The following is a 57,671-nucleotide window of genomic DNA, read 5'->3' as shown; positions in this document are numbered from 1 at the left end:
GTCGGCGAGCACGAAGTTCGCGACGACCGGTCCGAGTTCGGTGTCGAACTCCTCGCGTCCCTGCCGGTAGATGCGGGTACCGACGAGGTCGGTCGGCACGAGGTCGGGGGTGAACTGGACGCGGGAGAACGATCCACCGACGACCTTCGCGAAGGTCTCGACGGCCAGCGTCTTCGCGACACCGGGAACGCCTTCGAGCAGCACGTGCCCGCGCGCGAGCACACCGACCAGCATCCGCTCGACCAGCAGGTCCTGGCCGACGATCACGCGCTTGACCTCGTAGATGGCCCGTTCGAGGAGACGGACGTCGTCGGCCGGGTCGTACGCCTTCGCAGGAGCGTCGCCGGGTTTCCGCATGTTCGCGCCGGCTGCCGGCTGGGTGTTCGTACCGGCCGCCGGCTGAGTGTTCGCACCGGTCCCCTGCGGAGCCGGCTGAGCGTTCGCGCCGGACCCCTGCGGAGCAGGACCGTTCGCGCCCGCCGCCTTCGGCGCCGACGCGGCACCCGCCGCAGCCTGGTTGTTCTTGCGTCCGTCGTTACCGCTCTGGTCGCCCGGCGTTGCCGAACCGGACGTCCCACCCTCGCGTGAGGTCACCAACAATCCACCGCTTTCGCCTACGTCGCTCCGCTGGAAACACCTGCTGCACCACTATTGCAGGTGCCGGCTCGGTGTGTCGTCGCCCCTGCACCGACCGGGAGACGGCACCCGGAAACGACCGGATGGCATCCGTCCTCGGTGGTACGAGGGCCGCGGCAAACCTCGCCCTCACGACACCATGCGCACCACGTACGGTGTCATGCCGCCCCAGCGTACCGGCGAGATCTTCACGAACGATCCCGACTGCGGCGCCTCGAGCATCTGCCCGTCGCCGAGATACAGCGCGACGTGCTGGCTGGCGTTGGGCCCGTAGAAGATCATGTCGCCCCGCCTCATCTGCGACGACGGGACCTGCGTGCCGGCCGTGTACTGGTAGCCGGTGTAGTGCGGGAGCGAGATACCGATGCCCGCGAACGCGTAGATCATCAGTCCCGAACAGTCGAAGCCGACCTTGGCGTAGTCGCCGTGGACATCGGCGACGCCACCGTCGCGGATACCGCGGGTCGGGCCGTTCTCGTTGCCACCGCCCCACGCGTACGGGACGCCGATCTGGGACATCGCGCGGTCGATGACGATCTCCACCGCAGCGGGACCGGTGACGGACGGACGCGACGGGGTGCTGGGCGTCGAATTCGGTGTGGAGGGGCGGGAACCCGATCCCCCGGTCCCCGATCCGGGGGTCTCCACGACGGGGTCGCCCGGATCCGGGTTCGCCCAGTCGATCCCACCGTCGCTGCCGCTGTCCTCGTCTTCGTCCTCGTCGGGGATCGTGCCGCCGTCGGTGCCGTCCGGGACCGATCCATCGTCGGTGTCATCCGGGACGGTTCCACCATCGGTGTCATCCGGGACGGTTCCACCATCGGTGTCATCCGGGACGGTTCCACCATCGGTGTCGTCCGGGACCGTTCCGCTGTCCGTGTCCTCGAGGACGTCGTCCAGGACGCTTCCACGGTCGCCGTAATCCGGGACCGTGGCGTCGTCGGTGTAGTCCGGTGCAGCCGTGTCGGTGCCACTGGTATCGGTGCGACTCGCAGCGGTGTCACTGTCCTCCGGCGCTCCGGATTCGGTGGTGACCTCACCCGGTGCGGCGACGTCGCTGTCGCCGGTCGACGGAGACTCCTCGATCAGCGTGTGGGGGCGACGGCCGTTGGCCAGTTCCGCCGCACGTTCCCGGGCTGCGGCGTCGGCGGCGACACGCTCGGCCGCCTCGGCTGCCGCGACCCGTGCCGCCGCGGCGGCTGCTTCCTCGGCTGCGCGGCGACGCTCCCAGTCCTGGTACTGCGCGCGTTGCCCTTCCAGGCCCGCAACGTTCACGCGGGCCCGGTCGAGTTCGCTCTGCGCGTTTTCACGTTCCTGCTCGATGCGCGACTTCTCGGCAGCCTGCCGACCGAGTTCCGCTCGCGCGACGGCGATCGCGGCCTCGGCCTCGGCCCTGCGCTGCTCGGCGGCTTCCGCCGCCGCGTCGGCCTCGAGCTTGGCCGCGCGTGCCCGCGAATGGGAGTTGGCCTCCTGGGCCCGGGCGCGCTGGAGCGCATCGAGCACCGCGGTGCGCCCGGCGGACAGCAATCGCATGACCTGGGCGCGGTCGAGCAGATCGTCGGGACCGTCGACGTCGAGGAAGGCCGCGAGGGAGACCGAGTTGGCGCCACGGGTGTAGCTGTCGCGGACGAACGCGTCGAAGTTCTTCTGGGCAGCGGCGATCCGGTCGGCGGCGTCGTCGAGTGCGCGGCGGGAATCCACGACCACCCGTTCGGCGAGATCCGCCGCGTCGCGCGCGCTCTGGAGATCGACGAGGGCGCGGTTGACGTCCTCGCGGCGGATGGCGACCTGCGCGTCGAGCTCGGCGAGCTGCTGATCCGCGTCGGCGATCCGGACGATCAGCTGCCCGACCCGGTCGATGTTGGCCGCGACGGCCGCACCTGCGCGGTCGATCTCGGCGTCCGAGGGGTTCGGCGGCGGCGCCGGTGCGGCGGACGCCGTCGTGGTCACGGTGAGGAGCACGGCTGTGACCAACCCCAAACCAGCGAGGAGCGTGCCGGTGCGCGTCCGCGGGATGCGACCGGGCGTCGGACCGTCGGGTCGACGGCCTGCAGTGAGCGTCGTGGCGGTGCCGTCCGGCCCCGACCGTCGCGGAATCCCTCCGTGGATACCGAACCGTCTCACTTGCATCTCCCTCGGTCGCACCTGGTGGCCGAGACATCCGGCCGGACGACCCGAGGAAGGCAGGCAGCATCCGCTCGCCGTGGGTGCCCCACGGCTCACACGCTGCAGTCGTACACCGACTGCGGACAGCGTCCCCACGAGCCGGGTTGTGACACACCTTCCCCAAGAGCGTCATGAGAACCGTACGACACCTCAGGGGTATGTCGCATGACAGTCACGAAGATCGGCCGGAAGAACGCCGAAAGAACACGGTGCGGACACCGAGCAACACCGTGAGGACGCCGAACGATCTTCCCTGCCGGATTCCGTCACGATCGGGACGAGGACAACCCGGAGAAGATCTCTACGGTGACGGGAAAGAGACCTCAGACGTCTTCGGCCGATGACGATCCGTTACCTCCGGCAACGGTCGCGTCACCGTCCGCGCGGCGGCGTTTGGCGAGCCAGGTCGCGCCGGCCGCAAGAGCGACCACCGCGACGATCAGCAGCGTCATCAGCGTCCAGGGCGGAGACGGCTCGAGCACCGAGTCGACGAAGTTGCGTGTGGAGACCACCGGATCGCCGGTGTAGGTGCGATCCTGGGCGGCCTCGAGAGTGACGCGGTCGAGATCCTCGCTGAACGTCCCGACCCATCCCGGGCTGAGGACCAGCACCGTTCCGCCGTCCTCGGCGCCGACCTCCGTCGCGAGGTCGCGCAGCTGCGAATCCATACGGGGGTCCCGGTCGAGCACGACCACGCTGAGGTCGATCCCGTTCTCCTGCGCGCGCTGCACCTCGGCGACGAGGTCGTCGACGTACTGCGAGGGCGCCGCCACCTGGTCGTCGGCGAGATCGGCGAGCACTTTTTCGACCGAGACCCCGGTAGGAAGATCCGTGAGCGCAGGGCCCGGTATGCGAAGCAGTGGCGCAGACATCTCTCTCCGGTGGTGCAGGGTCGGAAGCCGGGCGATACAGCGATCCGGCCGCGCGGAGACGACACGAAGCGCCACACCCGTGCGGCAAGGGAGAACACTACGCGATCGCGCGACGGCGGCTCGAAGCACTCGTCGCGAGCAGGACCGATGCCGGCGGGACGCCTCGTCGACACGACGGACCCGACTTCGGTTCAATACAGGACAAGCGTACTGTTAGAATCGAGTGCGAGACGCCACGACTACTGCATCCGGGCCACGGGCCGCGAGCGGACGTCGTGTGCCTCGCTTCAGCCGTCGACACAGCCCCGTCGGCGGCCAGCCGAAACGACGAGTGGAGCTGACGTGAGCACCAGTAGTGATTCGTTCGGCGCCAAGGGTTCGCTGCAGGTCGGAGACAACTCCTACGAGATCTTCCGCCTGTCGGCCGTCCCCGGCACCGAGAAACTTCCTTACTCTTTGAAGGTCCTGGCCGAGAACCTGCTGCGCACCGAGGACGGTGCCAACATCACGGCCGATCACATCCGGGCCATCGCCAACTGGGATCCCTCCGCCGACCCGAGCATCGAGATCCAGTTCACGCCCGCCCGCGTGATCATGCAGGACTTCACGGGCGTCCCCTGTGTCGTCGACCTCGCCACCATGCGTGAGGCCGTGACCACCCTGGGCGGCGACCCGAACAAGGTCAACCCCCTCTCCCCCGCCGACATGGTCATCGACCACTCGGTGATCCTCGACTACTTCGGTCGCGCCGACGCCCTCGAGCGCAACGTCGACCTCGAGTACGAGCGCAACGGCGAGCGCTACCAGTTCCTGCGCTGGGGCCAGGGCGCCTTCGACGACTTCCGCGTCGTCCCCCCGGGCATGGGTATCGTCCACCAGGTCAACATCGAGTACCTCGCCCCGACCGTCATGGTCCGCAACGGGCAGGCCTACCCCGACACCTGCGTCGGCACCGACTCGCACACGACGATGGTCAACGGCCTCGGCGTGCTCGGCTGGGGCGTCGGCGGCATCGAGGCCGAGGCCGCGATGCTCGGCCAGCCGGTCTCCATGCTCATCCCGCGCGTGGTCGGCTTCAAGCTCACCGGTGAGATCCAGCCCGGCGTGACCGCGACCGACGTCGTGCTCACCGTCACCGACATGCTGCGCAAGCACGGCGTCGTCGGCAAGTTCGTCGAGTTCTACGGCGCCGGCGTGGCCGAGGTCCCCCTCGCCAACCGCGCGACCCTCGGCAACATGAGCCCCGAGTTCGGTTCGACCGCAGCGATCTTCCCGATCGACGGCGAGACCATCAACTACCTGCGCCTGACCGGCCGCAGCGACGAGCAGCTCGCTCTCGTCGAGGCGTACGCCAAGGAGCAGGGCCTGTGGCACGATCCGAGCCGCGAGCCCGAGTTCTCCGAGTACCTCGAGCTCGACCTGTCGACGGTCGTCCCGTCGATCGCCGGCCCGAAGCGCCCGCAGGACCGCATCCTCCTGTCGGAGTCGAAGGCAGCCTTCCGCCGCGACATCCACAACTACGTGGAAGAGCACGAGGCGACCCCGCACTCCAAGCTCGACGACGCGCTCGACGACACCTTCCCGGCGTCCGACCCGATCAAGCCCACCGCGAACGGCGACGCTCCGCTCGTTCCCCACGGCGATACTTCCGGCCGCCCCTCCAAGCGGGTCAAGGTCGTCTCCGAGGAGCGCGGCGAGTTCGTCCTCGACCACGGTGCCGTGGTGGTCGCAGGTATCACCTCCTGCACCAACACCTCCAACCCGTCGGTCATGCTCGGTGCCGCGCTGCTCGCCCGCAACGCGGTCGAGAAGGGCCTGGCCACCAAGCCGTGGGTCAAGACCAACATGGCTCCGGGTTCGCAGGTCGTCAACGACTACTACGAGAAGGCCGGCCTGTGGCCGTACCTCGAGAAGCTCGGCTTCTACCTCGGTGGCTTCGGTTGCACCACCTGCATCGGTAACACCGGCCCGCTGCCCGAGGAGATCTCGAAGGCCGTCAACGACAACGACCTCTCGGTCACCGCGGTGCTCTCCGGCAACCGCAACTTCGAGGGTCGTATCTCCCCCGACGTGAAGATGAACTACCTGGCCTCGCCGCCGCTGGTCATCGCGTACGCGCTCGCGGGCACGATGGACTTCGACTTCGAGACCGACGCGCTGGGCAAGGACAAGGACGGCAACGACGTCTTCCTGAAGGACATCTGGCCTTCCGCCCAGGAGATCGACGACACCATCAAGTCGGCGATCAACCAGGACATGTTCCGCAAGTCCTACGCCGACGTCTTCAAGGGCGACGAGCGCTGGCAGAACCTCGAGACCCCCGAGGGCGACACCTTCGCGTGGGACGAGGATTCGACGTACGTCCGCAAGGCTCCGTACTTCGAGGGCATGACGATGGAGCCGGACGCGGTCAGCGACATCAAGGGCGCTCGCGTCCTCGCGCTGCTCGGCGATTCGGTCACCACCGACCACATCAGCCCGGCCGGTCCGATCAAGCCGGGTACCCCGGCCGCGCAGTACCTCGACGCCCACGGTGTCGAGCGCAAGGACTACAACTCGCTCGGCTCGCGTCGTGGCAACCACGAGGTCATGGTCCGCGGCACCTTCGCGAACATCCGTCTGCAGAACCAGCTGCTCGACGGTGTCTCCGGTGGTTACACCCGCGACTTCACCCAGGACGGTGCTCCGCAGGCGTTCATCTACGACGCCTCGCAGAACTACCAGGAGGCCGGCATCCCGCTGGTCGTCCTCGGTGGCAAGGAGTACGGTTCGGGCTCCTCGCGTGACTGGGCCGCCAAGGGCACCCGCCTGCTCGGCGTCAAGGCCGTCATCACCGAGTCCTTCGAGCGCATCCACCGCTCGAACCTCATCGGCATGGGCGTCATCCCGCTGCAGTTCCCGGCGGGTGAGTCGGCCGCGTCGCTGGGCCTGACCGGCACCGAGGTCTTCGACATCGAGGGCATCGAGAAGCTCAACGAGGGCGTCACGCCGAAGACCGTCAAGGTCACGGCGACCAAGGACAACGGTGAGAAGGTCACCTTCGACGCTGTCGTCCGCATCGACACCCCCGGTGAGGCGGACTACTACCGCAACGGCGGCATCCTGCAGTACGTGCTGCGGAACATGATCCGCGGCTGAGAGCAGTGCTCGTGACCCGATCGGTCACATCTGTGTGAAGCGGCGGGCCCGGGACGAGACTCGTCTCGGGCCCGCCGTCTCCCTCGAGCCGAAAGGAAGTGGCGCGTGCCCAAGGTCAGTGAGGACCATCTCGCCGCGCGGCGCAGGCAGATCCTCGACGGTGCCCGTCGCTGCTTCGCCGAATACGGTTACGACGGCGCGACCGTGCGACTGCTCGAAGATGCCACGGGTCTGTCCCGTGGCGCGATCTTCCACCATTTCAAGGACAAGGACGGACTGTTCCTCGCCCTCGCCCAGGAGGATGCGAGACGGATGGCCGACGTCGCGGCCAACGAGGGTCTCGTGCAGGTCATGCGCGACATGCTGTCCTCCCCCGACCAGTTCGACTGGCTCGGGACGCGGCTCGAGATCACGCGCCGTCTCCGCACCGACCCCGAGTTCGCGAAGGCGTGGACGCAGCATTCGGCCGAACTCACCGAGGCCACCGTCGGACGCCTCGAACGGCAGCGGGAAGCGGGCCGGCTGCGCGACGACGTGCCGACCGAAGTCGTCCTGGGTTATCTCGACCTCGTGCTCGACGGGCTCGTCGCCCGCCTCGCTTCAGGGCACACCGAACAGGACCTCGTCGCGGTTCTCGACCTCGTCGAGGAATCCGTGCGCCGGCGCGACTGACGCGCCGGATCCGTTCCTCATGCCTTCTCGTCGCTCGCTGCCGCCCGACGACGGTTCGGGCCGCCGCGGCCCCGCAGCCGCACCTGCGACTCCACGAGAACGTTGTGCACGAAACCGTAGGATCGACCGGTTTCCTGCGCGAGCCTCCGAATGCTCGCGCCCTCCTCGTAGCGGCGCTTCAGATCCTCCTGCAAGCGGTCCCGCGATTCCCCTGTAACTCGGGCTCCCTTCGCGTAGGTCGTCTCTCCACCACCGGAATTTCGCGCCATCGGATCCTCCCTGCGCCCTCGCCAAAGGTCCCTTTCCCAGGCTAGAGGACTGTCAGGTTGCGCGGACGCAGATCGGACCAGCAGGAGCGGATCGGGGGACGGATCCGACCGGAGGCCCGATCAGGCGAGCTGGATGAGCTCGAGGTATTCCTGGGACCAGTGGTCCTCGGTTCCGTCGGGAAGCAGGATCACACGTTCCGGGTCGAGGGCCTCGGCCGCACCCGGATCGTGGGTGACAAGCACGACGGCACCCTCGTAGCTCCGCAATGCATCGAGCACCTGCTCGCGCGAGACGGGATCGAGGTTGTTGGTCGGCTCGTCGAGGAGCAGCACGTTAGCCGCGGACGACACGAGCCCCGCCAGGGCGAGTCGCGTCTTCTCACCACCGGAGAGCGTTCCGGCCGGCTGCTCGAGCTGCGGACCGGTGAACATGAACGCGCCGAGCAGTCCCCGCAGGTCCTGTTCGCCGGCGTCGGGAGCGGCGTGCCGGATGTTCTCCCACACCGTCGCCGAGTCGTCGATGGTGTCGTGCTCCTGCGCGAAGTAGCCGACCTTCAGGCCGTGACCCGGCACGAGTTCGCCGAGATCCGGCTGCTCCACACCGGCGAGCAGCCGCAGCAGCGTCGTCTTGCCGGCACCGTTGAGGCCGAGGACGACGACGCGGCTGCCCCGGTCGATCGCGAGATCGACGCCGGTGAAGATCTCCAGGGAGCCGTAGACCTTGGTCAGCTCCTTGGCCATCAGCGGGGTCTTGCCGCACGCGGCCGGCGTGGGGAACCGGATCTTGGCCACCTTGTCTGCGACGCGCACGTCGTCGAGGTCGGCGAGCAGCTTCTCGGCGCGCTTGGCCATGTTCTGGGCGGCAGTGGCCTTGGTGGCCTTCGCTCCGAGCTTCGCGGCCTGCTTCTGCAGGGCGGACGCCTTCTTCTCGGCGTTCGCACGCTCGCGCCGGCGCCGCGCCTCGTCGGTGGCACGCGCGTCGAGATACTTCTTCCAGCCCATGTTGTAGACGTCGGCCTCGCCGCGCACCGCGTCGAGGAACCACACCTTGTTCACCACGTCGGCGAGCAGGTCGACGTCGTGGCTGATGACGATGAGCCCACCGTCGTGGTTCTGCAGGAATCCGCGCAGCCAGGTGATCGAGTCGGCGTCGAGGTGGTTGGTCGGCTCGTCGAGCAGCAGCGTGGTGTCGGACTTCCCGCCGGAGCCGTCCGAGGCTGCGAACAGGATGCGGGCGAGTTCGACACGGCGGCGCTGACCACCCGACAGCGTGTGCAGGGGCTGGCCGAGGACCCGGTCGGGCAGGCCGAGGCTGTGGCAGATGCTCGCGGCCTCGGATTCGGCGACGTATCCGCCGAGCGTCGCGAAACGCTCTTCGAGCGAACCGTACTTGCGCACGGCACGGTCGCGGATCTTCTCGTCGACGGCCTCCGCCATGAGCGCCTGCTGCTTCTCCATGCTGCGGAGGATCTCGTCGAGACCTCGCGCCGAGAGCACCCGGTCCTTGGCGAGGACGTCGAGATTGCCCTCCTTGGGATCCTGCGGCAGGTAACCGATGTCTCCGGAACGGATCACGGTGCCGGCGTAGGGTTCGCCTTCACCCGCGAGGATCCGCAGGGTCGTGGTCTTGCCGGCACCGTTACGTCCCACGAGGCCGATCCGGTCCCCGGCCTGCACCCGCAGCCCCGAGCCGGGGGCGGTGAGCAGCGTCCGCACGCCGGCGCGGACTTCGAGGTCGGTAGCGGTGATCACGCACGGGCTCCTAGAACGAAAGACGATGGATGGGTGCCATGGTGGCAAACAGCCAGGCACACGAACCACTCATTTTACCGTGACAGCACCTCTCCCCCACGGTGAGATGCACTACCCCTCGCCACGCGCGGCCGGGTTCTTCCCGCGCGCGACCTAGGCTGGCGCCCGTGACCCTCCTTCCCTCCACCGACCTCGTCGTGGCCGGACTCGGCCCCGCCGGCCGTGCATTGGCGTTCCGTGCCGCCGCGGCCGGGTTGTCGGTGACGGCCGTCGACGTGCGTCCGCAGCGTCGGTGGACCGCGACCTACGCGGCGTGGGCCGACGAACTGCCCGCCTGGCTGCCCGACGAGGTGGTGGCAGCACGCATCGACAGGCCCGCGGCGTGGACGACCGGGCCCCGCATCGTCGATCGCGCCTACCGGGTGCTGGACACGGCGTACCTGCAGGACTTCCTCGCCCTCGACGCCGTCACGGTGGTCACGGATCGGGTACGCGACGTCGATGCGGACGGCGTGGTCCTCGGCGACGGACGCCGGGTGACTGCCCGCTACGTCGTCGATGCCCGCGGGGTTCCCGCCGAACCGGAACGTGCCCAGCAGACGGCATTCGGGCTGATCGTCGACGATGCGACCGCAGCTCCGGCACTCGAGGGCCACGACGCCTGGTTCATGGACTGGCGCCGCGACAACGGCACGGGCCCCGACGACGTGCCGTCCTTCCTGTACGCGGTGCCGGTCGGCGACGGACGCACGATCCTCGAGGAGACCTGCCTCGTCGGCCGCCCGGCACTCGGTCTCGGCGAACTCGAACGGCGCCTGCACATCCGCCTCGCAGCGCGAGGCGTGCACACGACCGGCGACGAGCAGGTCGAACGGGTGCGCTTCGCCGTCGAGGGCGCACCGACGGCACCCGGAGTGCTCGGCTTCGGCGCTCGCGGTGGTCTCATGCATCCGGCCACGGGATACGCGGTGGCCACCGCCCTGTCCACCGCGGATGCGGTGATCGACGCGATGCGCCTCGGCGACGACCCGCAGCGCGTCCTGTGGCCGGTGCGCGCCCGCTCGGTGGCGACCCTGCGGCAGATGGGACTGCGGGTCCTGCTGCGACTCGACGCACGCGGAGCGATCGAGTTCTTCGACGCGTTCTTCGCCCTGCCGGTCGAGCAGCAACGCGCCTACCTGTCCGGTCGCGACGACGCGACCGGCGTGGCGGCCACGATGTGGCGCCTGTTCCGGGTGCTGCCGACGGGTGCGCGCGCGACGATTCTGCGTTCCCTCCGCTGATCCGCCGGGTGCGGCGTGTGGCGAACGTCTCGGCGAACGGGCCGGTGAGTTTCGCAGCTTTCCAGCGTGCTTTCGAGGTGTCGATCATGATGGACACATGCGGTCGATCTGGAAAGGCTCACTCGCGTTCGGCCTCGTCAACGTGCCGGTGAAGGTGTACTCGGCGACCGAGTCGCACGACATCTCCTTCCACCAGGTGCACGCGAAGGACGGCGGGCGGATCAAGTATCAGCGTGTGTGTACCGAGTGCGGTGAGGTCGTCCCCTACCAGGAGATCGACAAGGCGTACGACTCCGAGGACGGCGAGCGGGTCGTGCTCACCGACGAGGACTTCGAGAAACTCCCGGCCGCCGAGAAGCACGAGATCCCGGTGCTGCAGTTCGTGCCCACCGAGCAGATCGACCCGATCCTGTTCGAGAAGTCCTACTATCTCGAACCCGATTCGTCGTCGCCGAAGGCCTACGGCCTGCTCGCCGCGACTCTCGAACAGAGCGACCGGACGGCGCTGGTGCACTTCACGCTTCGTCAGCGCACCCGGCTGGCCGCCTTGCGCACCCGCGACGGACTGCTCATCCTGCAGACCCTGCTGTGGCCCGACGAGGTGCGCGCGGCCGAGTTCGAGTCGCTCGACGACATCGAGAAGCCGAAACAACGCGAACTCGCGATGGCCGAGACCCTGGTCGAGTCGATGTCCGACGATTTCGATCCCACCGAATTCACCGACGAGTACCAGGTGGAACTGCGCACGCTGATCGACGAGGCCCTCGCCCGCGGCGGCGAGAAGGTCTTCCAGGTCGCCGAACACGACACCGGTGAAGAGGACGCCGAGGTGCTGGACCTCGTGGCGGCCCTGCAACGTAGCGTCGATGCGGCGGGCAAGAAGGTCCCGTCCGGTTCGTCCTCCGGCGGGAAGAAGTCCTCGAAGGACGACGACGAGGACGAAGGCGAGGACGAGGGCACGAAGAAGAAAGCCCCCGCGAAGAAGACCGCGTCCAAGAGTTCGGCGTCGAAGAGTTCGGCGGCCAAGAAGACTCCAGCGAAGAAGAGCACGGCGAAGAAGACCGCGTCCAAGAGCTCGGCAGCCAAGAAGACTCCAGCGAAGAAGACTCCAGCGAAGAAGACCTCCGGCGAACGCAAAGGCGCCTGACCTCCGACGGGAAGTCGAAGATCAGGCGCCGAGGCTCGGAACCGGAGACCGCGGGATCAGACGGTGAATCCGAGTGCGCGCAGCTGCTCGCGTCCGTCGTCGGTGATCTTGTCGGGACCCCACGGCGGCATCCACACCCAGTTGATGCGCAGCTCGTCGCACAGGCCGCTGCGCACGAGTGCGCCCTTGGCCTGCTCCTCGATGACATCGGTGAGGGGGCACGCCGCCGAGGTGAGCGTCATGTCCACGGTCACGGTCTCGTCGACCTCGGAGATCCCGTAGACGAGACCGAGATCGACGACGTTGATGCCGAGCTCGGGGTCGACGACGTCGCGCAGCGCTTCCTCGAGTTCGTCGAGGCGGCCCGGATCCAGCGGCGGCGCCGTGGCCGCGACCAGCGTCGAGGTCTCGTCCGCGCCGGCGTCGGCCGTCGGGTTCTCGTCGGTGTTCACGGTGCCCGGTGCGGGTTCGGTCATCAGTTCTGTCCTCCGCTCGAAAGGGTGTGCGCGCCGCCCGCCAGGTCGGCGGGGGCGGCGTCCACGGTCTGCGCGACCGCGTCCTTGAAGGCCATCCAGCCCAGCAACGCGCACTTCACGCGCGCCGGGTACTTCGCGACGCCGGCGAATGCGATGCCGTCACCGATCAGGTCCTCGTCGCCTTCGACGGTCCCGCGGCTGCCGACCATCTCGACGAACCCTTCGACGATCTTCAGCGCGTCGCCGAGCGGAACGCCGATCACCTGGTCGGTGAGCACGGACGTCGATGCCTGGCTGATCGAGCAGCCCTGCCCGTCGTAGGAGACGTCGCTGACGGTGTCGCCGTCGATGTGCACGCGCAGGGTCACCTCGTCGCCGCAGGTCGGGTTGACGTGATGCACTTCGGCGCCGAACGGTTCGCGCAGTCCGCGATTGTGCGGGTGCTTGTAGTGGTCCAGGATCACTTCCTGGTACATCTGCTCCATCCGCATCGGATCACGCCTCCCCGAAGAATTTCTGGGCGCGCCGGATCGCCGCGCCGAGTGCCTGCACCTCGTCCGGCGTGTTGTACACGGCGAACGATGCGCGGGCGGTCGCGGCCACCCCGAAGCGGCGGTGCAGCGGCCAGGCGCAGTGGTGTCCGACCCGGATCTCGACGCCCTCGTCGTCGAGGATCTGGCCGAGATCGTGAGCATGGATTCCGTCCACGACGAACGACACCGCCCCACCGCGCTGTTCGCCGGTCGTGGGTCCGATGATGCGCACGCCGTCGATGCCGCCCAGCTCGGCGAGTGCCGCAGCAGTCAGCTCGTGTTCGTGTGCGGCGACGGCGTCCATGCCGATGTCCTGCAGGTAGCGCACGGCGGCACCGAGGCCGACGGCTTGCGAGACCATGGGCGATCCGGCCTCGAATCGCTGCGGCGGTGCGGCGAAGGTCGTCGCCTCCATCGTCACCGTCTCGATCATCGAGCCACCGGTGATGAACGGCGGCACGTCGGCGAGCAGGTCGCGGCGACCGTAGAGGACACCGATGCCGGACGGACCGAACATCTTGTGTCCGGAGAACGCCGCGAAATCCACACCGAGAGCACGGAAGTCGACGGCCATGTGCGGCACCGACTGGCACGCGTCGAGCACGACGATCGCGCCGACCTCCTTCGCGCGCCGCACGATCTCCTCGACGGGAGCGACCGCACCGGTCACGTTCGACTGGTGCGTGAACGCCACGACCTTCACGGCGTCGGTCAGCGTCAGCGAATCGAGATCGATGCGACCGTCGTCGGTGACCCCGTACCAGCGCAGGGTGGCACCCGTGCGCCGCGCGAGTTCCTGCCACGGAACGAGATTCGCGTGGTGCTCGAGTTCGGTGACGACGATCTCGTCACCGGGTCCGAGCCGGTGCGGGAACCGGTCGTCGGCGAAGGCGTACGCGACGAGGTTGAGCGACTCGGTGGCGTTCTTGGTGAACACCACCTCGTCGACGTCGACCCCGACGAAGGACGCGATGACGGCGCGAGCGTCCTCGTACGAGTCGGTCGCCTCCTCCGACAACGCGTGCGCACCGCGGTGCACGGCCGCGTTCCGCGTCGCGAGGAACTCACGCTCGGCGTCGAGCACCTGTACCGGGCGCTGGGAGGTGGCCCCCGAGTCGAGGTAGACCAGGGGTTTGCCGTCGCGCACCGTGCGCGCGAGGATCGGGAAATCGGCCCTGATCCGGGCGATGTCCAAGGTCCGCACCGGCACCGTCATCCGATCACGCTCCTTGCGTTGCTGCCTGGGTGAAACGAACGTAGCCGTTGGTCTCGAGCTCGTCGGCGAGCTCGGGGCCGCCGGACTCGACGACGCGGCCACCCACGAAGACGTGCACGAACTGCGGCTTGATGTAGCGCAGGATGCGGGTGTAGTGGGTGATGAGCAGGACGCCGCCGTTCTCGTTCTCCTGGTAGCGGTTCACGCCCTCGGAGACGACGCGCAGCGCGTCCACGTCGAGGCCGGAGTCGGTCTCGTCGAGGATGGCGATCTTCGGCTTGAGCAGACCCAGCTGCAGGATCTCGTGGCGCTTCTTCTCGCCACCGGAGAAGCCCTCGTTGACGCTGCGCTCACCGAAGGCCGGATCGATGTCCAGATCGGACATCGCCTGCTTGACCTCCTTGACCCAGTGGCGCAGCTTGGGGGCCTCGCCGCGCGCGGCGGTCGCGGCGGTGCGGAGGAAGTTCGACATCGACACGCCGGGCACCTCGACCGGGTACTGCATGGCGAGGAACAGGCCGGCGCGGGCGCGCTCGTCGACGCTCATCTCGAGCACGTCCTCACCGTTGAGGGTGATGCTGCCCGAGGTGATCTCGTACTTGGGGTGGCCGGCGATCGCGTACGACAGGGTGGACTTGCCGGAGCCGTTGGGGCCCATGATGGCGTGCGTCTCACCCGAGCGGACCGTGAGGTTCACGCCCTTGAGGATGTCGATCGGCTCGGCGTTCTCGTCGGTCTGTGCGACGCGGACGTGCAGGTCCTTGATCTCGAGGACGTTCGAAGGTGTGGACATCGAAATGCGTTTCCTTAGTGAAGTATCGGGAGTACGGGAGGCAGGGCCGGTCAGGCGCCGACGGCGGCGAGTTCCGCCTCGATGGCGGCCTCGAGCCGTTCGCGGACCTCGGTGACCGTGATGCGCTCGAGCAGCTCGTGGAAGAAGCCGCGGACGACGAGGCGACGCGCTTCCTCCTCGGGGATGCCGCGAGCACGCAGGTAGAACAGCTGCTCGTCGTCGAAGCGGCCGGTCGCCGACGCGTGTCCGGCACCGACGATCTCACCGGTCTCGATCTCGAGGTTCGGCACCGAGTCGGCGCGCGCACCGTCGGTGAGCACCAGGTTGCGGTTGAGCTCGAAGGTGTCGGTGCCCTCGGCCTCGGCGCGGATGAGCACGTCGCCGATCCACACGGTGTGCGCGTCGGGCTTGCCGGAGGCCGGATCGCCCTGCAGCGCACCCTTGTACACGACGTTCGACTTGCAGTTCGGCTGCGAGTGGTCGACGAGCAGGCGCTGCTCGAAGTGCTGACCGGCGTCGGCGAAGTACAGGCCGAGCAGTTCGGCGTCGCCGCCGGGGCCGTCGTACTTGGTGGTCGCCGACACGCGCACGAGATCGCCGCCGAGCGCCACGGTGAAGTGGCGCAGCACGGCATCGCGGCCGAGGCGAGCGTGATGCGCGGCGACGTGTACGGCGTCGTCGGCCCAGTCCTGCACCGCGACGACCTTCAGCTGTGCGCTGTCGCCGAGCACGAACTCGATGTTCTCGGCGTAGGTGCCGCTGCCGCGCTGATCGATGACGAGCGTGACGTTGGCGAACGCCTCGAGCCGGATCTGCACGTGTCCGTAGGCGACAGCGCCCTCGCCCGGTCCCGTGATCGTCACGGTGACGGGCTCAGCGACCTCGACCTCGCGGCCGACGGTCAGGACGGTCGCGGTCTCGAACGACGAGTACGCCTGTGCTGCGATCCGGTCGAACGGCACACCGGCCTGTCCGAGTCGCGCGTCGTCGCGCGCCACGGTCTCGACCTGCACGCCGTCGACCGGGGTGACCTCGACGGTCGCGGTGCCGGTCGCGGGAGCGGTGCCGTCGTGCAGACCGCGCAGGCGGCGCAGCGGGGTGAACCGCCACACCTCGTCGCGACCCGACGGAATCTCGAAGGCATGCACATCGAACGACGTGAAGACCTCACCCTTGTTGATTGCCGGCTTGCCGGCGGTCTTGACCGCCGGGGCACGATTCTCGGCGCGCACGGCATCCTGCACTCCGGTAGCCGGAGTGTTCTTCGCTTCCGCAGTCATTTAGCCGACTGCCCCTTCCATCTGCAGTTCGATCAGGCGGTTGAGTTCGAGGGCGTACTCCATCGGCAGTTCCTTGGCGATGGGCTCGACGAATCCGCGCACCACCATCGCCATGGCCTCGTCCTCGTCGAGTCCGCGGCTCATCAGGTAGAACAGCTGGTCGTCGCTCACCTTCGAGACGGTCGCCTCGTGCCCCATCGTGACGTCGTCCTCACGGATGTCGACGTACGGGTAGGTGTCGGAGCGGCTGATCTGGTCGACGAGCAGCGCGTCGCACTTGACCGTCGACTTCGAGCCGTGAGCGCCCTTGTTGACCTGCACGAGGCCGCGGTAGGAGGCACGTCCACCGCCGCGCGCCACCGACTTCGACACGATGGTCGAGGAGGTGTGCGGAGCCAGGTGCAGCATCTTCGCGCCGGTGTCCTGGTGCTGGCCCTCGCCGGCGAAGGCGACGGAGAGCACCTCACCGCGAGCGTGCTCGCCCATCATCCACACGGCCGGGTACTTCATCGTCACCTTGGAACCGATGTTGCCGTCGATCCATTCCATCGAGCCGCCGGCCTCGACCTTGGTGCGCTTGGTCACCAGGTTGTAGACGTTGTTCGACCAGTTCTGGATGGTCGTGTAGCGGCAGTGGCCGCCCTTCTTGACGATGATCTCGACGACCGCGGAGTGCAGTGAGTCGGACTTGTAGATCGGCGCGGTGCAGCCCTCGACGTAGTGCACCGAGGCGCCCTCGTCGACGATGATCAGGGTCCGCTCGAACTGGCCCATGTTCTCCGTGTTGATGCGGAAGTAGGCCTGCAGCGGGATGTCGACGTGCACACCCGGCGGGACGTAGATGAACGAGCCACCCGACCACACCGCGGTGTTCAGGGCGGAGAACTTGTTGTCGCCGGCCGGGATGACCGTGCCGAAGTACTCCTTGAACAGCTCGGGGTGCTCGCGCAGACCCGAGTCGGTGTCGAGGAAGATCACGCCCTGGCTCTCGAGGTCCTCGCGGATCTGGTGGTAGACCACCTCGGACTCGTACTGGGCGGCGACACCGGCGATGAGGCGCTGCTTCTCCGCCTCCGGGATGCCCAACTTGTCGTAGGTGTTCTTGATGTCCTCGGGGAGCTCGTCCCAGCTCGCGGCCTGCTTCTCCGTCGAGCGCACGAAGTACTTGATGTTGTCGAAGTCGATTCCGTCGAGGTTCGAGCCCCACACCGGCATCGGCTTCTTGTCGAAGGTGCGCAGCGCCTTGAGGCGGATGTCGAGCATCCACTCGGGCTCGTTCTTCTTGGCGGAGATGTCCCGCACGACCTCTTCGGACAGGCCGCGCTGCGCCGTGGCGCCGGCGGTGTCGGGGTCCGCCCAGCCGTATTCGTAGTGGCCGAGAGAATCGATCGTCTCTTCCTGCGTCAGCGGCGCGGTTCCGGACGTCTGATCCGATGCGACGGTCATGCGAGCTCCTTCCGGAGTCTGGTGGGCGTCGGCGCGGGCTGTGCGTCGACGGTCGACGGGTGGGTGGATGTCTTCCTGGTGTGCCCTGGTTCGCGGAGCACTCGCGGTGGGGTCGTCACGTGGGCGGCTCCGGACGGGGCACATCCGCTCTGGGGAGAACGGGCACGTGTGTCGTACAGAAGGCGTCACCGTTCGCGATCGTCGCGAGGCGTTGCACGTGGGTTCCGAGGATCCGCACGAAGGCCTCCTGCTCCGCCTCGCACAGTTCGGGGAACTGCTCCGCGACGTGCGAGACCGGGCAGTGGTGCTGGCAGATCTGCACGCCGGTGCCGACGCGGCGGGTCGAGGCGGCGAAACCGGAGGCGGTGAACGCCCCGGCGATCTCCTCGGCGACGCTCTCGACGTCGTCGACGTTCTCGTCGGCGGGTGCGATGGTGCCGAGGATCGAGTCCACGCGGCGCCGCGCGAAGTCCTCGACGGCAGCGTCGCCTCCGAGCTCGCGCAGGTGCCGCATCGCGGCGGTGGCGAGATCGTCGTAGGAGTGCCCGAGGCGGGCACGCCCGACGGCGGTGAGCTGGAAGCGGCGGGCGGGGCGGCCACGACCGCGTCCCTGCCTGCGCGGCGGCGCGGCGGCCTGCGCCTCACCGGACTCGATGAGCGCGTCGAGATGGCGTCGCACGCCCGCGGCACTGAGCCCCAGACGCTCGCCGATCTCCGGCGCGGTGATGGGACCTTCTTCGAGCAGCAGCTGCACGACGGCGGCGCGGGTTTGACCCTCCGGGATCTCGCGGCCCGTCGAAGCAGGATTCCTGCGGGTGTCCTCGACGCGCGACGCCGTCGCGGCAGGTGCGTGACCTGCGCGTTCTGCGGCGTCGGTGGTGTCGGACGGGTATTTCACAACACCAGTGTGACGGAATTCGGAAGCACGGTCCACCAAGGGTGCCCTTTGTTACACCTCATGACGGAGCCGTCGAAGACCACCCTCGCCGTCCCGTTACGCTTCTGACGTGCCGTCGACTCCTCCCCTGTGCGCCCCGCGCACGACGTCTCCGTCGCCGGGCCGATCCGGGGTCCGCGAACGGCTGCACGTGTGGATCCGACGCGCCCTGGGCCTCGACGCCCCGGGCCCACACGCCGATGTCTCGGTCGTCCTGCACGGCGACGAGACCGAAGGTCGCGGACTCGATGCGATCGAGAACATCTATCTCCACCGCATCCGATTGCTCGGCGCCACCGGTGCCGTCCTCATGGCCGTCGGAGCGCTCGGCGCCGGCGCCCAGCCGGTCCTGCAGAACCCCGTGCAGGGCGTCCGCGCCCTCGGGTTGGCGGCACGCATGCCGAGCGCCGCCCTCACGACGACCATGATCGGCACGGCGCTGGTGATCCTCGCCTGGTTGCTGCTCGGCCGGTTCGCGATCGGCCGGGGCACACCGGACGGTCCCGTGCGCCGACTGTCCCGGTCGCAGCTCGACCGCACCTTGCTGCTGTGGATCCTTCCGCTGGTCGTCGCGCCGCCGATGTTCAGCAAGGACGTCTACTCGTATCTCGCACAGAGCGAGATCGCGGCGCGCGGGCTCGATCCCTACGCCATCGGTCCGGCCGGCGCGCTGGGGGTCGACCACGTCCTGACCCGGACTGTGCCGAACATCTGGCGCGACACCTCGGCCCCCTACGGCCCGGCCTTCCTGTGGATCGGCGAGAAGATCACGTATCTCACGGGCGAGAACATCGTGGCCGGCATCTTCGTCCACCGGCTGCTCGCGCTCGTGGGTGTGGCCCTGATCGTGTGGGCGCTGCCGCGGCTCGCCCGCCGGTGCGGCGTCGCGTCGGTGAGCGCGTTGTGGCTCGGTGCCGCGAACCCACTGTTGCTCTTCCACCTGGTGGCGGGCATTCACAACGAGGCCCTGATGCTCGGGCTCATGCTCGCCGGTGTCGAACTCGCGCTGCGGGCCGTCCACCCGGACGACGAGGCGGCCTCGCGCCTGCGTCTCGCGGGGTGGCTCGCGGCCGGCACCGCGCTGATCGCCCTGTCGTCGATGATCAAGGTGCCCTCGCTGCTCGCGCTCGGATTCGTCGGCATGGCCCTTGCCCGCAAGTGGGGTGGCGGCTTCCGCGCCGTGATCGCTGCTGCCGCGATCCTCGGCATCGGGACCTGCATCGTCATCGGCGCTGTGAGCTGGGGCAGCGGGCTGGGCTTCGGCTGGACGAAGACCCTGGGCACCGCCACGGAGGTCCGCAGCTGGATGTCGATCCCGACACTGCTCGGCATGGGTACCGGCCTCGGGGGCGTGCTGCTCGGTCTCGGCGACCACACGACGGCCGTGCTGTCCATCACTCGCCCCATCGCCGCGCTGGTGGCCGCCTTCGTCACGGTGCGCATGCTGCTCGCGGTGCTCATGGGACGGATCCATCCCGTCGGTGCGCTGGGAGTGTCGCTGGGCGCGATCGTGCTGCTCTTCCCGGTCGTGCAACCGTGGTACCTGCTGTGGGCGGTGATCCCGCTCGCGGCCTGGGCGACCCGCCCGGTCTTCCGGATCCCCACCATCGCGTTCTCATCGGTGGTCGGCATGATCCTCATGCCCAACGGCAGCGAATACCAACCGTTCATCATCGTCCAGGCGTCGATCGCGACCATCGTGGTGGTCGGGCTGATCATCGTCGCCACGCGCTCCCGGCTGCCGTGGCGGCTGCAGGAGCGCACACCACCGCGTCCGGCGGAAACCGCGGACGCCTAGGCTGGAACCCCGTGACCCCGAGTTCTCCCGCCGGTGCGGTACCGGCTGTGCGCCTGAACGGCGTCGTCAAGACCTACGGGGGCGTCACCGCCGTGAACGGTCTGGACCTGACCGTCGAACGCGCTCAGGTGCTCGCCCTCCTCGGCCCGAACGGCGCCGGTAAGACCACCACCGTGGAAATGTGCGAGGGATTCGTCACTCCCGACGCCGGCACGGTCCGCGTCCTGGGTCTCGATCCCGTCGCCGATTCCGACGCCCTCCGCCCCCGGATCGGCGTGATGCTGCAGGGTGGCGGCGCATATCCGGGTTCTCGCGCCGGCGAGATGCTCGACCTGGTGGCGGCCTACTCGGCCGACCCCCTCGACCCCGACTGGCTGCTCCGGCGCCTCGGGCTCACAGACGCCCGCCGCACTCCCTACCGACGACTGTCGGGCGGACAACAGCAACGCCTCGCGCTCGCATGCGCGCTGGTCGGGCGCCCCGAACTGGTGTTCCTCGACGAACCGACGGCGGGTCTCGACGCGCAGGCCCGGCTGCTCGTGTGGGAACTGATCGACGCGCTGCGCCGCGACGGCGTGAGCGTGCTGCTCACCACCCACCTCATGGACGAGGCCGAAGAGCTCGCCGACGAGATCGTCATCATCGATCACGGCCGGGTGGTCGCCGCGGGAACGCCCGACGAGGTCACCCGTGACGGCGCCGAGGGCCAGCTGTGGCTGACCGCGCCTCCGGGCCTCGACCTGAGCGCCCTGCAGTCCGCTCTGGCCGGCACCCACCGGGTCCGGGAGGACAACCCCGGGCGGTATCTCGTCGAGGGCACGATCGAACCGTCCGTCGTCGCGACGGCAGCCACCTGGTGCGCGAACCTGGGCGCACTGGCAACCGAGATCCGGGTGGATCAGCGCAGCCTCGAGGACGTCTTCCTCGAGTTGACCGGTCGGGAGTTGAGAGGGTGAGCGTGACCCACGATCGTCTGGCGAACAACCGGTTCGCGGAGGGGACCTTCACCCCGCGACCGCAGCCGAACTCACCGTCGAAGATGCTCGCGGCGCAGACCGCCATGGAACTCAAGCTGCTGCTGCGCAACGGCGAGCAGCTCCTGCTGACGATGTTCATCCCGATCACGCTGTTGATCGGCCTGTCGCTGCTGCCCATCGGCGATCTCGGCGACTCGCGGGTCGACAGCGTGCTGCCCGCAGTGATGATGGTGGCCGTGATGTCGACTGCGTTCACCGGTCAGGCGATCGCGGTGGGCTTCGACCGCCGCTACGGCGCCCTCAAGCGGATCGGCGCGACCGCGCTGCCCAAGTGGGGAATCATCGCGGGCAAGAGCGCGGCAGTGGGCATCGTCGTCGTCCTGCAGGCCGTGTTGCTCGGTGCCATCGGGCTGGCCCTGGGCTGGCGCCCCTCCCCCGTCGACCTGCTCGTCGGGGCGGTCGTCATCGCCCTGGGCACGGTGATGTTCGCGACACTGGGGTTGCTGCTCGGCGGAACCCTGCGCGCCGAGATCGTGCTCGCCCTCGCGAACATCGTGTGGTTCGTGCTGTTGGGCATCGGCAGCGTCGTGGTGCTCGGCGACGTGATCCCCGAAGCGGTGGTCCACCTGCTGCGGATCGTGCCGTCGGGGGCGTTGACGCTCGCGCTCGAGAACGCCACCTCGGGTGTGTTCGACTGGTTGTCGATCGTCTCGCTGCTCGTGTGGACGGTGATCGGCGGCACGGCCGCGGCGCGCTGGTTCCGCTTCACCTGAGTCGTGGGCGGCCCGATCGGGCACGACCCAACTACAGCGTGTAGTGGTTCACGCCGTACCATCGAACCGTGTTGTATCGCGGCTACCTGAGCCTTGTCGACCGTCTCCCCCTGCCGTCGCTGCGGACGCAGAAGATCATCGCGTTCCTCACGATTCTCACCCAGGGCGGCATCGCCGTGACCGGTTCGGTCGTCCGCGTCACCGCCTCCGGACTGGGTTGCCCGACCTGGCCGCAGTGCTTCCCCGGGTCGTTGGTCCCGGTGGGTGTGTCGAGCGGGGTGAACACCCTGCACCAGGTGGTCGAGTTCGGCAACCGGCTGCTGACCTTCGTGGTCGTGGCCGTCGCAGCCGCGATCGTCCTGGCCGTCACCCGCGCACGGCGCCGCAAGGAGGTCATCGCCTGGGCGTGGGTGATGCCCGCGGGCACCGTGCTGCAGGCGATCATCGGCGGTATCACCGTCCTGGCCGGTCTCGCCTGGTGGACGGTCGCGATCCACCTGCTCGCGTCGATGCTCATGGTGTGGCTGGCGACAGTGCTCTACGCGAAGGTGAGCGAGCCGGACGACGGCACGGTGGTGCAGGTACTGCCTCAGCCGTTGCGCCGGCTCACCGCTCTGACGGGTGTCGCGCTCGCCGTGGTCCTCGTGCTGGGCACGATGGTCACCGGCGCCGGCCCGCACGCCGGAGACAAGAGTGTCGACAGACCCGTCCCGCGCCTTGCGCTCGACATCACCAATCTCGTCCACCTGCACGCCGAAGCGCTCGTCGGTTATCTCGCGCTGTTGATCGGCCTCACCTTCGCCGTCTACGCGGTCCATGCACCCCGAGCCGTCACGCTGCGTCTGAAGGTCGTTCTCGCACTGGTGGTCGCACAGGCAGGCATCGGCCTCGTCCAGTTCTGGACGGACGTGCCCGCCGTGCTGGTCGTCTTCCACGTTGCCGGCGCCGGACTGTGCACGGCGGCGACCGCCGCGGTCTGGGCGGCCGGACGGACGCGCACGACCGCACCGGATCGCGAACCCGTTCCGGCCTGACCGTTCGACGCCGCGGCCCCTCCCCGGATTTCCGGAGAGGGGCCGCGTGTCGTCGTACGGGTGTCGGGTCGGTCAGCGCTCGTTGCGGGCCTTCGGGAACTTCGTCTGGCGTGCCACCCAGCCGGCCATCTTCGCCCAGTGACCCTTCTGCGGGTTGGCGATGCTGGTGACCTCGCGGTCCCACTCGGAGACGGTGACGTCGGGGATCTCCTCGACGATGGCACGCGCCGTCGGGAGGTCCTTCGCGACGCGGTCGCCGAGGGTGCCGTCGGCGGCGACCACGGTGATCCGGACGCCGGACAGACCGATCGGCTGCAGCACTGCCTTCCCGGAACCTCCGTGCTCGGCGACGAAGCTGCGGATGGACGAGACGATGTCGGCCGGTGCGGCCACGACCTGTGTTTCGACGCTCATGTCTGCAGAATACTGTGAGCGCTATGCACGCAATCGAAGTGACACAGCACGGAGGCCCCGACGTCCTCGTCCCCGTCGAACGACCCGACCCCTCGCCCGGACCGGGTGAGCTGCTGGTCCGCACCGACGCGATCGGCGTCAACTTCATCGACACCTACTTCCGCACCGGCCTCTACGGCACGGAGCTGCCGTACATCCCGGGCTCGGAGGGCACGGGCACGGTCGTCGCGGTCGGCGAGGGTGTGCGGGACACGGCGGTCGGCGACCGGGTGTCGTGGTGCGATGCACCCGGCTCGTACGCCGAACTGGTCCGCGTCCGCGGGCAGGTCGCCGTGCCGGTCCCGGGCTCGGTGCCGGCCGAGCAGGCCGCTTCGGTCCTCCTGCAGGGCATGACCGCGCACTACCTGCTGAACTCCGTCCACCCGGCACAGCCCGGCGAGACGGTTCTCGTCCACGCCGGTGCCGGGGGTGTGGGGCTGATCCTGACGCAACTCGCCGTCGCGAAGGGCGTGCGGGTGATCACCACCGTGTCCTCCGACGAGAAGGAGGCCCTGTCGCGGGAGGCCGGCGCCGCGGAGGTGCTGCGCTACGGCGACGACCTCGCCGAGAAGGTGCGCGAGCTCACCGATGGTGAGGGGGTGGCCGCGGCCTACGACGGTGTCGGTGCCGCGACCTTCGAGGCGTCGCTCGCGTCCGTCCGCGTGCGCGGCACGGTCGCACTGTTCGGCGCCGCGAGCGGACCCGTCCCGCCCTTCGACCTGCAGCGGCTGAACCCGGCGGGTTCGCTGTTCGTCACGCGGCCGACCCTCGTGCACTACACCCGAGACCGCGAGGAGCTGCTGTGGCGGGCGGGCGACGTGCTCGCGGCGCTCGCCGACGGGTCGCTGAAGCTCCGGGTGGGAGCGAGCTATCCCCTCGCCGAAGCCGCCCGCGCCCACGCCGATCTCGAAGGACGGCGGACCACCGGATCGATCGTCCTGATCCCGTGATCTCCCGACTCGACACGACGAACGCCCCGGCCGATCGGCCGGGGCGTTCGTCGTGAAGCGTGGATCAGAAGTACGAGCCGATCGTCGGCAGTGCGAGCACGGAGTCGATCGCCAGGCCCAGGCACACCACCGCGAGGTAGTTGTTGGACTGCAGGAACAGCTTGAGCGGCTTGACCGACGCCCCACCGCGCACGCTGTTGAACAGCTGGTGCGCGACGATCAGGAACCAGGCACCCGCGAGCAGCGCAACAGCCGCGTAGATCACACCGGCGGCCGGGACGATCACCAGCGTCGCGATCACGGTCGCCCACGTGTAGAACACGATCTGCTTGGTGACGTGCTGCTCGGTGGCGATGACCGGCAACATCGGCACGCCGGCGGCCTTGTAGTCCTCCTTGTAACGCATCGCGAGCGCCCAGGTGTGCGGCGGCGTCCAGAAGAAGATGACCAGGAACAACACGATGGGTTCCCAGCTCAGCGAACCCGTCACGGCGGCCCAGCCGACCATCACGGGCATACATCCGGCAGCCCCGCCCCAGACCACGTTCTGCCAGGTTCGGCGTTTGAGCACCATCGTGTACACGAGCACGTAGAACGCGATCGTCGCCACGACCAACAGTCCGGCCAGCAGATTCGCCCGCCACCACAGCCACGCGAACGACGCGATCCCGAGCACCATGCCGAAGACGAAGGCGTTACGCGTCGGCACCGTCTGCCGGGCAAGAGGACGCAACGCCGTGCGTTTCATCACCTTGTCGATGTCGGCGTCGACGACGCAGTTGAGCGAGTTGGCGCTCGCCGCCCCCATCCAGCCGCCGAACAGGGTGCTCAGGATGAGCACGATGTCGACGTTGCCGCGGTCGGCGAACAGCATCGCGGGAATGGTCGCGACCAGCAGGAGTTCGATCACCCGCGGCTTGGTCAACGCGATGTAGGCGAGGACGGTGCCGGAGATCCGGCCCCACGCGGTGTCGGGGCGCGGGGCGCTCGGCGCTTCGGGGGCGCCGAAGCCGTGTCCTCCCGGCCGTCGCCCTGCCCGCACACTGTCTCCTTGTCCCACGCGGATCCGCACCTTCGTTTCGCCCGTTCACGGTCGCCCGGTTCCGGACGCTCCTCTACTACGAACGATGGTAGACCGGACCGTTGCCCGGACCGAATCGACCCGTTCGGAGCAGCGCACTAGTCTGAAGTAGCGCGCGGGCCGACTTCCACCCGCCGGGACCCCGTACACCCATGTCAGGAGACTTCAAGCTCGTGTCGATCACAGACGAGATCCGCACCCTCACCCAGCCTGCGCATCCTGCCGACTGGACCGACCTGGACACCAAGGCCGTCGACACCGCGCGCGTGCTCGCCGCCGACGCCGTGCAGAAGGTCGGAAACGGGCATCCCGGTACCGCGATGAGCCTCGCTCCGCTCGCATACACCCTCTTCCAGCGTGTGATGCGCCACGATCCGACCGACCCCGAGTGGGTCGGCCGCGACCGCTTCGTGCTCTCGTGCGGACATTCGAGCCTGACGCTGTACACCCAGCTGTACCTGTCCGGCTACGGACTCGAGCTCGCCGACCTCGAAGCGCTGCGCACGTGGGGTTCGCTCACCCCGGGCCACCCCGAGTACGGCCACACCGCCGGCGTCGAGATGACCACCGGCCCGCTGGGTCAGGGTCTGGCCTCCGCCGTGGGTATGGCGATGGCCGCCCGCCGCGAGCGCGGTCTGTTCGATCCCGAGGCGCCCGCCGGCTCGAGCCCGTTCGACCACTACGTCTACGTGATCGCCTCCGACGGCGACATCGAGGAGGGCGTGACCTCCGAGGCGTCCTCGCTCGCCGGTGTCCAGCAGCTCGGCAACCTGATCGTCTTCTACGACGACAACAAGATCTCCATCGAGCACGACACCGCGATCGCTCTCGGTGAGGACGTCTCCAAGCGCTACGAGGCCTACGGCTGGCACGTGCAGACCGTCGAGGGCGGCGAGAACGTCACCGCGCTGCTCGAGGCCGTCGAGGCCGCGAAGGCCGTCACCGACCGACCGTCCTTCATCTCCGTCCGCACGATCATCGGCTACCCGGCGCCGACGAAGATGAACAGCGGCGACGCGCACGGTGCCGCGCTCGGCGCCGACGAGGTCGCCGAGATCAAGAAGATCCTCGGTTTCGACCCCGAGAAGAACTTCGATGTCGACCCCGCCGTGATCGAGCACGCCCGGCAGGTCGTGACGCGCGGCACCGAGGCGCGTGCCGCATGGCAGGCCGACTTCGACGCGTGGGCCTCCCGCGAGCCGCAGCGCAAGGAACTGTTCGACCGCCTGCACGCCGGTGAGTTCCCGGAGGGCTGGGTCGACGCACTGCCGACCTACGAGCCCACCGAGAGCGGTCCCGCGACCCGCTCGGCGTCCGGCAAGGCCCTCGCCGCGCTCGGACCGGTGCTGCCCGAGCTGTGGGGCGGTTCCGCCGACCTCGCCGGCAGCAACAACACGACGATCCCCGGTTCCGACTCCTTCGGTCCCGAGTCGATCTCCACGAAGGACTGGAACGCGCAGCCCTACGGACGCACCCTGCACTTCGGTGTCCGCGAGCATGCGATGGGATCGATCCTCAACGGCATCGCCCTGCACGGCCCGACCCGCCCCTACGGCGGAACCTTCCTCGTCTTCTCCGACTACATGCGGCCCGCGGTGCGTCTCGCGGCCCTCATGCAGACCCCGGCGATCTACGTGTGGACGCACGACTCGATCGGTCTCGGTGAGGACGGCCCGACGCACCAGCCGATCGAGCACCTCGCGGCGCTGCGCGCGATCCCGAATCTCGCCGTGATCCGCCCGGCCGACGCCAACGAGACGTCGTTCGCGTGGAAGGCCGCGCTGGAGAACCGCACCGGCCCGACCGCCCTGGCGCTGACCCGTCAGAACGTGCCGGTGCTCGAGGGCACGCGGGAGAAGGCCGCCGAGGGTGTCGCCCGCGGCGCCTACATCCTGGCCGAGGCCTCGTCGGGCACCCCGGAGGTCGTGATCCTCGCGACCGGTTCCGAGGTCCAGCTCGCCGTCGCCGCCCGCGAGACCCTCGAGGCCGACGGTGTGGCCACCCGCGTCGTCTCCGTGCCGGTGCTCGACCGGTTCCTCGAGCAGGACCAGGCCTACCGCGACGAGGTGCTGCCCCCGTCGGTGCGCGCCCGCGTGTCCGTCGAGGCCGGTCTCGCGATGCCGTGGTACCGCCTCATCGGCGACGCCGGTGAGCCGGTCTCGCTCGAGCACTACGGCGCCTCCGCCGACTACAAGACCCTGTACCGCGAGTTCGGCATCACTGCCGAGGCCGTCGTCGACGCCGCGCGTCGCTCGCTGACCCGAGTGAAGGGATGATCCGATGACCCAGCAGACCTCCACGCAGAACGCTGCGCTGGCCGAACTGTCCGCCCAGGGTGTCTCGGTGTGGCTGGACGACCTGTCCCGCGACCTCATCGACTCCGGCAAGCTCGCCGAGCTCGTCGCGACCCGCAGTGTCGTGGGTGTGACGACCAACCCGTCGATCTTCCAGGCCGCCCTGTCGAAGGGCCATGCCTACGACGCGCAGATCCGCGATCTCGCTGCCGCCAGTGCCGACGCCACCGAGGCGATCCGCACCGTCACCACCGACGACGTGCGCGCGGCCTGCGACGTCCTCGCGCCGGTGTTCGAGGCCACGGACGGCCTCGACGGACGGGTGTCGATCGAGGTCGACCCGCGTCTGGCGCACAAGACGGACGACACCGTCCAGCAGGCCCTCGAGCTGTGGCGCATCGTCGACCGCCCGAACCTGTTCATCAAGATCCCGGCGACGGTGGCGGGTCTGCCGGCCATCGCCCGGGTGATCGGCGAGGGTGTCAGCGTCAACGTCACGCTGATCTTCTCGGTCGAGCGCTACGAGCGGGTCATCGAGGCCTACCTCGACGGCCTGACCGCGGCGAAGGCCTCCGGTCACGACCTGTCGAAGATCCGCTCGGTCGCGTCGTTCTTCGTCTCGCGTGTCGACACCGAGATCGACCCGCGCCTCGAGGAGATCGGCACCGATCAGGCGCTGGCGCTGCGCGGCAAGGCCGGTCTCGCCAACGCGCGGCTCGCGTACGGCGCCTACCAGCGCGCGTTCGAGGGCGGGACGCGGTTCGAGCAGCTCACCGAGGCGGGTGCCGTTCCCCAGCGTGCGCTGTGGGCGTCGACGGGTGTGAAGAACCCCGACTACCCCGACACCCTCTACGTCACCGAGCTGGTCGCGCCGAACACCGTGAACACGATGCCGGAGAAGACCCTCGAGGCCGTCGCCGACCACGGTGAGGTCACGGGCGACACCGTCACCCGCAACATCGCCTCCTCCCAGCAGGTCTTCGACGCGCTGGCATCGGTCGGTGTGGATCTTCCCGACGTCTTCCGCAAGCTCGAGGACGAGGGTGTGGAGAAGTTCGTCGTGTCGTGGAAGGACCTGCTCGCGGCGACGGCGGAACAGCTCGCGGCTCACGCGCCGGGCGCGGAGGGCTGAACGTGCCCGAATCCGGTGCGGCGGAGTGGGTGAATCCGCTCCGGGACAACAGAGATCGCAGATTGCCCCGTATCGCCGGCCCGTGTGCGCTGGTGATCTTCGGTGTGACCGGCGATCTGGCCCGGCGCAAGTTGATGCCTGCCGTCTACGATCTCGCCAACCGCGGCCTCCTGCCGCCCGGATTCGCGCTCGTCGGTTTCGCCCGGAGGGACTGGGCCGACGAGGACTTCGGTCAGGTGGTCCACGACGCGGTACGCGAGCATTCGCGTACCCCCTTCCGTGAGGAGGTCTGGCAGCGCCTCGCGGAGGGGATCCGCTTCGTGCAGGGCACCTTCGACGACGATGCGGCGTTCGCGGAACTCGCGACGACCCTCGAGAAGCTCGACCGCGAGCGCGGTACGGGTGGCAACCACGCGTTCTACCTGTCGGTCCCTCCGGACGCCTTCCCCGTGGTGTGCGGGCAGCTGTCGCGTTCGGGTCTGGCCGCGCAACGCAACGGCTCGTGGAGCCGCGTCGTGATCGAGAAGCCGTTCGGGCACGACCTCGAGAGTGCGCGCGAGCTCAATTCGGTTGTCGGTGAGGTGTTCTCCGAGGAATCCGTCTTCCGCATCGATCACTATCTCGGCAAGGAGACGGTCCAGAACATCCTCGCGTTGCGGTTCGCGAACCAGATGTTCGAGCCGGTGTGGAACGCGCACTACGTCGACCACGTGCAGATTACGATGGCCGAGGACATCGGCCTCGGTGGTCGCGCCGGCTACTACGACGGTATCGGCGCGGCGCGCGACGTGATCCAGAACCACCTCCTGCAGCTGCTCGCCTTCACCGCGATGGAGGAGCCGGTGAGCTTCGCGGCGTCGGAGCTGCACGCAGAGAAGATCAAGGTGCTGTCCGCGACCCGGCCGGCCGAGCCGTTCGACGAGACCACCGCGCGCGGCCAGTACGCCTCCGGGTGGCAGGGCGGCGAGAAGGTCGTCGGCCTGCTCGAGGAGAAGGGTTTCGCAGCGGATTCGACCACCGAGACGTACGCGGCCATCACCCTCGAGGTCGACACCCGCCGCTGGGCGGGTGTGCCTTTCTACCTGCGCACCGGCAAGCGTCTCGGCCGCCGCGTCACCGAGATCGCGGTGGTCTTCAAGCGGGCCCCGCACCTGCCGTTCGACAAGACCATGACCGAGGAGCTCGGTCAGAACGCGCTGGTGATCCGCGTGCAGCCCGACGAGGGCATCACGATGCGCTTCGGCTCGAAGGTTCCCGGCTCCGAGATGGAGGTCCGGGACGTGAACATGGACTTCAGTTACGGCCAAGCGTTCACGGTCTCCTCCCCCGAAGCCTACGAGCGGCTGATCCTCGACGTGCTCCTCGGCGTCCCGTCGCTGTTCCCGGTGGACGAGGAAGTCGAATTGTCCTGGAAGATCCTCGATCCGGTGCTCGAGCACTGGGCGGCGAACGGGCGACCGGAGCCCTACGAGTCCGGCACCTGGGGTCCGCATTCGGCCGACGAGATGCTGCGGCGTACCGGTCGGGAATGGAGGCGTCCGTGAGGATCCAGTTGCGCAACACCTCCGCCAACGCCATCAGCCGCAAGCTGGTGGAGCTGCGACGGTCGAGCGGAATGGTCACGCAGGGACGTGTTCTCACGTTCATCGTGTGCGCCGGCGATGCGCGGGGCCTCGACGCCGCGATCACGGCCGCCACCGAGGCGTCGAAGGAACATCCCTGCCGCGTCATCGTCGTCGGTCGCGGCCGGCAGGACGGCCCATCACGGCTCGACGCGGAGATCCGGGTCGCCGGTGAAGCGGGCGCCTCCGAAGCCTTGATCCTCGCCCTGCACGGCGAACTCGGTGAACATCAGGAATCGGTCGTGGTGCCCTTCCTGCTGCCGGACACCCCCGTCGTTGCGTGGTGGCCCAACCAGGCCCCCGCGGTCCCGGCCGAGGACCCGGTGGGACGCCTCGCCGTTCGCCGCATCACCGACGTGACCAACTCCGACGACCCGCGTGCCGATCTCGCGACCCGCCTGTCCGGTTACCGGCCGGGCGACACGGATCTGGCCTGGGCTCGCATCACCTACTGGCGGGCCCTGCTGGTCTCGGCACTCGATCAGCCGCCCTACGAGCCGGTGCTCTCGGCACGCGTGTCGGGGCTGCGGACCGAACCGGCCGTCGATCTGATCGCGGGCTGGCTCGCGAGCCGCCTCGACTGCCCCGTCGAACGATCCGTCGGCGAGCTGAGGGTGGAACTGCGCACGGCGTCGCAGACGATCGCCCTGGAACGCCCGCAGGAAGGTCGCGTGGCGACCCTCGAACGCACCCACAAGCCCGATTCGCTGATCAGCCTGGCACGCCGGAACTCGGCCGAATGTCTCGCCGAGGAACTGCGTCGCCTCGACCCCGACGAAGTCTACGAAGCCGCGTTGTCGGCCCTGCCGAAGGTGGATTATGTCTGACACGGTCCGCACTCCGTCCGAGATCCGGCGTTTCGCCGACGCCGACGAGGTCGCCCGCGCCGCGGCGTCCGCCTTCGTCGATGCCGTCGTCGCCGCGCAGCGCGAGCGGGTGCAGGCCCACGTCGTGCTCACCGGCGGCGGTACCGGTATCGCGATGCTCGAGAACGTGCGGCGCGACCAGGGCGCCATCGATTGGTCGGCGGTGAACGTCTACTTCGGCGACGAGCGTTTCCTGCCGCCCGGCGATCCGGATCGCAACGAGGTGCAGGCCCGTGAGGCTCTGCTCGACCACGTGCCGATCGACCCGGCCCGCATCCACACCATGCCGGCGCTCGGCGAGGACGGGTGCAGCACACCGCAGGACTCGGCCCAGCGGTACACCGAACTCCTCGCGGCGCACTCCCCCGACGGCACCGCACCGGTCTTCGACGTGCACCTGCTCGGCATGGGCGGTGAGGGACACATCAATTCGCTGTTTCCCCACACCGACGCGGTGCGCGAGTCCGAGCGTTTCGTGGTGGGTGTCGACGACTCCCCGAAACCGCCGCCGGCGCGGGTGACGCTGACGCTGCCTGCCGTGCAGCGGGCGCGGCAGGTCTGGTTGCTGGTCACCGGTGATGCCAAGGCGGAGGCCGTCGCAGCGGCTGTGGGCGGCGCCGCACCGGAGGACGTCCCCTCCGCCGGTGCCCGCGGCACCGAACGCACCGTGTGGTTCCTCGATCCGGCTGCCGCAGCGCAACTCCCGGCCTCATGACCGAACAGACAGGCCGACGGCACGTTCTCGTCGGGTGTGGGCCGCACCGTCACCGGCACTCTCGACGAGGCGCTCGCCGGCTGGCAGGCCGCCGTGCGCGACCTCGGTGACTTCTCCGGTCGCATCGCCGACGTGACGGTGGCATCCTGACGCCGTGACCGGCGATCCGGCCGTCACGCGCCGGCGCCGTCGAAGTCGGGATCGTCGGCCTCGTCCGTCTCCGCCCGTGGATTTCCGGAGGATTCGTCGACGCCATGGTCGTCGAGACCGGTTCGCACGCACCGCATCCGATTCATCGAACGCGGCCCTGCCGTCGAGCGCAACGCGCGCAGTGGTGATCGACCCGGGACACATCGCACCGTTCGTGGGTCCATGCCGGTGAGCTCCTCCCGTCGTGGACCGCTGTCGTCACGGCCCTCTGTCTCGTTCGACGCGCCAGGACGCCCGACGGTTCCACTCGGGACGAAATCGACCGTTCCGATCCGGGATCGAGCCGTCAGATACCCCGTTCGATCACAGCAGCGGTGACGCGGTCGTCGATCGACGACACGGGGTTCTCCCGTGCCACCCAGGGATCGCCACCGAAGTACTTCGCGAAGATCTTCTCCGCCGTGCGGGTGGCGATCGCCTGTGTCGTCAACGTCGGGTTCGGGCCTCCGAGACTGTTGGCGAGCGCCGAGTTGTCGGCGACGAAGAGCCTTTTCACCCACCGGGCCTCCGCATCGGCGTCGAGCACCGAATCCCGGTCGCTCACCCCCATCCTCATGCTCGACTGCGAGTGCAGGATCAGCGGTGGCCAGTCGCAGCGATGCACCCTCTTCGCGCCCGCCGCCCTCATCAACTCGACGGCCTTGCGGGTCGCGTAGTCACGATTGCGGCGGGTACGAGCCGAGCGCCTGCGATGCTGCACGGTCACGCGTGGCGCCAGACCTCCTTCGTCCGGATACAGGATCGGCGAGAGCGTCACGCGGTTGTCCGGTTCGACGTCGTCGTCCGAGATGACGAGCGCCGCGAGGACTCGGTCGGTGTCGGCCATCGTGTCGAGCAGGTCGCGTCCGACGAGCCGACCCACACTGTCGGCCCCTGCGGAATCGACGACACCTCCGGCACCTCCGTACCCGTGGATGCCGGAGTCGCTGAAGTTCAGCGCGTATGCGATCAACGCCGGAGGCAGGCCGACCTGCTCGATCCCGCCGTAGCCGGGCAGATCGACGCGCGCGTTGGATCCCGGTCCGCGCGTCTGCCCGGTGTACTCGTCGAAGACGCCGAAGACCGCGTCCATGTGGTGATCGGTGAGCCCGCGGCCGACCCAGCCGTTCGGATTGGGCAGCGTCGAGTTCAGCCACAGTCTCGGGCTTTCGATGCACCCGGCCGCCAGTACCACCACCGGGGCGGTCGCCTCGTGCTCCTCCCCCGCTGTCGTGAACCGCACGCCGCGTGCCACGGTCTCCCCGTTCACCTCTTCGACGAGGATCTCGGAGACCACCGCATCGGCGATCAGGGTGACGGCACGCCCCTGGGGCGACCACGCGTCGGCGGTGAGCATCATCGGAACGTACGAGTTGTCGGTGGACCGTTTGGCCTTGAGATTGCGCGGCGCCCCCAGCGGCAGATAACAGCCCTGATAGCAGTGCCCGCACATCGTGCAGCCCCGCGCTTCGGGATGGTGCAGACGCGCGCGGTCTCGGGTGCGGCCGGCGGTGCCACCGGGTTGGAGGATCGCGTTCTGCTGGGCGCGGTGGGCGGGCCCGGCGGTGTCGAGCGAGGTCTGGTGCGGCAGCCCCATGGCTGCTGCACCTCGCAGGAACACCTGCTCCTTGGCGCCCATCGGTGCGGTCTGCACGGGCAGCGTGGCCTCCACCCACTCGTAGTAGGGACGCAGCTCGTCGTATCCGAAGGGGAACAGGTGCGCCGTGTCGTACATGTCGCGGTCGGCGCCGTCGTATCCGGAGAACGCGCCGGGTGCCGCCCGCGGCGAGTTGCCGAAGAAATGCAGCGTGGTGCCACCGACACCGGACACCTGCCACACGAACGAGTTCTGGGGCAGATCACGCAGCCACGGCGTGCCCGAGCGGTCTCCGGGCCCGTGGCGGAACAGCCCGGTGATCGGATTGTTGATGTCGTCCTCGAAGTGGGTCCACTCGTTCTCCGGGTCGGCGAAACGGGGTCCTGCTTCGAGAACGAGCACGTCGAGACCGCGCGCCGCGAGTTCCTTGGCAACGACGGGTCCGCCCCCACCGGCCCCGATGACGATGACGTCGGTCATCTATTTCTCCACCTCGTCGATTCCGCCGTAGTAACCCAGGAACTCGTCCCACCCGTCGCTCGGCCCGGCATAGCAGCTCAGCTCCCAGCCGACCGGGCGCCCGGTGACCTCGCGCCGGGCGCGGTCGTACGCGGAGACCTCCGAGAACGCCGCGAAGGCCGCCAGCGTGGGAATCGCGTTGACCACGAATTTCAGCACCAGACCTTCGAAACGCGGGTCGGTGTCGAGCCATTCGAAGACTTGCGCCTTCGCGGCATGGCTCAGGTTCGCGAACGGCGCCGCGAACGGTCCGCTCACCGAACGCGGGTCGGCGGTGACACCGAAGGTGTTGAGCAGCACCGCGATCGCCGCAGCGCCGGGCAGGTTGCCCGCCTCGGGTCCGAGCAGCGGCATCGGCGACGCCTGGTCCAGGGTTCGCTCGAGCGATTCCGCCGTGCCGACGGTGACGCCGCCGGGCCGGTCGGTCCACACGCCCTGCTGGTGCGAGTACGGATCGTTGCCGGGTACGACGAACGCGAGCACCCCGTTGATCGTGTCGCGCGCGGGAGGCGTCTCGCTCAGCGGGCTCGCGTTCACCTCCCGCGCGAACACTTCTGTGGTGCCGACCAACGCCGCCATCGTCGCGGCCATCCCGGCGAGAAAACGCCGCCTGTTCCAGTACCCGTGCTGCGGGTCGTCCACGTCGCCCCCTCGTCGCTTCCGTGGTGCAGCGTACGAGATGTCACGGAACGGTTGCGGTATTTCGTCCGAATCGCCCCTCGGTCGCACGGACCGGCGGAGCGATCGCCGGAGACGGGTAGCTCGCTACCCGTGCCGGGCGCACCCGAGGCGCGCAGGATTCGAACACGGCCGAACGATGCAACGGGGTGAGAATCATGTTGCAGAAGAGGAAGAGCAACCGGTTCGCGTCTGTCCTGAAGACACTCCGAAGCCTGGACGATGCTCTCGCTACCCGTCCCGGCAACGATAGCCACGGCGGCGCCCCCGCGCCGGCCCCGGACACAGCACCTGCGGAGCTGCGCAATGCGACGCCTTCCCGCTTGCACATCACCCACGCGGACGGTCGGACGCTCGTGTTCGCACCGCTCGAACGCCGCGTCCCAACCGACCCGGAGCGACAGTGGCCCTGGGAAGGCCTGATCCGCCACGGATATGTCGTCCCCTTGCACGCCACAACGGATACACCCCTCGACGGCACCAAGGCTCGTTCCCGCCGTCAACTCCACACGGTCACGTTGTGGTGCATGCTCGTGATCAGCGTGGCGGTGCCTGTCTCGGCATTCGCTACCGGACTGGTGAGCATCGCGGCGGCGCCCGTCGTCGCAGTCGCATTTGTCGCCGTGGCAACCATGTTGCCGGGCCCGTTGTTCTTCCTGTTCGACCGTCAACGTCTGAGTACGCTCCGCGACCGCTTCGAATGGCAGATCTTCCGCCTGGACCCGAACGTCCACACGTTGGCAGACGTGCAGGCCAAGTACGGCGGACAAATGGACGAGGTCTTCTACGCCGCAGACGAACGGACCACTACGGTGAACGCCACCCAGCGACTGTGGCCCATCCTCGTTTCCACCGTCACCATCGCGTTGGGCTGGACCATGGCGCTGTACTCCCCCGCGTCGTCCGGCACGCCCGATACGAGTCTCTTCACTGCGCTTGCCGATCCGCTCGCGTTCGCATTCCTGGGCGCGTACTTCTTCTCCCTCAACACCTGCCTGCGCCGGTATTCACGGAACGACTTACGGCCCAAGGCATACAGTGCGATCACCGTGCGAGTGATCACCGTCGTCATCCTTGCCTGCTTGCTCCAGGCCGTCGTCGAATCACCGGAGTCGCGGGTCTACGACGCCACCGTGCTCCCGTTGGCGTTCGTGATCGGCGTGCTTCCCGAAACCGCGATGGTGCTGCTGCGCGACACCCTGCGGCGCTTCGCCCTCACCAAGAAACGCCGCATGCTCGAAGAGCAACTACCGCTCACCGACATCGAGGGATTAGACCTCTACGACCGGGCACGACTGATCGACGAGGGTGTGCCCAACGTCGAAGCCCTTGCGCATCACGATCTCGTCGATCTGCTGCTCGAGACACGGATTCCGGTCGGCCGCCTCGTCGACTGGGTCGATCAGGCGATCCTGCGACTCCACATCGTGGATTCGACCACCGAGACGGATCCCGAGGGCGCGAGAGTGCTGTCCGACCTGCGCGCACTGGGCATTCGTAGCGCGACCGACCTCCTGGCGGCCCGGCAGAGATGCGCCCACCGTAAGGCGTTGGTCGAGGCGGTCGCCCGTCGTAACGAGTCGCCCGCAGACGCCGAGAACCGTCTGGAACTTCTCGTCACCGCCCTGTGTGACGACGAGTGGATCACCTACATACGCACCTGGCGGGACCGGACCCTGGTCTCGGGCCGGTACATCCGGCTCGACCGGAAAGGTGAACCGGCATCCGTGAGAACCGAAGTGCCGGACAACGACCTTCACGACTGCCGCCGTCCGAATTCGCGGATCTCTTCCCTGTACCGACGGTTCACCCCGCCGTACCGAATCGAGACGATCCTGTGAACGGATTCGAGTAGCGCACTACTCGTGCCGATGCTCGTCGATGGCGCACACTGGGAATATCGATTCGGTGGACACGGAAGCGTCCCCCCGTCCGAGGAGAAGTAATGCGAATGCAGAACGTGGAGCGACGAGTATCGCATCGGTGATCCCGCCTTCCGGCGGTCCGATCCCGGCGTGCCCTCGCTTCGTGTTGCGTTCGGTTCCGGCCCTGCCCTCGACTCCGTCGAGCGCCGACTTCTTCCAAGGACCCCGTCACGTCCTCGCACCATGCTGCGGTTCCGCAACTCTCGTCACCGACGTCCGTCGATCCACCTCCTACACATCGCGACATTCTCGCGGTGCTGCTTCCCCTGCTCGCCGCGCTGTTCGCGGCCTTGCTCTCCGGCACCGTCGCGATCCCGGCACTGCCCGCCGTCACGGCAGAACTCGGTGGCGGGTCCGTAGGCATGACCTGGATCATCACGGTCGCTCTCCTGGCCAACGCGACCACCACCCCGGTCTGGGGATCGATATCCGACCGATACGACACACGCCTTCTCGTCCAGGCCGCTCTGCTGACGCTGACGGCGGGGTCGATGGTCTCTGCCTGCGCTCCGGCCCTGTCCGTTCTCCTCGCCGGCCGCGTGGTGCAAGGGATCGGCCTCGGCGGCGTCGTGGCCGTCACCGTCGCGGTGCTCGGCGCGCTCATCCCGCCGCGGGAACAGGGTCGTTATTCCGGGTACGGCGCCGTGGTCATGGCGGTGTCGATGGCCGGCGGTCCGCTCCTCGGCGGAGCCCTCGTCGATACGCCCCTCGGCTGGCGGGCCTGCTTCCTCGTTCCCGCGGCACCGGCCGCCGTGGCACTGGTCGCACTGCGACGCAGGCTGAAGCCGCGACCGCGGCACCGGCCGGGTCTTCCTCCTGCTGTCGGTGCTGTCCGTCGTCGGACTCGTCGCAGTCGCGCTGCTGCCGAACCAACGGCTGCGCACCTCCTTCGCCACAGCGGAGGAACCATCGCGGTGAAACGGACCGCGGAGGCAGCCGGATGCAGGACAATTCCGATAAGGCGAGCGCCCATCGAGAGGAGCCGTGATGAGCACGCCGAGGACGATCACAGGCGAAGTGAGCCCGGAGCGTGATTGCCCGAGCGACTCGTCGCTGGTGCGGCTGATCTACCACCGCAACTTCCTGCTCCCGATCGGTGAGGTCTGGGCGGCACTCACCGACTCGGAGAAGCTGGGTCGTTGGTACGGCACGTACACCGGCGACCCCGCCACGGGCCGTGTGCGCCTGACCATGACGGACGACCACGACTCGGCCACCACCTACGTCGACGTCCTCCGGTGTTCTCCCCCGGAGGGATTCGCCGTCGACGTGGACGGGTGGCAGCTCGAGGTGGTGCTGCGCCAAGTCGGGAAGGTCACCACCCTCGAGTTCACACACCGGCACGTCCCGCGCTCGGAGGCCGGAGAGATCGGGCCGGGGTGGCAGTACTACCTCGACCGTCTCGACGCAGCACTGGCCGGCACCCGCCCGCCGTCGTGGGACGACTACCTCGACCTGGTCGACGAATACCGCTGACCGGCGCCTTTCGCTGCAGTGATCCGCCCGACGAGCACCGCCGGATTCGAGTAGCGCACTACCCGTGAGACCTCCCGAGTCGCCTCCTAGCGTCGAATCCACCAGCCGGTCGCATTCAGGGAGCACCACTATGCCGCAGCCCGGAACGAACACACCACCGACAGAGATCGCGCAGAAGGTCGTCAGAAGGAAGGGGTCGAAGAACATCGTCCTGTGCTTCGACGGCACGGGAAACGAAATTCGGGCGAAGGGGAACACCAACGTCGTCCGCCTGTTCCGTGCGCTCGAGAACACGACAGGCGAACAGGTCACCTACTACGACCCCGGCGTCGGTACCTTCTCCTCCGCCGGGGCCTCGACGCGTGTGGGACAGAGGATCTCCCGCACGCTCGGCCTCGCGTTCGGTGTCGGTATCACGACGAACCTCGCAGAGGCCTACACGTTCCTGATGAAGCAGTGGGAACCCGGCGATCGGATCTATCTCTTCGGGTTCAGCCGGGGTGCCCACACAGCACGTGCCTTCGCGGCGATGTTGCATCTCGTCGGACTTCCACGATCGTCGTCCGAGAATCTCGTGCAGTACGCGATCGCCGCGTATGCCCGTCGCAGGTCCTGGGGCTCCGACGACTTCGCGTGCGCCGAACAGTTCGCGACGACCGTGTGCCGCGCGTCGAACGGGACGTTCTCCGTCCCCGTGCACTACCTCGGGATCTGGGACAGCGTCAGCGCACCCGGGATCTTCGAGAAGGACCACCACTTCGAGAAGACGGCGGAGTTGCCGAACGTGGAAGCCGGCCGGCACGCGATCTCCATCGACGAGTACCGCAGGCCGTACAAGGTGGACGAGGTCGCCAACGACCGGATCGAGGAGGTCTGGTTCACGGGCGTCCACTCCGACGTCGGCGGTGGATTCGAGGACTGCCGACTCGCGGACATCTCGCTCCGCTGGGTCCTCGAGGGCGCCCTCGACCACGGCGTGCTCCTGCGCCGAACGGTGAGCCTGCGGCAGCTTCCGAGACCGGAACAGACGAGCGCGACGGCGACGCCGACCCGGATGAGCCGCATCTGGTGGCTCATCGGGCGAGGAACTCGTGAGATTCTCGGGGCACGATCTCCCGAAGGACTGAAGATCCACGAGAGCGTCAAGCTCCGGGAGGACGGTCTGGCGACCCGGCTACGGAATCCGCATTGGGTCGATCCGGAGTGGTACACGCCGAAGCGCTACGACCTCGAGGTACCCGGCTATACGAACCGCCGGACCGCGCCGCTCCGCCCCGATCGGAGGTCTCGGCGCACCGGGATCGGTCACAACTCCCGCGAACGCGACAACTCCGCCGACCTCGCCCTGAGGTGGCGCCGCTCGGGTTCGGTACCGGCGAGCTCGAGCGCCCGCCGATACGCTTCGGCCGCTTCGCCTTTCCGGCCGACCCGGCCCAGCAACTCGGCTCGCGCCACCACGTACGGCCCGTAGTCGCGCAGACTCGGCTCCTCGGCGAGTCCGTCGAGGAGTTCGAGTCCGGCCGCAGACCCGTCGCGCATTGCCACCGCCACGGCGCGGTTCAGTGCGACGATCGGTGACGGGCTCAGGGCGGTCAGTACGTCGTAGAGGGCGACGATCTGCGGCCAGTCGGTGCTGTCGACGTCGCTTGCCTCGTCGTGCAACGCGGCTATCGCGGCCTGTACCCCGTACGGGCCGGGTGGTCCTCCGGTGAGCGCGGCGACCACCAGTGTGCTGCCCTCCTCGATCATCGCGCGGTCCCATCGGGCGCGGTCCTGCGCGTCGAGCAGCATCACGGCGCCGGATGGATCGGTGCGCGCGTCTCGGCGGGCGTGGACGAGCAGCATCAGCGCGAGCAACCCGCTCACCTCCCGTTCCGCCGGCATCAGACGGTGCAGGATGCGCGTGAGGCGGATTGCCTCCTCCGCGAGGTCGGGGCGTTGCAGATGCTCGCCGCTGCTCGCGGCGTAGCCCTCGGTGAAGATCGAGTACAGCGCCGCGAGCACCACCGGCAGGCGCTCCGGCAGTTCGTCCGGTCCGGGCACCCGGAACGGGATGCGGGCACCGCGGATCTTCTTCTTGGCCCGCACGATCCGCTGGGCCATCGTCGGCGACGGGACGAGGAAGGCCCGCGCGACCTCGTTCGTCGTGAGGCCGCCGAGGCAGCGCAGGATCAGCGCTACGCGGTCGTCCGCCGCGAGGGCGGGGTGGGCGCACGTGAAGAACAGTTCGAGGCGGTCGTCCGGCAGTTCCCCGGCCTCGGGCGGTTCGTACGACGCGCGACGTTCGGTGTCGACGGCGAGCTCCGCCAGTCGCGTCGCGTACACGCGGTCGCGGCGCACCCGGTCCAGCGCTCGGCGCCTGGCCGTGGTGAGCAGCCAGGCGCCCGGACGCTCGGGCACACCGTCGACCGGCCAGTGCACGAGCGCCGCCTCGAGCGCGTCCGATGCGACCTCCTCGGCAAGGTCGAGGTCGCCGAATCGATGGACGAGCGCGGCGAGGAGCCGGCCGTGTTCCTCGCGGAACACCGACTCGACGGTCGCGGCCGGCTCCCCCATCGCTCAGTCTCCGAAGTCGGCGATCGGTCGCACGACGACCGTGCCGCCGTCCCGCGATCCGGGGCAACGCGCCGCCCAGTCGAGTGCCTCGTCGAGGCTGCCGACGTCGATGACGTCGTATCCGCCGAGAACCTCACGGCTCTCGCCGAACGGCCCGTCGGTCACCGTGCGTCGTCCGTCCGCGCCGACCTGCACGGTCGTCGCGGTGACGAGATCCTGCAGGGCGTGCCCGGACACGAGGACACCCGCATCGCGCATCGCCTTCTCGTAGTCCTGCCAGTCCTCGATGGTGCAGGTGGGCTCGTCGGTCGTGGATGCGTAGATCAGCAGCATGTACTTCATGGCGGTCGCTCCCGTCTGTGTGGTGTTCGTCCTACACCATCACGACGAACGGGCACCTGCCGTATCGACAACCCGACGAGAAAATTTTCTAGCCGCTGTTGCGCAATGCCGTGGCGAGACCGTTCATCGTGATCTGGATACCGCGCCGGACCCGGTCGGTGTCCTCACCGGCACGGAACCGGCGCAGCAACTCGACCTGGAGGTGGTTGAGCGGTTCGAGATACGGGAAGCGGTTGTGCAGCGACCGCTCGAGCGCCGGATTGTCCGCGACGAGCGAGTCGTATCCCGTGATCTGCCGGTAGGCGTCGACCGTGCGGGCGTGCTCGTCGACGATGCTGCCGAACACCCGCTCGCGCAGTTCGGTGTCCTCGACGAGTTCGGAGTACCGGGCGGCCAGGCCGAGATCGGACTTGGCGAGCACCTGCGCCATGTTCGACAGCACCGAACGGAAGAACGGCCAGCGACGGTAGAGATCCTGCAGGGTCGCCAACCGGTCCGGATCACCGGCGACCCAGTCCTGCACAGCCGTTCCCGTGCCGTACCAGCCGGGGAGCATCACGCGACTCTGGGTCCACGAGAGCACCCACGGGATGGCCCGCAGGTCGCTGATCGCCTTCGTCTGCTTGCGGGATGCGGGACGACTGCCGATGTTGAGGGCACCGATCTCCGAGACCGGCGTCGCGGTGGTGAAGTACTCGACGAAACCCGGTGTCTCGTGCACGAGTCGGCTGTAGGCGGCGCGAGCGAGGTCGGCGAGTTCGTCGAGGATCCGGTAGGCCTCCGGTGCGTCCTTCCCGAGGCCTTCGACATCGAGCAGGCTCGACTCGAGGGTCGCCGAGACGAGCGCCTCGAGGTTGCGGCGGGCGAGCACCGGTTCGCGGTACTTCGCGGCGATGACCTCGCCTTGCTCGGTCAGACGCAACGAGCCCTGGACCGCGCCGGGCGGCTGGGCGAGGATGGCGTCGTAGCTCGGTCCGCCACCACGTCCGACGGTGCCGCCGCGACCGTGGAACAGGCGCAGCCGGATCCCGGCGGTGCGCGCAGCGTCGACGAGGTCGAGTTCCGCACGGTAGAGCGCCCAGTTGGCGGTGAGATAGCCGCCGTCCTTGTTGGAATCGGAGTAGCCCAGCATGATCTCCTGCAGTCCGTCGTGTCCGTCGACGAGGCTGCGGAACTCGGGCACGGCGAGGGCGGCGGTCAACGTGGCGGCACCACCGCGCAGGTCGTCGATCGTCTCGAACAACGGGATGACCTGCACCGTGCTGCGCGGATAACCGCGGTCGAGGTCGAGCAGCCCGACCTCCTTGAGCAGGACCTCGACCTCGAGCAGGTCGGACACCGAGGTGCACATGCTGATGATGTAATGCTCGATGGCGGCCGGTCCGATGCGACGGACCACGTCGGCGGCGGCGCGCAGGATGCCGAGTTCCTTGGCCGTCTCGTCCGACAGGTGGGCGTCGGGAGCGGTGAGCGGACGGCGGATCCGCAACTCCGCGGTGAGCAGCGCGACCTTGTCGTCCTCCGGCAGGTCGCGGTAGCGGTCGGTCACCCCCGCCCAGGAGAGCAGTTCGGCGACGACGTTCTCGTGGACCTCGGAATTCTGACGCAGGTCGAGCGGCGCGAGGTGGAAGCCGAAGACCTCGACGGCGCTGCGCAGGTGCGCGAGTCGATCGTCGGCGATCACGGCCGCGCCACCGGCACGCAGCGAGGCGTCGACGATGTTCAGGTCGGTGTGCAGGCGGGCCGGAGTGGCATAGGGCTCGCACGGGATACGCACCGTGTGGGGCAGATCCACGCCGGGCAGCAGCCTGTCCGCGGTCGCGGTGAGGCGAGCGCGGATACCGTGCACGGCGCGTCGGTACGGCTCGTCGCTGTGGGCGGGATTGTCGTCGCCCGAGTCGTCGGCGAGCTTCTTCAGGGCGCTGCTGATGGTCGCGGTGCGTTCGGACATGGACAGTTCGCGTTCGAGCGCGGCCAGTTCGGTGAGGTGATGTCGCAGCGCGGTCTCACAGGCGCGATTCGCGGCGGTGGTGACGACCTCGCCGTCGACGTTGGGGTTGCCGTCGCGGTCGCCGCCGATCCACGTTCCGGGACGGACCAGCGGTTCGGTCAGCACCGCCGCGTCCGGCCAGCGTCGCCGGAGTTCGCGTCGCACTTCGGCGTTGAGGGCAGGAACGACGTCGAACAGTGCGAGGTCGTAGTAGCGCAGACCGTTGTCGACCTCGTCGATGATCCTCAGGCGCGCGAGCCGGATGAGCGCGGTGTCCCAGAGGGTCAGGATGTGCCGGTACAGGGCGCGGTCGATTTCCTCGATCGCGGCGGATTCGTCGGTCCTCTCCCGGCGCCGCATGAGCTCGGTGACGGCGGTCTGGACGTCGAAGACGGTGCGTCGGCGGGTCTCGGTGGGATGAGCGGTGATGACGGGGGCGACGAGAGCGGATGCGAGCGCGTCGGTCACGGTGTCGGCGTCGAGGCCCGGGCCGGCGGCGTCGAGTTTGGCATAGGTGGCGGCGAGGCTGCTGTCCTGCGGTCGGTCGCCTGCGCGCACGTGCAGGGCTCGACGTCGTTCGCGGTGCAGATCCTCGGCGAGATTGGCGAGCAGACCGAAATGGCTGAACGCCCGGGCGACGGGAATCAGGTCGTCGGTGGCGACGTCGGCGAAGCGTTCGGCGAGTTCGGTGCGGTCGATCTCGGAGCGCCGGATCCGGAAGCTCTCCACCCGGGCCGATTCGACCAGGTCGAAGGTCTCGGGTCCCGCCTGCTCACGGATGACGTTGCCGAGGATGCCACCGAGCAGGCGGATGTCCTCGCGGAGGGGTTCGGTCGCAGAGGCAGGCACAGTGTCCGTCATACGGCCAGTATCTGTGCCCGGCGGCCGGGGCGCGACCGCGACAGCGGCCGTGCATGTGCGGGATCAGCTGAACTTGATCTGCAGTCCGATGCCGAGGATCGAGATCACCCAGATGATGCCGGTGAAGACGGTGAGACGGTCGAGGTTCTTCTCCGCCACCGTCGAGCCCGAGAGATTGGACTGGACTCCACCACCGAACAGGCTGGACAGACCACCGCCCTTACCGCGGTGCAGCAGCACCAGCAGGATGAGCAACAGGCTCGTGACGATCAGGAGGATGTCCAGGAACAGTTCCATGTCGGTGTTCGATGTCCTTCGGATGGTGGGCGACGTCGGCGTCAGCTTACCCGCTCGCCATATGGGGATGCTGCGGGTGTGCCGGGGACGGTCGTCGTGGCTACGCGGGTCGAGACGGCAACACTGCGCTGAGGCGAAACGCGGGTGGGGTGCAGGATCTCGTCGATCCTGCACCCCACCTGATGCCGGTCGCTCTAGAGGAGCGGGCCGCCTGCGGCGATCGCCGACAGCTGAGCGAATTCGTCGGCCTTGAGGGAGGCGCCTCCCACGAGGCCGCCGTCGATGTCGGTCTGAGCGATGAGCTCACCGACGTTCTTGGCGTTGACCGACCCGCCGTACAGGACGCGGACCGATGCCGCGACCTCGGGCGAGGCCAGTTCGGCGAGGGTGTTGCGCACCGCGGCGCACACCTCCTGTGCGTCGGCCGCCGAGGCGACCTTGCCCGTGCCGATGGCCCAGACCGGCTCGTACGCGACGACGATCTTCGCGATCTCGTCGGCGGACAGGCCGGCGAGCGAGTTCTTCAACTGCTCGACGTTGTACTCGACGTGGCTGCCGGCTTCGCGGACGTCGAGTCCTTCGCCGATGCACACGATCGGAGTGAGACCGTGCCGCAGAGCGGCCTTGGTCTTGTCGCGGACGATCTCGTCGGTCTCGCCGTGCAGGGTGCGACGCTCGGAGTGCCCGACGACCACGTAGGTGCAGCCGAGCTTCGCGAGCATCGCACCGGAGATCTCACCGGTGTAGGCGCCGGAGTCGTGGACCGAGATGTCCTGGGCTCCGTAGGTGATGCCGAGCTTGTCGCCCTCGACGAGGGTCTGCACCGAGCGGATGTCGGTGAACGGCGGGATGACCGTCACGTCGACCTTCTCGAGGTACTTCTCGGGAAGGGTGAACGCGATCTTCTGCACCAGGGCGATGGCCTCGAGGTGGTTGAGGTTCATCTTCCAGTTGCCCGCGATGAGCGGTGTCCGTGCCATGACCGTCAGCCCTCCAGAACTGCGATGCCGGGCAGTTCCTTGCCCTCGAGGTACTCGAGGGAGGCGCCACCACCGGTGGAGATGTGCGAGAAACGGTCCTCACCGAGCCCGAGCGACCGCACGGCCGCAGCGGAGTCGCCGCCGCCGACGACGCTGAACGCGCCCTTGCCGGTGGCCTCGATGATCGCTTCCGCGACACCCTTCGTGCCGGCCGCGAAGTTCTCGAACTCGAACACGCCCATCGGGCCGTTCCAGAACACCGTCTTCGCCGAGCCGAGGAGCGAGGCGAAGCGCTGCACGGATTCCGGTCCGATGTCGAGGCCCATCCATCCGTCGGGGATGGAGTCGGCCGCGACGGTCTGCGACTGTGCGTCGGCCGCGAACTTGTCGGCCACCACCACGTCCTGCGGGATGTGGATGACGTCGCCGAAGCGTTCGAGCAGCTGCTTGCAGGTGTCGATCATCGACTCCTCGAGCAGCGACGTGCCGACCGAGTAGCCCTGTGCCGCAAGGAAGGTGAAGCACATGCCGCCACCGATGACGAGCGTGTCGACCTTGGGTGCGAGCGCTTCGATGACCCCGAGCTTGTCGGAGACCTTCGAGCCGCCGAGCACCACGGCGTACGGACGCTCGGTGTCGGTGGTGAGCTTGGCGAGTACGTCGACCTCGGCCGCGACGAGACCACCCGCGTAGTGCGGGAGCAGCGTCGCGACGTCGTAGACCGACGCCTGCTTGCGGTGCACGACACCGAAGCCGTCGGAGACGAATGCGCCGTCGTCGCCGACGAGCTCGACGAGCTCACGGGCGAAGGCGAGCCGCTCGGCATCGTCCTTGCTGGTCTCGCGAGCGTCGAAGCGGACGTTCTCGAGCAGGAGGATGTCGCCGTCGGTCAGCCCTTCGGAACGCGCCAGCGCATCCTGGCCGACGACGTCGGAGGCGAGCTGGACGTTGCGGCCGAGCACCTCACCGAGCTTCGCCGCGACGGGCGCGAGCGAGTACTTCGGATCCGGCTCACCCTTGGGGCGGCCGAGGTGCGCGGTCACGACGACCTTCGCCCCGGCCTCCGCGAGCGTGCGGATGGTGGGCGCGGACGCGAGGATGCGGCCGGCGTCGGTGATCGTGTCGCCGTCGAGCGGGACGTTGAGGTCGGAGCGCACGAGTACGCCCCGACCCTCCACACCTGCGTCGAGCAGATCCTCGAGGGTCTGAACTGCCACTGTTCAAATGTCCTGTTCTACGAGTTTCAGAGAGACTTGCCGACGAGACCGACGAGGTCGGCAAGACGATTCGAGTAGCCCCACTCGTTGTCGTACCACGAGACGACCTTGACCTGCTCGTCGATGACCTTGGTCAGAGGCGCGTCGAAGATCGACGAGTGCGGGTCGGTGACGATGTCCGAGGAGACGATCGGATCGGTGTTGTACTTCAGGATGCCCTTCAGCGGACCCTCCGCAGCAGCCTTCAGTGCGGCGTTGACCTCGTCGGCGGTGGCCTTCTTGGTGAGGGTCGCGGTGAGGTCGGTGACCGAGCCGGTCGGGACCGGGACGCGCAGCGCGTAGCCGTCGAGCTTGCCGCGCAGCTCGGGGAGCACGAGGCCGATGGCCTTGGCGGCGCCTGTGCCGGTGGGGACGATGTTCAGGGCAGCGGCCCGGGCGCGACGCAGATCCTTGTGCGGTCCATCCTGCAGGTTCTGGTCCTGGGTGTATGCGTGGATCGTGGTCATCAGGCCCTTCTCGATGCCGAACTCGTCGTTCAGCACCTTGGCGAGGGGGCCGAGGCAGTTCGTGGTGCACGAGGCGTTGGAGATGATGTTCTGCGTGCCGTCGTACTTGTCGTGGTTGACGCCCATGACGATGGTGATGTCCTCGTCGGTGGCGGGCGCCGAGATGATGACCTTCTTGGCGCCGGCATCGATGTGCCCCTTCGCCTTCGCGGCGTTGGTGAAGATGCCGGTGGACTCGACGACGACGTCGACACCGAGGTCGCTCCACGGAAGAGCGGAGGGGCCTTCCTTGATCGAGAGGGCCTTGATCTTCCGGTCGCCGACGACGATGTCGTCGCCCTCGACATGCACGTCCTTGTCGAGGCGCCCCAGGATCGAGTCGTACTTCAGGAGCGTCGCGAGGGTGTCGTTGTCGGTGAGGTCGTTGACGGCAACGATCTCGATGTCGGTGGTGCCGAGTGCCTTCTGCGCCTCGACCGCCCGGAAGAAGTTGCGCCCGATGCGTCCGAATCCGTTCACGCCTACGCGGACAGTCACAATGAAGCTCCTTTGTCCAGTATTCCGATGGTCGTGCTCGTGTGCCCTTCACCCTAGTGGGGTTCGGTCGTACTGTGGGGAGCCGCCCGGTCGTGGCGCGAACTCCCTTGCAAGCCTGCCCCGCTATGCCTCGTCCAGCAACTCAGCGGTGACGGCCGATTCCGTATCGGGGATCCCGAGTTCCTTCGCGCGACGATCCGCCATCGACAGCAGGCGGCGGATCCGTCCTGCGACGGCGTCCTTGGTCATGGGCGGATCGGCGAGCTGGCCGAGCTCCTCGAGCGACGCCTGTCGGTGCTGCACGCGCAGCGCGCCGGCGGCGGCGAGGTGGTCGGGCACGTCGGGGCCCAGGATCGCCAGCGCCCGCTCGACCCGCGCAGCCGCTGCCACGGCGGCGCGTGCGGACCGGCGCAGATTGGCGTCGTCGAAGTTGGCGAGACGGTTCGCGGTCGCCCGCACCTCTCGGCGCATGCGGCGCTCCTCCCAGACCAGCCGGGTGTCCTGCGCGCCCATGTGGGTGAGCAGCGCGCCGATGGCCTCGCCGTCGCGGATCACCACGCGGTCGGCGCCGCGCACCTCACGCGCCTTGGCGGTGACGCCGAGCCGGCGGGCGGCACCGACGAGCGCGAGGGCGGCCTCCGGGCCGGGGCAGCTCACCTCGAGCGCCGAGGAACGGCCCGGTTCGGTGAGCGAACCATGGGCGAGGAACGCCCCGCGCCACGCCGCAGCGGAGTCGGAGACACTGCCGCCGACCACCTGCGCGGGCAGTCCGCGCACGGGTCGTCCGCGACCGTCGAGCAGGCCGGTGCGGCGGGCCAGCGCCTCACCGTCCTTGCCGACGCGGACGATGTACCGGGAGCTCTTGCGCAGCCCACCCGCGCCGAGCACCTGGATCTCGGCGGGATAGCTGTAGAGCTCGAAGATCTCGCGGCGGAGGCGACGTGCGATCGATCCGAGGTCGACCTCGGCCTCGACGACCACTCGTCCGGCGACGATGTGCAATCCCCCGGCGAAGCGCAGGAGGGCGGACACCTCGGCCTTGCGGTTGCTGATCCTGGTGACCGACAACCTGCTCAGCTCGTCCTTGACCTCCGCTGTCATTGCCACGAGACGCTCTCCCTCCCGCCCCCGCGCGCGGCACGGACTCCACCGCGCGAGGACAGACATGTTTCCAGTGCCCCCGCCAACTTGGCGGGGTCGTGTCGATGCGTACCGGTCTCGGCGACGTCGACGAACGAGACGTCCGCTCCGAATCGGGCCGCGGACCGGCTCAGGTGCTCGCGCTCGCGTCCTTCCGGTACCGAGGCAGCATCCACGACGACGTGGTCGACACGGAAATCGGGGGCGTGCTGGGCGAGAACGTGCAGGTGACGTTCCGCGGAGAAGCCTGCCGTCTCCCCCGGTTCCGCCGCGAGGTTGAGCACGAGGACCTTGAGCGCCGTCGTGTGGACCAGCGCCTCGTGCAGGTCCGGGACGAGCACGTGCGGGATGACGCTCGAGAACCAGGATCCCGGGCCGAGCACCACGAGATCGGCCTCGCACACCGCGTCGAGCGCCGGCGGACAGGCCGGCGGATCGGCGGGGATCAGGCGGACCCGGCGCACCTTGCCCGGGGTGGTCGCCACCGCGACCTGTCCCCGGATGCAGCGGCTCACCCGCGGGTCGGATTCGAGTCCCGAGACGTCGGCTTCGATGTCGAGGGGGATCGGCGACATGGGCAGTACCCGACCGCGTACGTCGAGGACGCGAGCGAGCATGTCGAGAGCAGTGACGGTGTCGCCCGCCACCTCGGCGAGCCCGGCGAGGATCAGGTTGCCGACGGAGTGCCCGGCGAGTGCACCTGTGCCGCCGAAGCGGTGTTGGACGGTCTCGGTCCACACCCGGACCTCGTCGTCGCGGCCGGCGAGTGCGGCGAGGGCCATGCGCAGGTCGCCGGGTGGGACGACGCCGAGTTCGGCGCGCAGCCGTCCCGAGGAACCTCCGTCGTCGGCGACGGTCACGACGGCGGTGACCCGGTCGGTGAGGCGCCGGACGGCACTGAGCGTCGCGTACAGACCGTGTCCGCCGCCGAGAGCGGTGATCGCAGGTCCGGGCGCTGCCCCGGGGTTCGGAGCGCTGTCGGGGTTCGGAGCGCTGTCGGAGTTCGGAGCGCTGTCGGAGTTCGGAGTCTCGGCGTTCACTCGCGCCCCAGATCCCGGTGCACCACGTTCACCGTCAGATCCGGTGCCTGCTCGAGGCGTGCGGCGAGGGCCTCGGCCATCGCCACGCTCCGGTGTTTCCCTCCGGTGCAGCCCACTGCAATCGTCATGTAGCGCTTCCCCTCCCGACGGTAACCGGCGGTCGTCAGATCGAGCAGCCGGTGATAGGTGGCGAGATAGTCCTCGGCACCGTCGCGGGAGAGTACATAGTCGCTCACCGCCGCGTCCTGCCCGGTGTGCGGACGCAGTTCGGCGATCCAGTGGGGGTTCGGCAGGAACCGCACGTCGCACACGACGTCGGAGTCCATGGGCAGGCCGTACTTGAAGCCGAACGACTCCACGGTCACCCGGATGGTGTCGGATGCGGCGTCGCCGAAGGCCGCATCGATCTTGCGACGCAGATCGGGCCCGGACAGCGCGGACGTGTCGATGACGAGGTCGGCCGCGGCCTTGACGGGAGCGAGCTGCTCGCGTTCGACGGCGATGCCGTCGGTGAGCGTGCGGTCGGCCGTGTCGGACTGCAGCGGATGGCTGCGGCGCACCTGCTCGAACCGCCGGACGAGCACCGAGTCGGCGGCTTCGAGGAAGAGCACCCGGGTGTTGACCGGGCGGGCCGCCAGATCGGCGACCACGCGTTCGAGGTCGCCGGTGAACAACCGGCTGCGCACGTCCATCACCACGGCGAGGCGTTGCAGCGGAGGTTCGGCCTGCACCGCGAGATCGATCATCGACAGCACCAACTGGGGCGGGAGGTTCTCCGCGACGTACCACCCGAGATCCTCGAGGGCGGTCGCCGCCGTACTCAGTCCGGCTCCGGACAGGCCGGTGACGACGATGACCTCGGCCTGCGCCGGCCGTTCTCCGTCGACACCCTGTTCCGAACCGTCCGCCATCCCCGGGATCCGACCCACTTCGGTCACTGTTCCGACTCCGCTCGTACTCCCGACACGCCGACTGAGCCATCATCGCCTACCGGCGTGTCGCCCGCATCCGCGGCAGTCGGGTCGCCCGCAGGTGCCGCAGCCGGATCACTCGCGTCCGCGACGGTCGGGGCGTCGGTGTCCTGCGGCGACTCGGCCGGAGCCGGTGCGTCGCCCCGCAGCGCCTCGAGGACGGCCTTCGCCGTGGCTTGCCCGATCCCGGGCACCGCGGTGATCTCCTCGACGCTCGCCTCGCGTAGCCGCGCGACCGACCCGAAGTGGGTGACGAGTGCCTTGCGCCGGGTGTCGCCGAGACCACGGACCCCGTCGAGAGCGGAGGCGGTCATGCGTTTGGACCGCTTGCTGCGGTGGTAGGTGATCGCGAAACGGTGCGCCTCGTCGCGGATGCGTTGCAGCAGGAACAGCGACTCACTCGTGCGCGGCAGGATCACCGGATCCTCCTCCCCCGGCACCCACACCTCCTCGAGACGCTTCGCGAGCCCGACGACCGCAACATCCGTGATGCCGAGTTCGTCGAGGACCTCGGCCGCGGCCGCGACCTGCGGCGCACCACCGTCGACGACGAACAGGTTCGGCGGGTAGGCGAACCGGCGCGGACGGCCCGTCGCCGGGTCCAGTGCCGCCTCGGGCGCGAGGTCCCCGCCGTCGCCTCCCTCCGGAGCGGAGCCGTCCGGATCGGCCTGTCGGGCCAGGTCGCGGTTGTGGCGGAGGAAACGCCGGCGGGTGACCTCGGCGATCGAAGCGACGTCGTCGGAGTGCCCGTCACCCGCGGCGTGCTTGATGGCGTAGTGCCGGTAGTCGGACTTGCGGGGCAGTCCGTCCTCGAAGACGACCAGCGATGCGACGACGTCGGTGCCCTGCACGTGACTGATGTCGACGCATTCGATGCGCAGCGGCGCCGAATCGAGGTCGAGGGCGTCCTGGATGCCCTGCAACGCCGCCGATCGGGCATTGAAGTCGCCCGCGCGCCGCAGCTTGTGCTGGGCGAGCGCTTCCTTGGCGTTGCGCTCGACCGTGTCGGCCAGTGCCTTCTTGTCGCCGCGCTGCGGGATGCGCAGACGCACGGGACCGCCGCGCAGACGCCCGAGCCAGCGGCTCATCTCGTCCGGGTCGGGCGGCAGGGCGGGGACGAGCACCTCGCGCGGCACGGCGCTGGTGGCGTCCGCGTCATCGGTGCCGAGTGCGGCCTCCTCGCCGTAGAACTGGGTGAGGAACTGTTCGACGAGCAGGGAGAGTTCTTCGACGTCGTCGGTCCCCTCGGCGGCCTCGACGCCTTCGACGTCGCGGTCCTCGGGACGGTCGAGCACGTCGCCGGACTTCTCGACGACCCAGCCGCGTTGACCGCGCACGCGACCGCCGCGCACGTGGAAGACTTGGACGGCCACCTCGAGGTCGTCGCCGGCGAACGCCACGAGGTCGGCGTCGGTGCCGTCGCCGAGCACGACGGCCTGCTTCTCGAGGGCCTTGCGCAGCGCCCCGAGATCGTCGCGCAGTCGGGCTGCGGTCTCGAAGTCGAGCTCCTCCGCGGCGGCCTGCATCCGCTTCTCGACATCACGGACGAGTTTGTCGGTGCGACCGGCGAGGAAGTCGCAGAAGTCCTCGACGATGCGGCGGTGTTCGTCGGCGGAGACGCGTCCGACGCACGGCGCGGAGCACTTGTCGATGTAGCCGAGCAGGCACGGGCGGCCGATCTGCGCGTGCCGCTTGAAGACCCCGGCCGAGCACGTGCGCGACGGGAACACTCGCAGCAACAGGTCGAGGGTCTCGCGGATCGCCCAGGCGTGCGAGTAGGGGCCGAAATAGCGCACGCCCTTGCGGCGCGGCCCGCGATAGACGAACAGGCGGGGATATTCCTCGTTCAACGTGACCGCGAGCATCGGGTACGTCTTGTCGTCGCGGTAGCGGACGTTGAACCGGGGGTCGAACTCCTTGATCCAGTTGTACTCGAGCTGGAGTGCCTCGACCTCGGTGCGCACCACCGTCCACTCGACCCGACCCGCGGTGGTCACCATCTGACGGGTGCGCGGATGCAGCGAGGCGATGTCGGCGAAGTACGAGTTCAGGCGGGACCGGAGGTTCTTCGCCTTGCCGACGTAGACGACCCGGCCGTGCGGGTCGCGGAACTTGTAGACCCCCGGCTCCGTGGGAATGGAACCGGGGGCTGGGCGATATGTCGAGGGGTCGGGCACAGGTCCAGGCTAGTCGTCGCCCCTGACGGCTCCGCCGTCGTCATTGCGCCTGACGGCTCCGCCGTCGTCATTGCGTCTGATGGCTCCGCCGTCGTTGTCGTCACTGACGGCGCCGCCGGTGTAGCGGGACTCCAGTTCGCGGAAACGCTCGAGCGCGTCCACGGCGCGTTCCCCGTCGCGCGCCTGGATGGCAACGACGGGCACGTACTCGTCGAACGGCAGCTCGAGGCGGGCCCAGGGTGCGCCGTGGTCGAAGAACAGCCCGCGCACGTCGGTCCACGGGATGTGTCGTTCGGCGACCACGTTGCGGACGGAGACGCCGTCGGCACCCGCCCGCAGCCGCGGCCGGGTGAACAGCAGGACGCCTCCGGTGAGCACGACGCCGATGGCGAGGATCGCGATCTGGTCGACGACCCGCAGGTTCACGCCGGTGTCGCCGCCCCCGCGGAGCACGAGCGCCGCGAAGATGTGGACGGCCATGACGACGACCGCCGCCACGACGACCCAGCGCCGCATCTTCTCCGGGCGTACCTCGAGATCCCAGCCGGTCTCGTCGCGGGTCAACGCGCCGCCTTCCGCAGCCGCCGCAGTGTCACGGCGGTGTCGAGCGCGGCCGCGCAGGCCTGGCCACCCTTGTCCTCCGCGGAGCCGGGCAGACCGGCGCGGTCGCGGGCCTGCTGTTCGGTGTCGGTGGTGAGGACACCGTTGCCCACCGGGGTGCCCTCGTCGAGCGCGATCCGGGTGAGACCGTAGGTCACGGCGTCGCACACGTACTCGAAGTGCGGCGTGCCGCCGCGGATCACCACGCCGAGAGCGACGACCGCGTCGTGGGTGCGGGCGAGCTGCTGCGCGACGACGGGAAGTTCGATCGCTCCGGCGACCCGCTCGAGGGTGACCTCGGTGATACCCGCCTGCTCGGCGACACGCTGTGCGCCGGCGATGAGGGCGTCGGAGATCTCGGTGTGCCAGCGACCGGCGACGATCGCGAGGCTCAGCCCCGCGGCGTCGGCGAGCTGCAGGTCGGGCAGGCCTTCGCCGCTCATCAGGCGTCTCCCTCGTCGAACTCGTCGAGACCGATCAGGTCGTGGCCCATACGATCGCGCTTGGTGCGCAGGTACGAGATGTTCTCGCGGTTCGCGCGCAACGGCATCGGGACACGCTCGGTGATCTGCAGGCCGTAGCCGTCGAGACCGACGCGCTTGGCCGGGTTGTTGGTCAGCAGCCGCATCGACGAGATACCGAGGTCGACGAGGATCTGAGCGCCGATGCCGTAGTCGCGGGCGTCGGCGGGAAGGCCGAGCTGCAGGTTGGCGTCGACGGTGTCGGAACCGGAGTCCTGCAGCTGGTAGGCCTGCAGCTTGTGCATCAGGCCGATGCCGCGTCCCTCGTGGCCGCGCATGTAGAGCACGACGCCGCGGCCTTCCTCGGCCACCATCTCGAGGGCTGCGTCGAGCTGCGGACCGCAGTCGCAGCGCAGCGACCCGAAGACGTCGCCGGTCAGGCATTCGGAGTGCACGCGCACGAGCACGTCGGAGCCGTCGCCGTCCGGGCCGGCGATGTCGCCGCGGACGAGCGCGACGTGTTCGACCTCGTCGTAGACGCTCTGGTAGCCGACGGCCGTGAAGTCGCCGTGCCGGGTGGGGATGCGGGCCTCGGCGACGCGCACGACGTGCTTCTCGTGCTTGCGGCGCCACGCGATGAGATCCGCGATCGAGATCAGGGCGAGTTCGTGCTCGTCGGCGAAGACGCGCAGTTCGTCGGTTCGGGCCATCTCGCCTTCGTCCTTCTGCGAGACGATCTCGCAGATGACGCCGGCCGGGCGCAGGTCGGCCATGCGCGCGAGGTCGACGGCGGCTTCGGTGTGTCCGGGCCGGCGCAGGACGCCACCCTCCTTGGCGCGCAGCGGCACCACGTGACCGGGACGCGTGAAGTCCTGGGCGGTGGAGTTCGGGTCGGCGAGCAGCCGCATGGTGGCGGCGCGGTCGGACGCGGAGATACCCGTGCCGATGCCTTCCTTCGCGTCGACGGTGACCGTGTAGGCGGTGCCGTGCTTGTCCTGGTTGACGCTGTACATGGGAGGCAGACCGAGACGGTCGCAGTCCTCGCCGTCCAAGGGCACGCACAGGTACCCGGATGTGTAGCGGACCATGAACGCCACGAGTTCCGGCGTTGCCTTCTCCGCGGCGAAGATGAGGTCGCCCTCGTTTTCACGGTCTTCGTCGTCGACCACGACGACCGCCTTACCGGCGGCGATGTCGGCGACCGCGCGCTCGATGGTGTCGAACCTCGTCACTTCCCTGGACTCCAACTCTCGTATCCGGACGACTCGTGCTCCGCGTCCACTGTCGATCTCCACAGTACGACGCGTCAGCGCGCGTTCTGCAGGCGCTCCACGTACTTGGCGATCACGTCGACCTCGAGGTTGACGAGGGTGCCCGGCTCGGCGGTGCCGAGCGTCGTCAGCGACAGGGTGGTCGGGATGAGCGAGATCTCGAACCACTCCTGTCCGCGTTCCCCTCCGAGACCCGAGACCGTCAGCGAGACACCGTCGACGGTGATCGAGCCCTTTTCGACGACGTAGCGGGAGATTTCGGCCGGGAGCGAGATACGCACCACCGTCCAGTTCTCCGAGGGTGTGCGGGAGACGACGGCGCCGGTGGCGTCGACGTGACCCTGCACGAGGTGGCCGCCGAGGCGGCTGTTCAGTGCGGCGGCGCGTTCGAGGTTGACGGAGCTGCCGAGGGTGAGCTGTCCGAGCGATGACCGGTTCAGCGTCTCCTGCATCACATCGGCGGTGAAGGACCCACCGTCGAGCACGTCGACGACCGTCAGGCACACCCCGTTGACCGCGATCGAATCGCCGTGCTTGGCGTCGGAGGTGACCAGCGGTCCGCGCACGGTGAAGCGTGCCGCGTCGGCGAGGTCCTCCTTCGCGACGATCTCACCGAGTTCCTCGACGATGCCGGTGAACATGTTCCGCTCCTTAGCTCCCGATCCGCGACCGGGTCCGATTCAGTTGTCCCGGTCCGGGACGAGTGTCAACAGAATGTCCGAGCCGACGGTCTCGACCCGTTCCCGGCGGAACCGTAGCGCGTCGGAGATCGTGCCCACGCCGGTGTCCTCGACGGCGGCCTCACCGGCTCCGAGCACGACGGGCGCCAGATATGCCTGGATGCGGTCGACGCAGCCCGCTGCGAGGAACGCGCCCGCGAGCCGGGGGCCGCCCTCGAGCAGCACGTCGGGTCGATCGCCGAGCGCGTCGAGCACCTCCCCGATGTCGTGGGTGCGCAGCACCAGCGTCGGCGCCGCGTCGTCGAGAACCCTTGCAGAGGTGGGAATCTCACGCATACCGACGACAACCCGCAGCGGCTGGTGCGGCGCGAGTTCACCGTCGGGCAGACGGGCGGTCAGCCACGGGTCGTCGGCGAGGACGGTGCCGGTTCCGACGATGATCGCGTCGAGCCGGCTCCGCTGGTCGTGCACGCGCGCACGCGATTCGGGACCGGAGATCCACTTGCTCGTGCCGTCTGCCGCCGCGCTGCGACCGTCCATCGACGCGGCGTACTTCCACGTCACGTGCGGCCGGCCGGTGCGCTGCCGGTGCAACCATGCCCGCAGCGGGCCGCGGGCGACGGCCTCGGCACCGAGACCGGGATGCACGGTGATGCCCGCGGCGCGGAGGGTGTCGGCGCCTCCCCCGGCGACGGGATTCGGGTCGGCGACGGAGTAGTACACCGTCGCGATCCCCGCCTCGATGAGGGCCTGCGCGCACGGGCCGGTGCGGCCGGTGTGGTTGCACGGTTCGAGGGTGACGACGGCGGTGCCGCCGCGCGCGCGTTCGCCCGCTGCCTCGAGTGCCCGGACCTCCGCGTGCGGACCTCCGGGTGGTGCGGTGGCCCCGACACCTGCCACCGCGCCGTCCGCGTCGAGGATCACCGCGCCGACAGGCGGGTTGGGGCTGGTCGTACCCCGTACGGCCTCCGAGGCATCGAGCGCGAACTGGAGGGCTTCGGCGACCTCGGGTGCGGTCACGGCGCGAGCGTCAGGTGCGGGGACGCGGCCCCGGCCTGCGCCCGCAGCTTGCGGACCGCCTCACCGGGATCGGCGGCGCCGTAGACGGCGGACCCGGCAACGAAGCAGTCCACACCGGCTTCCGCGGCGGCTTCGATGGTGTCGGTGTTGATGCCGCCGTCGATCTCGACGAGCAGACGCAGTTCACCCGAGTCGACGAGGCGGCGCACCTGGCGGGCCTTGTCGAGGACGTCCGGGATGAAGGACTGACCACCGAAGCCCGGCTCGACGCTCATCACGAGCAACGTGTCGAATTCCTTCAGGATCTCGAGATAGGGCTCGATGGGGGTG

The 57,671-nt window shown here is 68.8% G+C and carries 50 protein-coding genes and 1 pseudogene (2 of these 51 running past the window's edge); 18 read left to right on the top strand and 33 right to left on the bottom strand.

Annotation, left to right across the window (positions count from 1 at the left end):
• The 3 genes from ACNJ7K_RS22965 to ACNJ7K_RS22955 all read right to left on the bottom strand — a co-directional run.
• Positions 1 to 594: the 5' end (the start) of an AAA family ATPase gene (locus ACNJ7K_RS22965; RefSeq protein WP_159418429.1), read on the bottom strand. It extends 768 nt beyond the left edge of the window; 594 of the gene's 1,362 nt are visible here — the first part of the coding sequence; its start codon is at positions 592 to 594; its stop codon lies off the left edge, out of view.
• A gap of 171 nt (positions 595 to 765) precedes the next feature.
• The gene (locus ACNJ7K_RS22960; RefSeq protein ID WP_487042212.1) at positions 766 to 2,760 is read right to left on the bottom strand and encodes an NlpC/P60 family protein; all 1,995 of its coding nucleotides are present in this window, start codon (positions 2,758 to 2,760) and stop codon (positions 766 to 768) included.
• A gap of 365 nt (positions 2,761 to 3,125) precedes the next feature.
• Positions 3,126 to 3,674 carry an Rv1476 family membrane protein gene (locus ACNJ7K_RS22955; RefSeq protein ID WP_225623783.1) on the bottom strand — a complete coding sequence of 183 codons (549 nt, stop codon included), beginning with the start codon at positions 3,672 to 3,674 and terminating at the stop codon, positions 3,126 to 3,128.
• Between the two features lie 342 nt (positions 3,675 to 4,016).
• Here ACNJ7K_RS22955 and ACNJ7K_RS22950 point away from each other — a divergent pair, with 342 nt between their 5' ends.
• Entirely contained in the window at positions 4,017 to 6,812 is a 2,796-nt protein-coding gene (locus ACNJ7K_RS22950; protein ID WP_159418431.1) for an aconitate hydratase, read from the top strand.
• A 105-nt stretch (positions 6,813 to 6,917) separates the two neighbouring features.
• The gene (locus ACNJ7K_RS22945) at positions 6,918 to 7,484 is read left to right on the top strand and encodes a TetR/AcrR family transcriptional regulator (RefSeq protein ID WP_120282465.1); all 567 of its coding nucleotides are present in this window, start codon (positions 6,918 to 6,920) and stop codon (positions 7,482 to 7,484) included.
• A 17-nt stretch (positions 7,485 to 7,501) separates the two neighbouring features.
• Here ACNJ7K_RS22945 and ACNJ7K_RS22940 read toward each other — a convergent pair whose 3' ends face one another.
• Both ACNJ7K_RS22940 and ACNJ7K_RS22935 read right to left on the bottom strand, forming a co-directional pair.
• Positions 7,502 to 7,753: a helix-turn-helix domain-containing protein gene (locus tag ACNJ7K_RS22940; RefSeq protein ID WP_026061044.1), complete on the bottom strand. Its 252-nt coding sequence runs from the start codon at positions 7,751 to 7,753 to the stop codon at positions 7,502 to 7,504.
• A 120-nt stretch (positions 7,754 to 7,873) separates the two neighbouring features.
• Positions 7,874 to 9,505: an ABC-F family ATP-binding cassette domain-containing protein gene (locus tag ACNJ7K_RS22935; RefSeq protein ID WP_060653265.1), complete on the bottom strand. Its 1,632-nt coding sequence runs from the start codon at positions 9,503 to 9,505 to the stop codon at positions 7,874 to 7,876.
• Positions 9,506 to 9,672: 167 nt separating this feature from the next.
• Between ACNJ7K_RS22935 and ACNJ7K_RS22930 the strand changes: the two genes are divergently transcribed.
• Both ACNJ7K_RS22930 and ku read left to right on the top strand, forming a co-directional pair.
• Positions 9,673 to 10,788 (top strand): lycopene cyclase family protein, encoded by a 1,116-nt coding sequence (locus tag ACNJ7K_RS22930; protein ID WP_159418432.1) that lies wholly within the window; start codon positions 9,673 to 9,675, stop codon positions 10,786 to 10,788.
• Positions 10,789 to 10,885: 97 nt separating this feature from the next.
• Entirely contained in the window at positions 10,886 to 11,935 is a 1,050-nt protein-coding gene (ku, locus tag ACNJ7K_RS22925) for a non-homologous end joining protein Ku (RefSeq protein ID WP_120282462.1), read from the top strand.
• Positions 11,936 to 11,991: 56 nt separating this feature from the next.
• On the opposite strand, the gene ACNJ7K_RS22920 is transcribed toward ku, so the two are convergent.
• The 7 genes from ACNJ7K_RS22920 to ACNJ7K_RS22890 all read right to left on the bottom strand — a co-directional run bounded on the left by ACNJ7K_RS22920 (position 11,992) and on the right by ACNJ7K_RS22890 (position 18,577).
• On the bottom strand, positions 11,992 to 12,411 hold the full coding sequence (locus tag ACNJ7K_RS22920; RefSeq protein ID WP_016691730.1) for a metal-sulfur cluster assembly factor: 420 nt from the start codon (positions 12,409 to 12,411) through the stop codon (positions 11,992 to 11,994).
• Positions 12,411 to 12,902 carry a Fe-S cluster assembly sulfur transfer protein SufU gene (gene sufU / locus ACNJ7K_RS22915; protein WP_024100819.1) on the bottom strand — a complete coding sequence of 164 codons (492 nt, stop codon included), beginning with the start codon at positions 12,900 to 12,902 and terminating at the stop codon, positions 12,411 to 12,413. The genes ACNJ7K_RS22920 and sufU overlap by 1 nt, the downstream gene beginning before the upstream one ends.
• A 4-nt stretch (positions 12,903 to 12,906) precedes the next feature.
• Positions 12,907 to 14,160 carry a cysteine desulfurase gene (locus ACNJ7K_RS22910; protein ID WP_487042211.1) on the bottom strand — a complete coding sequence of 418 codons (1,254 nt, stop codon included), beginning with the start codon at positions 14,158 to 14,160 and terminating at the stop codon, positions 12,907 to 12,909.
• A gap of 4 nt (positions 14,161 to 14,164) precedes the next feature.
• Positions 14,165 to 14,953, bottom strand: a complete 789-nt coding sequence (gene sufC / locus ACNJ7K_RS22905) for a Fe-S cluster assembly ATPase SufC (protein ID WP_120282460.1) — start codon at positions 14,951 to 14,953, stop codon at positions 14,165 to 14,167.
• Between the two features lie 50 nt (positions 14,954 to 15,003).
• Positions 15,004 to 16,233 carry a Fe-S cluster assembly protein SufD gene (sufD, locus tag ACNJ7K_RS22900; RefSeq protein ID WP_229568036.1) on the bottom strand — a complete coding sequence of 410 codons (1,230 nt, stop codon included), beginning with the start codon at positions 16,231 to 16,233 and terminating at the stop codon, positions 15,004 to 15,006.
• Entirely contained in the window at positions 16,234 to 17,679 is a 1,446-nt protein-coding gene (gene sufB, locus ACNJ7K_RS22895; RefSeq protein WP_006551501.1) for a Fe-S cluster assembly protein SufB, read from the bottom strand. It lies immediately after the preceding gene.
• Positions 17,680 to 17,794: 115 nt separating this feature from the next.
• Positions 17,795 to 18,577 (bottom strand): helix-turn-helix transcriptional regulator, encoded by a 783-nt coding sequence (locus tag ACNJ7K_RS22890; protein ID WP_371683063.1) that lies wholly within the window; start codon positions 18,575 to 18,577, stop codon positions 17,795 to 17,797.
• A 109-nt stretch (positions 18,578 to 18,686) separates the two neighbouring features.
• Between ACNJ7K_RS22890 and mptB the strand changes: the two genes are divergently transcribed.
• From mptB to ACNJ7K_RS22870, 4 genes are all read left to right on the top strand, one after another.
• Positions 18,687 to 20,414, top strand: a complete 1,728-nt coding sequence (gene mptB / locus ACNJ7K_RS22885; protein ID WP_419150187.1) for a polyprenol phosphomannose-dependent alpha 1,6 mannosyltransferase MptB — start codon at positions 18,687 to 18,689, stop codon at positions 20,412 to 20,414.
• Positions 20,415 to 20,425: 11 nt separating this feature from the next.
• Positions 20,426 to 21,370 (top strand): ABC transporter ATP-binding protein, encoded by a 945-nt coding sequence (locus ACNJ7K_RS22880; protein ID WP_120282456.1) that lies wholly within the window; start codon positions 20,426 to 20,428, stop codon positions 21,368 to 21,370.
• Positions 21,367 to 22,164: an ABC transporter permease gene (locus ACNJ7K_RS22875; RefSeq protein ID WP_487042210.1), complete on the top strand. Its 798-nt coding sequence runs from the start codon at positions 21,367 to 21,369 to the stop codon at positions 22,162 to 22,164. The genes ACNJ7K_RS22880 and ACNJ7K_RS22875 overlap by 4 nt, the downstream gene beginning before the upstream one ends.
• Before the next feature lie 68 nt (positions 22,165 to 22,232).
• Complete coding sequence (locus ACNJ7K_RS22870; RefSeq protein ID WP_120282454.1) at positions 22,233 to 23,198, top strand: COX15/CtaA family protein; 966 nt, start codon at positions 22,233 to 22,235, stop codon at positions 23,196 to 23,198.
• Positions 23,199 to 23,270: 72 nt separating this feature from the next.
• On the opposite strand, the gene ACNJ7K_RS22865 is transcribed toward ACNJ7K_RS22870, so the two are convergent.
• On the bottom strand, positions 23,271 to 23,612 hold the full coding sequence (locus ACNJ7K_RS22865; protein ID WP_006551494.1) for a hypothetical protein: 342 nt from the start codon (positions 23,610 to 23,612) through the stop codon (positions 23,271 to 23,273).
• A gap of 23 nt (positions 23,613 to 23,635) precedes the next feature.
• Here ACNJ7K_RS22865 and ACNJ7K_RS22860 point away from each other — a divergent pair, with 23 nt between their 5' ends.
• The gene (locus tag ACNJ7K_RS22860; protein ID WP_487042209.1) at positions 23,636 to 24,601 is read left to right on the top strand and encodes a quinone oxidoreductase family protein; all 966 of its coding nucleotides are present in this window, start codon (positions 23,636 to 23,638) and stop codon (positions 24,599 to 24,601) included.
• 64 nt (positions 24,602 to 24,665) lie between these two features.
• On the opposite strand, the gene ACNJ7K_RS22855 is transcribed toward ACNJ7K_RS22860, so the two are convergent.
• Positions 24,666 to 25,643, bottom strand: coding sequence for a heme o synthase (locus ACNJ7K_RS22855; RefSeq protein WP_120282452.1), 978 nt, complete (start codon positions 25,641 to 25,643; stop codon positions 24,666 to 24,668).
• A gap of 212 nt (positions 25,644 to 25,855) precedes the next feature.
• Between ACNJ7K_RS22855 and tkt the strand changes: the two genes are divergently transcribed.
• Genes tkt through pgl form a run of 5 tightly spaced genes read left to right on the top strand, consistent with a single transcriptional unit; the run spans position 25,856 to position 32,311 of the window.
• Positions 25,856 to 27,958 (top strand): transketolase, encoded by a 2,103-nt coding sequence (tkt, locus tag ACNJ7K_RS22850; protein WP_120284229.1) that lies wholly within the window; start codon positions 25,856 to 25,858, stop codon positions 27,956 to 27,958.
• 4 nt (positions 27,959 to 27,962) lie between these two features.
• Positions 27,963 to 29,108, top strand: coding sequence for a transaldolase (gene tal / locus ACNJ7K_RS22845; RefSeq protein WP_268655652.1), 1,146 nt, complete (start codon positions 27,963 to 27,965; stop codon positions 29,106 to 29,108).
• 2 nt (positions 29,109 to 29,110) lie between these two features.
• Positions 29,111 to 30,652, top strand: a complete 1,542-nt coding sequence (zwf, locus tag ACNJ7K_RS22840; RefSeq protein WP_183070694.1) for a glucose-6-phosphate dehydrogenase — start codon at positions 29,111 to 29,113, stop codon at positions 30,650 to 30,652.
• Positions 30,649 to 31,557 carry a glucose-6-phosphate dehydrogenase assembly protein OpcA gene (opcA, locus tag ACNJ7K_RS22835; RefSeq protein WP_323754851.1) on the top strand — a complete coding sequence of 303 codons (909 nt, stop codon included), beginning with the start codon at positions 30,649 to 30,651 and terminating at the stop codon, positions 31,555 to 31,557. Before zwf ends, opcA begins: the two co-directional genes overlap by 4 nt.
• Positions 31,550 to 32,311, top strand: a complete 762-nt coding sequence (pgl, locus tag ACNJ7K_RS22830; protein ID WP_159418439.1) for a 6-phosphogluconolactonase — start codon at positions 31,550 to 31,552, stop codon at positions 32,309 to 32,311. Before opcA ends, pgl begins: the two co-directional genes overlap by 8 nt.
• Before the next feature lie 496 nt (positions 32,312 to 32,807).
• On the opposite strand, the gene ACNJ7K_RS22825 is transcribed toward pgl, so the two are convergent.
• Together ACNJ7K_RS22825 and ACNJ7K_RS22820 are read right to left on the bottom strand one after the other, a co-directional pair.
• Complete coding sequence (locus ACNJ7K_RS22825) at positions 32,808 to 34,577, bottom strand: GMC family oxidoreductase N-terminal domain-containing protein (RefSeq protein WP_487042208.1); 1,770 nt, start codon at positions 34,575 to 34,577, stop codon at positions 32,808 to 32,810.
• Positions 34,578 to 35,258 carry a hypothetical protein gene (locus ACNJ7K_RS22820; RefSeq protein WP_159418440.1) on the bottom strand — a complete coding sequence of 227 codons (681 nt, stop codon included), beginning with the start codon at positions 35,256 to 35,258 and terminating at the stop codon, positions 34,578 to 34,580. It lies immediately after the preceding gene.
• Positions 35,259 to 35,821: 563 nt separating this feature from the next.
• On the opposite strand from ACNJ7K_RS22820, the gene ACNJ7K_RS22815 reads away from it, so the two are divergent.
• The 4 genes and pseudogenes from ACNJ7K_RS22815 to ACNJ7K_RS22800 form a co-directional block, all read left to right on the top strand.
• Positions 35,822 to 37,135 (top strand): hypothetical protein, encoded by a 1,314-nt coding sequence (locus ACNJ7K_RS22815; protein WP_268655649.1) that lies wholly within the window; start codon positions 35,822 to 35,824, stop codon positions 37,133 to 37,135.
• Between the two features lie 338 nt (positions 37,136 to 37,473).
• Positions 37,474 to 38,253: an MFS transporter gene (locus ACNJ7K_RS22810; RefSeq protein WP_268655648.1), complete on the top strand. Its 780-nt coding sequence runs from the start codon at positions 37,474 to 37,476 to the stop codon at positions 38,251 to 38,253.
• A complete protein-coding gene (locus tag ACNJ7K_RS22805; RefSeq protein WP_120282446.1) occupies positions 38,207 to 38,695 on the top strand; it encodes an SRPBCC domain-containing protein in 489 nt (162 codons plus the stop codon). The genes ACNJ7K_RS22810 and ACNJ7K_RS22805 overlap by 47 nt, the downstream gene beginning before the upstream one ends.
• Positions 38,696 to 38,825: 130 nt before the next feature.
• A pseudogene (locus ACNJ7K_RS22800) lies at positions 38,826 to 39,641 on the top strand (DUF2235 domain-containing protein); the annotation flags it as partial.
• Between the two features lie 359 nt (positions 39,642 to 40,000).
• Here the strand turns inward: ACNJ7K_RS22800 and ACNJ7K_RS22795 are convergent.
• From ACNJ7K_RS22795 to rpe, 17 genes are all read right to left on the bottom strand, one after another.
• Complete coding sequence (locus ACNJ7K_RS22795) at positions 40,001 to 41,251, bottom strand: RNA polymerase sigma factor (protein ID WP_120282444.1); 1,251 nt, start codon at positions 41,249 to 41,251, stop codon at positions 40,001 to 40,003.
• Between the two features lie 3 nt (positions 41,252 to 41,254).
• Positions 41,255 to 41,593 carry a YciI family protein gene (locus tag ACNJ7K_RS22790; RefSeq protein WP_120282443.1) on the bottom strand — a complete coding sequence of 113 codons (339 nt, stop codon included), beginning with the start codon at positions 41,591 to 41,593 and terminating at the stop codon, positions 41,255 to 41,257.
• A gap of 88 nt (positions 41,594 to 41,681) precedes the next feature.
• Positions 41,682 to 44,444, bottom strand: a complete 2,763-nt coding sequence (gene ppc / locus ACNJ7K_RS22785) for a phosphoenolpyruvate carboxylase (RefSeq protein WP_159418445.1) — start codon at positions 44,442 to 44,444, stop codon at positions 41,682 to 41,684.
• A gap of 63 nt (positions 44,445 to 44,507) precedes the next feature.
• A complete protein-coding gene (gene secG / locus ACNJ7K_RS22780) occupies positions 44,508 to 44,741 on the bottom strand; it encodes a preprotein translocase subunit SecG (protein WP_006551479.1) in 234 nt (77 codons plus the stop codon).
• 194 nt (positions 44,742 to 44,935) lie between these two features.
• The gene (tpiA, locus tag ACNJ7K_RS22775; protein ID WP_159418446.1) at positions 44,936 to 45,721 is read right to left on the bottom strand and encodes a triose-phosphate isomerase; all 786 of its coding nucleotides are present in this window, start codon (positions 45,719 to 45,721) and stop codon (positions 44,936 to 44,938) included.
• Positions 45,722 to 45,726: 5 nt separating this feature from the next.
• Positions 45,727 to 46,938: a phosphoglycerate kinase gene (locus ACNJ7K_RS22770; RefSeq protein WP_120282440.1), complete on the bottom strand. Its 1,212-nt coding sequence runs from the start codon at positions 46,936 to 46,938 to the stop codon at positions 45,727 to 45,729.
• A gap of 26 nt (positions 46,939 to 46,964) precedes the next feature.
• Complete coding sequence (gene gap / locus ACNJ7K_RS22765; RefSeq protein ID WP_159418447.1) at positions 46,965 to 47,981, bottom strand: type I glyceraldehyde-3-phosphate dehydrogenase; 1,017 nt, start codon at positions 47,979 to 47,981, stop codon at positions 46,965 to 46,967.
• Positions 47,982 to 48,104: 123 nt separating this feature from the next.
• The gene (gene whiA / locus ACNJ7K_RS22760; RefSeq protein ID WP_159418448.1) at positions 48,105 to 49,088 is read right to left on the bottom strand and encodes a DNA-binding protein WhiA; all 984 of its coding nucleotides are present in this window, start codon (positions 49,086 to 49,088) and stop codon (positions 48,105 to 48,107) included.
• Positions 49,079 to 50,161, bottom strand: coding sequence for a gluconeogenesis factor YvcK family protein (locus ACNJ7K_RS22755; RefSeq protein WP_372473021.1), 1,083 nt, complete (start codon positions 50,159 to 50,161; stop codon positions 49,079 to 49,081). The genes whiA and ACNJ7K_RS22755 overlap by 10 nt, the downstream gene beginning before the upstream one ends.
• On the bottom strand, positions 50,158 to 51,072 hold the full coding sequence (gene rapZ / locus ACNJ7K_RS22750) for an RNase adapter RapZ (RefSeq protein ID WP_159419241.1): 915 nt from the start codon (positions 51,070 to 51,072) through the stop codon (positions 50,158 to 50,160). Before rapZ ends, ACNJ7K_RS22755 begins: the two co-directional genes overlap by 4 nt.
• Positions 51,073 to 51,095: 23 nt before the next feature.
• A complete protein-coding gene (gene uvrC / locus ACNJ7K_RS22745) occupies positions 51,096 to 53,309 on the bottom strand; it encodes an excinuclease ABC subunit UvrC (RefSeq protein ID WP_159418449.1) in 2,214 nt (737 codons plus the stop codon).
• A 9-nt stretch (positions 53,310 to 53,318) separates the two neighbouring features.
• Complete coding sequence (locus ACNJ7K_RS22740) at positions 53,319 to 53,873, bottom strand: PH domain-containing protein (protein WP_268655647.1); 555 nt, start codon at positions 53,871 to 53,873, stop codon at positions 53,319 to 53,321.
• Positions 53,870 to 54,352, bottom strand: a complete 483-nt coding sequence (gene ribH / locus ACNJ7K_RS22735) for a 6,7-dimethyl-8-ribityllumazine synthase (protein WP_120282435.1) — start codon at positions 54,350 to 54,352, stop codon at positions 53,870 to 53,872. The genes ACNJ7K_RS22740 and ribH overlap by 4 nt, the downstream gene beginning before the upstream one ends.
• On the bottom strand, positions 54,352 to 55,602 hold the full coding sequence (locus ACNJ7K_RS22730; protein ID WP_159418452.1) for a bifunctional 3,4-dihydroxy-2-butanone-4-phosphate synthase/GTP cyclohydrolase II: 1,251 nt from the start codon (positions 55,600 to 55,602) through the stop codon (positions 54,352 to 54,354). Before ACNJ7K_RS22730 ends, ribH begins: the two co-directional genes overlap by 1 nt.
• Before the next feature lie 74 nt (positions 55,603 to 55,676).
• On the bottom strand, positions 55,677 to 56,282 hold the full coding sequence (locus ACNJ7K_RS22725; protein ID WP_059381377.1) for a riboflavin synthase: 606 nt from the start codon (positions 56,280 to 56,282) through the stop codon (positions 55,677 to 55,679).
• A 39-nt stretch (positions 56,283 to 56,321) separates the two neighbouring features.
• A complete protein-coding gene (gene ribD, locus ACNJ7K_RS22720) occupies positions 56,322 to 57,341 on the bottom strand; it encodes a bifunctional diaminohydroxyphosphoribosylaminopyrimidine deaminase/5-amino-6-(5-phosphoribosylamino)uracil reductase RibD (RefSeq protein WP_120282433.1) in 1,020 nt (339 codons plus the stop codon).
• A protein-coding gene (gene rpe, locus ACNJ7K_RS22715) for a ribulose-phosphate 3-epimerase (protein ID WP_060653315.1) crosses the window boundary here: on the bottom strand, positions 57,338 to 57,671 show its end. Its footprint extends 350 nt past the window's final position; 334 of the gene's 684 nt are visible here — the last part of the coding sequence; its start codon lies off the right edge, out of view; its stop codon occupies positions 57,338 to 57,340. The genes ribD and rpe overlap by 4 nt, the downstream gene beginning before the upstream one ends.

Origin of the sequence: Rhodococcus shunpengi (assembly GCF_048381395.1) — a bacterium.
In the GTDB taxonomy this organism is placed as follows: domain Bacteria; phylum Actinomycetota; class Actinomycetes; order Mycobacteriales; family Mycobacteriaceae; genus Rhodococcus.
This window is presented reverse-complemented; position numbering and strand designations above follow the sequence as displayed.

Excerpts from the sequence above, each read along its gene's own strand:
- ACNJ7K_RS22955 (WP_225623783.1), bottom strand. The coding sequence starts at position 3,674 with ATGTCTGCGCCACTGCTTCGCATACCGGGCCCTGCGCTCACGGATCTT.
- ACNJ7K_RS22940 (WP_026061044.1), bottom strand. The coding sequence starts at position 7,753 with ATGGCGCGAAATTCCGGTGGTGGAGAGACGACCTACGCGAAGGGAGCC.
- ku (WP_120282462.1), top strand. The coding sequence starts at position 10,886 with ATGCGGTCGATCTGGAAAGGCTCACTCGCGTTCGGCCTCGTCAACGTG.
- ACNJ7K_RS22920 (WP_016691730.1), bottom strand. The coding sequence starts at position 12,411 with ATGACCGAACCCGCACCGGGCACCGTGAACACCGACGAGAACCCGACG.
- sufU (WP_024100819.1), bottom strand. The coding sequence starts at position 12,902 with ATGCGGATGGAGCAGATGTACCAGGAAGTGATCCTGGACCACTACAAG.
- ACNJ7K_RS22910 (WP_487042211.1), bottom strand. The coding sequence starts at position 14,160 with ATGACGGTGCCGGTGCGGACCTTGGACATCGCCCGGATCAGGGCCGAT.
- sufC (WP_120282460.1), bottom strand. The coding sequence starts at position 14,953 with ATGTCCACACCTTCGAACGTCCTCGAGATCAAGGACCTGCACGTCCGC.
- sufD (WP_229568036.1), bottom strand. The coding sequence starts at position 16,233 with ATGACTGCGGAAGCGAAGAACACTCCGGCTACCGGAGTGCAGGATGCC.
- sufB (WP_006551501.1), bottom strand. The coding sequence starts at position 17,679 with ATGACCGTCGCATCGGATCAGACGTCCGGAACCGCGCCGCTGACGCAG.
- ACNJ7K_RS22865 (WP_006551494.1), bottom strand. The coding sequence starts at position 23,612 with ATGAGCGTCGAAACACAGGTCGTGGCCGCACCGGCCGACATCGTCTCG.
- ACNJ7K_RS22860 (WP_487042209.1), top strand. The coding sequence starts at position 23,636 with ATGCACGCAATCGAAGTGACACAGCACGGAGGCCCCGACGTCCTCGTC.
- tal (WP_268655652.1), top strand. The coding sequence starts at position 27,963 with ATGACCCAGCAGACCTCCACGCAGAACGCTGCGCTGGCCGAACTGTCC.
- pgl (WP_159418439.1), top strand. The coding sequence starts at position 31,550 with ATGTCTGACACGGTCCGCACTCCGTCCGAGATCCGGCGTTTCGCCGAC.
- ACNJ7K_RS22825 (WP_487042208.1), bottom strand. The coding sequence starts at position 34,577 with ATGACCGACGTCATCGTCATCGGGGCCGGTGGGGGCGGACCCGTCGTT.
- ACNJ7K_RS22815 (WP_268655649.1), top strand. The coding sequence starts at position 35,822 with ATGCTCGTGATCAGCGTGGCGGTGCCTGTCTCGGCATTCGCTACCGGA.
- ACNJ7K_RS22805 (WP_120282446.1), top strand. The coding sequence starts at position 38,207 with ATGAGCACGCCGAGGACGATCACAGGCGAAGTGAGCCCGGAGCGTGAT.
- ACNJ7K_RS22795 (WP_120282444.1), bottom strand. The coding sequence starts at position 41,251 with ATGGGGGAGCCGGCCGCGACCGTCGAGTCGGTGTTCCGCGAGGAACAC.
- ACNJ7K_RS22790 (WP_120282443.1), bottom strand. The coding sequence starts at position 41,593 with ATGAAGTACATGCTGCTGATCTACGCATCCACGACCGACGAGCCCACC.
- ppc (WP_159418445.1), bottom strand. The coding sequence starts at position 44,444 with ATGACGGACACTGTGCCTGCCTCTGCGACCGAACCCCTCCGCGAGGAC.
- secG (WP_006551479.1), bottom strand. The coding sequence starts at position 44,741 with ATGGAACTGTTCCTGGACATCCTCCTGATCGTCACGAGCCTGTTGCTC.
- tpiA (WP_159418446.1), bottom strand. The coding sequence starts at position 45,721 with ATGGCACGGACACCGCTCATCGCGGGCAACTGGAAGATGAACCTCAAC.
- rapZ (WP_159419241.1), bottom strand. The coding sequence starts at position 51,072 with ATGGCGGACGGTTCGGAACAGGGTGTCGACGGAGAACGGCCGGCGCAG.
- ribH (WP_120282435.1), bottom strand. The coding sequence starts at position 54,352 with ATGAGCGGCGAAGGCCTGCCCGACCTGCAGCTCGCCGACGCCGCGGGG.
- ACNJ7K_RS22725 (WP_059381377.1), bottom strand. The coding sequence starts at position 56,282 with ATGTTCACCGGCATCGTCGAGGAACTCGGTGAGATCGTCGCGAAGGAG.